This window comes from Micromonospora sp. H61, from assembly GCF_018070325.1.
Lineage (GTDB): Bacteria > Actinomycetota > Actinomycetes > Mycobacteriales > Micromonosporaceae > Micromonospora > Micromonospora salmantinae.
Window position 1 is genome coordinate 1 of sequence record NZ_JAGPXY010000005.1, and the last position, 56,899, is coordinate 56,899.

Annotated in this window: 50 protein-coding genes, 2 pseudogenes and 1 riboswitch (1 of these 53 cut by a window edge); of the genes and pseudogenes, 25 read left to right on the forward strand and 27 right to left on the reverse strand. The window is 72.0% G+C overall.

Annotated features, from left to right (window positions below):
- The first annotated feature begins 161 nt into the window (after nucleotides 1-161).
- On the forward strand, nucleotides 162-2,966 hold the full coding sequence (locus tag KBX08_RS04600) for a BTAD domain-containing putative transcriptional regulator (RefSeq protein WP_210781294.1): 2,805 nt from the start codon (nucleotides 162-164) through the stop codon (nucleotides 2,964-2,966).
- Between the two features lie 13 nt (nucleotides 2,967-2,979).
- Here KBX08_RS04600 and KBX08_RS04605 read toward each other — a convergent pair whose 3' ends face one another.
- From KBX08_RS04605 to pseB, 7 genes are all read right to left on the reverse strand, one after another.
- A complete protein-coding gene (locus tag KBX08_RS04605) occupies nucleotides 2,980-3,615 on the reverse strand; it encodes an alpha-ketoglutarate-dependent dioxygenase AlkB (protein ID WP_210781295.1) in 636 nt (211 codons plus the stop codon).
- A gap of 66 nt (nucleotides 3,616-3,681) precedes the next feature.
- Nucleotides 3,682-4,758: a PseG/SpsG family protein gene (locus KBX08_RS04610; protein ID WP_210781397.1), complete on the reverse strand. Its 1,077-nt coding sequence runs from the start codon at nucleotides 4,756-4,758 to the stop codon at nucleotides 3,682-3,684.
- The gene (locus KBX08_RS04615) at nucleotides 4,755-5,528 is read right to left on the reverse strand and encodes a glycosyltransferase family protein (RefSeq protein ID WP_307850442.1); all 774 of its coding nucleotides are present in this window, start codon (nucleotides 5,526-5,528) and stop codon (nucleotides 4,755-4,757) included. The genes KBX08_RS04610 and KBX08_RS04615 overlap by 4 nt, the downstream gene beginning before the upstream one ends.
- Nucleotides 5,525-7,351 carry a class I SAM-dependent methyltransferase gene (locus tag KBX08_RS04620; RefSeq protein ID WP_210781296.1) on the reverse strand — a complete coding sequence of 609 codons (1,827 nt, stop codon included), beginning with the start codon at nucleotides 7,349-7,351 and terminating at the stop codon, nucleotides 5,525-5,527. The genes KBX08_RS04615 and KBX08_RS04620 overlap by 4 nt, the downstream gene beginning before the upstream one ends.
- Nucleotides 7,341-8,189 (reverse strand): hypothetical protein, encoded by an 849-nt coding sequence (locus KBX08_RS04625; protein WP_210781297.1) that lies wholly within the window; start codon nucleotides 8,187-8,189, stop codon nucleotides 7,341-7,343. Before KBX08_RS04625 ends, KBX08_RS04620 begins: the two co-directional genes overlap by 11 nt.
- Nucleotides 8,190-8,199: 10 nt before the next feature.
- The gene (locus KBX08_RS04630) at nucleotides 8,200-9,357 is read right to left on the reverse strand and encodes a DegT/DnrJ/EryC1/StrS aminotransferase family protein (RefSeq protein ID WP_210781298.1); all 1,158 of its coding nucleotides are present in this window, start codon (nucleotides 9,355-9,357) and stop codon (nucleotides 8,200-8,202) included.
- Nucleotides 9,354-10,337 carry a UDP-N-acetylglucosamine 4,6-dehydratase (inverting) gene (gene pseB, locus KBX08_RS04635; RefSeq protein ID WP_210781299.1) on the reverse strand — a complete coding sequence of 328 codons (984 nt, stop codon included), beginning with the start codon at nucleotides 10,335-10,337 and terminating at the stop codon, nucleotides 9,354-9,356. The genes KBX08_RS04630 and pseB overlap by 4 nt, the downstream gene beginning before the upstream one ends.
- A gap of 364 nt (nucleotides 10,338-10,701) precedes the next feature.
- Between pseB and KBX08_RS04640 the strand changes: the two genes are divergently transcribed.
- Nucleotides 10,702-12,438, forward strand: coding sequence for a hypothetical protein (locus KBX08_RS04640; protein WP_210781300.1), 1,737 nt, complete (start codon nucleotides 10,702-10,704; stop codon nucleotides 12,436-12,438).
- A gap of 100 nt (nucleotides 12,439-12,538) precedes the next feature.
- Here KBX08_RS04640 and KBX08_RS04645 read toward each other — a convergent pair whose 3' ends face one another.
- A complete protein-coding gene (locus KBX08_RS04645; RefSeq protein WP_210781301.1) occupies nucleotides 12,539-13,048 on the reverse strand; it encodes a GNAT family N-acetyltransferase in 510 nt (169 codons plus the stop codon).
- A gap of 100 nt (nucleotides 13,049-13,148) precedes the next feature.
- On the opposite strand from KBX08_RS04645, the gene KBX08_RS04650 reads away from it, so the two are divergent.
- Genes KBX08_RS04650 through KBX08_RS04665 form a run of 4 tightly spaced genes read left to right on the forward strand, consistent with a single transcriptional unit; the run spans nucleotide 13,149 to nucleotide 15,933 of the window.
- Nucleotides 13,149-13,400: an acyl carrier protein gene (locus tag KBX08_RS04650; RefSeq protein WP_091401397.1), complete on the forward strand. Its 252-nt coding sequence runs from the start codon at nucleotides 13,149-13,151 to the stop codon at nucleotides 13,398-13,400.
- Nucleotides 13,397-14,677, forward strand: coding sequence for an AMP-binding protein (locus KBX08_RS04655; protein ID WP_210781302.1), 1,281 nt, complete (start codon nucleotides 13,397-13,399; stop codon nucleotides 14,675-14,677). Before KBX08_RS04650 ends, KBX08_RS04655 begins: the two co-directional genes overlap by 4 nt.
- The gene (locus KBX08_RS04660; RefSeq protein WP_210781303.1) at nucleotides 14,670-15,425 is read left to right on the forward strand and encodes an SDR family NAD(P)-dependent oxidoreductase; all 756 of its coding nucleotides are present in this window, start codon (nucleotides 14,670-14,672) and stop codon (nucleotides 15,423-15,425) included. The genes KBX08_RS04655 and KBX08_RS04660 overlap by 8 nt, the downstream gene beginning before the upstream one ends.
- A gap of 52 nt (nucleotides 15,426-15,477) precedes the next feature.
- Entirely contained in the window at nucleotides 15,478-15,933 is a 456-nt protein-coding gene (locus KBX08_RS04665; protein ID WP_210781304.1) for a hypothetical protein, read from the forward strand.
- Between the two features lie 23 nt (nucleotides 15,934-15,956).
- Here the strand turns inward: KBX08_RS04665 and pseI are convergent, their stop codons facing one another.
- Both pseI and KBX08_RS04675 read right to left on the reverse strand, forming a co-directional pair.
- Complete coding sequence (gene pseI / locus KBX08_RS04670) at nucleotides 15,957-17,009, reverse strand: pseudaminic acid synthase (protein ID WP_210781305.1); 1,053 nt, start codon at nucleotides 17,007-17,009, stop codon at nucleotides 15,957-15,959.
- A gap of 133 nt (nucleotides 17,010-17,142) precedes the next feature.
- Nucleotides 17,143-18,306: a glycosyltransferase gene (locus tag KBX08_RS04675; protein WP_210781306.1), complete on the reverse strand. Its 1,164-nt coding sequence runs from the start codon at nucleotides 18,304-18,306 to the stop codon at nucleotides 17,143-17,145.
- Nucleotides 18,307-18,605: 299 nt separating this feature from the next.
- Here KBX08_RS04675 and KBX08_RS04680 point away from each other — a divergent pair, with 299 nt between their 5' ends.
- The 5 genes from KBX08_RS04680 (at nucleotide 18,606) to KBX08_RS04700 (ending at nucleotide 23,638) form a co-directional block, all read left to right on the forward strand.
- The gene (locus KBX08_RS04680) at nucleotides 18,606-19,841 is read left to right on the forward strand and encodes an acyltransferase (RefSeq protein WP_210781307.1); all 1,236 of its coding nucleotides are present in this window, start codon (nucleotides 18,606-18,608) and stop codon (nucleotides 19,839-19,841) included.
- 91 nt (nucleotides 19,842-19,932) lie between these two features.
- Complete coding sequence (locus tag KBX08_RS04685) at nucleotides 19,933-20,355, forward strand: hypothetical protein (protein ID WP_210781308.1); 423 nt, start codon at nucleotides 19,933-19,935, stop codon at nucleotides 20,353-20,355.
- A gap of 135 nt (nucleotides 20,356-20,490) precedes the next feature.
- A complete protein-coding gene (locus tag KBX08_RS04690) occupies nucleotides 20,491-21,261 on the forward strand; it encodes a hypothetical protein (RefSeq protein ID WP_210781309.1) in 771 nt (256 codons plus the stop codon).
- 284 nt (nucleotides 21,262-21,545) lie between these two features.
- A riboswitch (cyclic di-AMP (ydaO/yuaA leader) is annotated at nucleotides 21,546-21,686 on the forward strand.
- Nucleotides 21,687-21,918: 232 nt separating this feature from the next.
- Nucleotides 21,919-22,767, forward strand: coding sequence for a C39 family peptidase (locus tag KBX08_RS04695; RefSeq protein ID WP_210781310.1), 849 nt, complete (start codon nucleotides 21,919-21,921; stop codon nucleotides 22,765-22,767).
- 124 nt (nucleotides 22,768-22,891) lie between these two features.
- The gene (locus KBX08_RS04700; protein WP_210781311.1) at nucleotides 22,892-23,638 is read left to right on the forward strand and encodes an alpha/beta hydrolase; all 747 of its coding nucleotides are present in this window, start codon (nucleotides 22,892-22,894) and stop codon (nucleotides 23,636-23,638) included.
- Between the two features lie 4 nt (nucleotides 23,639-23,642).
- Here KBX08_RS04700 and KBX08_RS04705 read toward each other — a convergent pair whose 3' ends face one another.
- From KBX08_RS04705 to KBX08_RS04720, 4 genes are all read right to left on the reverse strand, one after another.
- Entirely contained in the window at nucleotides 23,643-25,313 is a 1,671-nt protein-coding gene (locus tag KBX08_RS04705) for a CDP-glycerol glycerophosphotransferase family protein (protein WP_210781312.1), read from the reverse strand.
- A 33-nt stretch (nucleotides 25,314-25,346) separates the two neighbouring features.
- Complete coding sequence (locus KBX08_RS04710; RefSeq protein ID WP_210781313.1) at nucleotides 25,347-26,864, reverse strand: bifunctional cytidylyltransferase/SDR family oxidoreductase; 1,518 nt, start codon at nucleotides 26,862-26,864, stop codon at nucleotides 25,347-25,349.
- A gap of 146 nt (nucleotides 26,865-27,010) precedes the next feature.
- Nucleotides 27,011-27,787, reverse strand: coding sequence for an ABC transporter ATP-binding protein (locus tag KBX08_RS04715; RefSeq protein WP_210781399.1), 777 nt, complete (start codon nucleotides 27,785-27,787; stop codon nucleotides 27,011-27,013).
- Nucleotides 27,788-27,821: 34 nt separating this feature from the next.
- Entirely contained in the window at nucleotides 27,822-28,718 is an 897-nt protein-coding gene (locus KBX08_RS04720) for an ABC transporter permease (protein WP_210781314.1), read from the reverse strand.
- A 180-nt stretch (nucleotides 28,719-28,898) separates the two neighbouring features.
- Between KBX08_RS04720 and KBX08_RS04725 the strand changes: the two genes are divergently transcribed.
- The 3 genes from KBX08_RS04725 to KBX08_RS04735 all read left to right on the forward strand — a co-directional run bounded on the left by KBX08_RS04725 (nucleotide 28,899) and on the right by KBX08_RS04735 (nucleotide 33,757).
- On the forward strand, nucleotides 28,899-29,537 hold the full coding sequence (locus KBX08_RS04725; RefSeq protein ID WP_210781315.1) for a TetR/AcrR family transcriptional regulator: 639 nt from the start codon (nucleotides 28,899-28,901) through the stop codon (nucleotides 29,535-29,537).
- A gap of 125 nt (nucleotides 29,538-29,662) precedes the next feature.
- A complete protein-coding gene (locus KBX08_RS04730) occupies nucleotides 29,663-31,771 on the forward strand; it encodes a DUF6077 domain-containing protein (RefSeq protein WP_210781316.1) in 2,109 nt (702 codons plus the stop codon).
- A 228-nt stretch (nucleotides 31,772-31,999) separates the two neighbouring features.
- Nucleotides 32,000-33,757: a CDP-glycerol glycerophosphotransferase family protein gene (locus KBX08_RS04735; RefSeq protein WP_210781317.1), complete on the forward strand. Its 1,758-nt coding sequence runs from the start codon at nucleotides 32,000-32,002 to the stop codon at nucleotides 33,755-33,757.
- Between the two features lie 130 nt (nucleotides 33,758-33,887).
- Here the strand turns inward: KBX08_RS04735 and KBX08_RS04740 are convergent, their stop codons facing one another.
- A complete protein-coding gene (locus KBX08_RS04740; RefSeq protein WP_210781318.1) occupies nucleotides 33,888-34,226 on the reverse strand; it encodes a DUF952 domain-containing protein in 339 nt (112 codons plus the stop codon).
- 113 nt (nucleotides 34,227-34,339) lie between these two features.
- Here KBX08_RS04740 and KBX08_RS04745 point away from each other — a divergent pair, with 113 nt between their 5' ends.
- The 3 genes from KBX08_RS04745 (at nucleotide 34,340) to KBX08_RS04755 (ending at nucleotide 36,845) form a co-directional block, all read left to right on the forward strand.
- Nucleotides 34,340-34,651, forward strand: coding sequence for a hypothetical protein (locus tag KBX08_RS04745; RefSeq protein WP_210781319.1), 312 nt, complete (start codon nucleotides 34,340-34,342; stop codon nucleotides 34,649-34,651).
- Between the two features lie 97 nt (nucleotides 34,652-34,748).
- Nucleotides 34,749-35,405, forward strand: coding sequence for a response regulator transcription factor (locus tag KBX08_RS04750; RefSeq protein WP_210781320.1), 657 nt, complete (start codon nucleotides 34,749-34,751; stop codon nucleotides 35,403-35,405).
- A 9-nt stretch (nucleotides 35,406-35,414) separates the two neighbouring features.
- Nucleotides 35,415-36,845 (forward strand): HAMP domain-containing sensor histidine kinase, encoded by a 1,431-nt coding sequence (locus KBX08_RS04755; protein WP_210781321.1) that lies wholly within the window; start codon nucleotides 35,415-35,417, stop codon nucleotides 36,843-36,845.
- 10 nt (nucleotides 36,846-36,855) lie between these two features.
- Here the strand turns inward: KBX08_RS04755 and KBX08_RS04760 are convergent, their stop codons facing one another.
- The 4 genes from KBX08_RS04760 to KBX08_RS04775 form a co-directional block, all read right to left on the reverse strand.
- On the reverse strand, nucleotides 36,856-37,812 hold the full coding sequence (locus KBX08_RS04760; RefSeq protein ID WP_210781322.1) for a TAXI family TRAP transporter solute-binding subunit: 957 nt from the start codon (nucleotides 37,810-37,812) through the stop codon (nucleotides 36,856-36,858).
- A gap of 64 nt (nucleotides 37,813-37,876) precedes the next feature.
- The gene (locus KBX08_RS04765) at nucleotides 37,877-38,623 is read right to left on the reverse strand and encodes a hypothetical protein (RefSeq protein WP_238688061.1); all 747 of its coding nucleotides are present in this window, start codon (nucleotides 38,621-38,623) and stop codon (nucleotides 37,877-37,879) included.
- Between the two features lie 106 nt (nucleotides 38,624-38,729).
- A complete protein-coding gene (yaaA, locus tag KBX08_RS04770) occupies nucleotides 38,730-39,527 on the reverse strand; it encodes a peroxide stress protein YaaA (protein WP_210781323.1) in 798 nt (265 codons plus the stop codon).
- 64 nt (nucleotides 39,528-39,591) lie between these two features.
- Nucleotides 39,592-41,247, reverse strand: a complete 1,656-nt coding sequence (locus KBX08_RS04775; RefSeq protein WP_210781324.1) for a glycosyltransferase family 39 protein — start codon at nucleotides 41,245-41,247, stop codon at nucleotides 39,592-39,594.
- A 173-nt stretch (nucleotides 41,248-41,420) separates the two neighbouring features.
- Between KBX08_RS04775 and KBX08_RS04780 the strand changes: the two genes are divergently transcribed.
- A complete protein-coding gene (locus tag KBX08_RS04780) occupies nucleotides 41,421-42,461 on the forward strand; it encodes an App1 family protein (protein ID WP_210781325.1) in 1,041 nt (346 codons plus the stop codon).
- Nucleotides 42,462-42,487: 26 nt separating this feature from the next.
- Here KBX08_RS04780 and KBX08_RS04785 read toward each other — a convergent pair whose 3' ends face one another.
- From KBX08_RS04785 to KBX08_RS04800, 4 genes and pseudogenes are all read right to left on the reverse strand, one after another.
- Nucleotides 42,488-43,018, reverse strand: a complete 531-nt coding sequence (locus KBX08_RS04785; RefSeq protein WP_210781326.1) for a DUF6036 family nucleotidyltransferase — start codon at nucleotides 43,016-43,018, stop codon at nucleotides 42,488-42,490.
- A complete protein-coding gene (locus KBX08_RS04790) occupies nucleotides 43,015-43,362 on the reverse strand; it encodes a hypothetical protein (RefSeq protein WP_210781327.1) in 348 nt (115 codons plus the stop codon). Before KBX08_RS04790 ends, KBX08_RS04785 begins: the two co-directional genes overlap by 4 nt.
- 161 nt (nucleotides 43,363-43,523) lie before the next feature.
- Nucleotides 43,524-45,626 (reverse strand): 1,4-alpha-glucan branching protein GlgB, encoded by a 2,103-nt coding sequence (gene glgB / locus KBX08_RS04795; protein WP_210781328.1) that lies wholly within the window; start codon nucleotides 45,624-45,626, stop codon nucleotides 43,524-43,526.
- A 212-nt stretch (nucleotides 45,627-45,838) separates the two neighbouring features.
- Nucleotides 45,839-47,884: pseudogene (locus KBX08_RS04800) on the reverse strand (maltotransferase domain-containing protein); the annotation flags it as partial.
- A gap of 146 nt (nucleotides 47,885-48,030) precedes the next feature.
- Between KBX08_RS04800 and KBX08_RS34590 the strand changes: the two are divergent.
- Together KBX08_RS34590 and KBX08_RS34595 are read left to right on the forward strand one after the other, a co-directional pair.
- A pseudogene (locus KBX08_RS34590) lies at nucleotides 48,031-48,096 on the forward strand (AbrB/MazE/SpoVT family DNA-binding domain-containing protein); the annotation flags it as partial.
- 34 nt (nucleotides 48,097-48,130) lie between these two features.
- The gene (locus KBX08_RS34595) at nucleotides 48,131-48,412 is read left to right on the forward strand and encodes a hypothetical protein (protein WP_210781413.1); all 282 of its coding nucleotides are present in this window, start codon (nucleotides 48,131-48,133) and stop codon (nucleotides 48,410-48,412) included.
- A 161-nt stretch (nucleotides 48,413-48,573) separates the two neighbouring features.
- Here the strand turns inward: KBX08_RS34595 and KBX08_RS04815 are convergent, their stop codons facing one another.
- Entirely contained in the window at nucleotides 48,574-48,801 is a 228-nt protein-coding gene (locus tag KBX08_RS04815) for a winged helix-turn-helix domain-containing protein (RefSeq protein ID WP_210781330.1), read from the reverse strand.
- A 255-nt stretch (nucleotides 48,802-49,056) separates the two neighbouring features.
- On the opposite strand from KBX08_RS04815, the gene KBX08_RS04820 reads away from it, so the two are divergent.
- The 3 genes from KBX08_RS04820 to KBX08_RS04830 all read left to right on the forward strand — a co-directional run bounded on the left by KBX08_RS04820 (nucleotide 49,057) and on the right by KBX08_RS04830 (nucleotide 51,600).
- Entirely contained in the window at nucleotides 49,057-49,254 is a 198-nt protein-coding gene (locus KBX08_RS04820; RefSeq protein ID WP_247668883.1) for a hypothetical protein, read from the forward strand.
- 16 nt (nucleotides 49,255-49,270) lie between these two features.
- Nucleotides 49,271-50,491, forward strand: a complete 1,221-nt coding sequence (locus KBX08_RS04825; RefSeq protein ID WP_307850443.1) for a helix-turn-helix transcriptional regulator — start codon at nucleotides 49,271-49,273, stop codon at nucleotides 50,489-50,491.
- Nucleotides 50,492-50,655: 164 nt separating this feature from the next.
- A complete protein-coding gene (locus KBX08_RS04830) occupies nucleotides 50,656-51,600 on the forward strand; it encodes an inositol-3-phosphate synthase (RefSeq protein WP_210781331.1) in 945 nt (314 codons plus the stop codon).
- A gap of 12 nt (nucleotides 51,601-51,612) precedes the next feature.
- Here KBX08_RS04830 and glgA read toward each other — a convergent pair whose 3' ends face one another.
- Nucleotides 51,613-52,818 (reverse strand): glycogen synthase, encoded by a 1,206-nt coding sequence (gene glgA / locus KBX08_RS04835; RefSeq protein ID WP_247668884.1) that lies wholly within the window; start codon nucleotides 52,816-52,818, stop codon nucleotides 51,613-51,615.
- Nucleotides 52,819-52,890: 72 nt separating this feature from the next.
- Between glgA and glgC the strand changes: the two genes are divergently transcribed.
- The gene (gene glgC, locus KBX08_RS04840) at nucleotides 52,891-54,123 is read left to right on the forward strand and encodes a glucose-1-phosphate adenylyltransferase (RefSeq protein WP_210781332.1); all 1,233 of its coding nucleotides are present in this window, start codon (nucleotides 52,891-52,893) and stop codon (nucleotides 54,121-54,123) included.
- Between the two features lie 31 nt (nucleotides 54,124-54,154).
- A complete protein-coding gene (gene pgm / locus KBX08_RS04845; protein ID WP_210781333.1) occupies nucleotides 54,155-55,795 on the forward strand; it encodes a phosphoglucomutase (alpha-D-glucose-1,6-bisphosphate-dependent) in 1,641 nt (546 codons plus the stop codon).
- Nucleotides 55,796-55,803: 8 nt separating this feature from the next.
- Here pgm and KBX08_RS04850 read toward each other — a convergent pair whose 3' ends face one another.
- Nucleotides 55,804-56,727, reverse strand: a complete 924-nt coding sequence (locus KBX08_RS04850) for an NAD(+)/NADH kinase (protein ID WP_210781334.1) — start codon at nucleotides 56,725-56,727, stop codon at nucleotides 55,804-55,806.
- 85 nt (nucleotides 56,728-56,812) lie between these two features.
- Nucleotides 56,813-56,899: the end of a M14 family metallopeptidase gene (locus tag KBX08_RS04855; RefSeq protein ID WP_210781335.1), read on the reverse strand. The gene runs 3,021 nt beyond the window's last position; only the last 87 of its 3,108 coding nucleotides appear in the window; its start codon lies off the right edge, out of view; the stop codon is at nucleotides 56,813-56,815.

The following is a 56,899-nucleotide window of genomic DNA, read 5'->3' on the forward strand; positions in this document are numbered from 1 at the left end:
AACTGGTGCGAGCCGTACGGGCTCCGGGTCCCCCCTTGGAGAAGGTACGGTGGGGCCGGTACAACCCCCGCACAACTCACGCACAGAGCATGTACTCGCCCGATTGTCCGGGTGTGGTACGCGTGGCGGAACACGGCAGCGTCCACATGTGAGGTGCCTGGTTGCGTTTCGAACTCCTTGGCCCGTTCCGGGTGTACCGCGACGACCGGCCGGTTCCGCTGGGCTCGGTGAAGCAGCGTCTCCTGCTGGCGACCCTGCTGCTGCGCCCGAATGAGGTCGTCGGCACCGACGAGTTGGCCGCGATGCTGTGGGGCGACGACGAGCCGGCGTCGGCCGCGGCGAACCTGCGCACCTATGTGCGCGGGCTGCGGCGGTCGCTGGGCGGTGGGGCGACCTGGGACGGGATAACCGCTGCGGCCGGCGGCTACCTGCTTCGGGTGGGCCCAGGCGAACGGGACGTGGACCTGTTCGACGCCGCGGCGGCGCGTGGCCGTGAGGCGTTCGCCACTTCCGATCTGGACCGGGCCGAGGCTGAACTGTCCGCCGCGGTGCGCCTGTGGCGTGGTGCACCGCTGTCCGACCTGCCGCTGCGCTCGACGCTGGCTCGGCGGGTGGCGCAGTTGGAGGAGCGTCGGCTGCTCGTCGAGGAGGACTACGCCGAGGCGGTGCTGGCCCTCGGCGCGTCGGCCGACGTCGTGCACCGGTTGCGCGGCCTGCTCGACCGGCACCCGCTGCGGCAGCGGGCGTGGGGCCAGCTGATGGTGGGCCTGTACCGCATCGGGGACGTAGCCGGCGCACTTGATGCTTTCCGGCAGGCCCGACAGACGCTGGCGGAGGAGACGGGCCTCGACCCCGCACCTGAGCTTGTCACGCTGTACGACGACATCCTGCATCACCGTCCGGGACTGGCGGCGCAACCGCCGACGGGGTCGGACCGGCCGGCGCCGGACACGGGAGTGGGGCCGCTCATTCAGCGCCCCGAGCAGCTGCCGCGTGCGGTGCCGGAGTTCGTCGGACGCAGCGCCGAGTTGGCCAGCCTCGACGGGCTTCTGCGTGGCGGGGCTGGGGCCCCGACGAGCGGCGCCATCTCTGTGGTGTCCGGAATGGCCGGGGTCGGCAAGACGGCCCTGGCGTTGCACTGGGCGCACCTGGTTGCCGACCGCTTCCCGGACGGGCAGCTCTATGTGAACCTTCGCGGCTACGACGAGGCCGGCGTGGTGTCCCCGCCCGACGCCCTGTCCGGCTTCCTCGAAGCGCTCGGCGTGCCCCACGCCCGGATACCCTCCGACATGGAGGCCCGGACTGGTCTCTACCGCAGTCTGCTGGCCTCGCGGCGGATGCTCCTGGTGCTCGACAACGCTCGCGACTCCGCCCAGGTGCGCGCACTGCTGCCCGGTGCGGGCCGCTGCATGGTCGTGGTCACCAGCCGTGACCGGCTCGGCGGCCTGATCGCCGCCGAGTGTGCCACGCCGTTGACACTGGACGTGCTCACGGCGGAGGAGTCGAGGAGCCTGCTCGCCAGACGTCTCGGGATCAGCCGGATCGCCTCCGAGGCGGTGGCGGTGGCGGACATCATCGAGGCCTCGGGCCGGCTTCCGTTGGCGTTGTCGATAGTGGCGGCGCGCGTCGCGACCCATCCCACCTTTCCGCTCAGCGCGATAGCCGCCGAACTGTACGCGGCCGAGGCGAGGCTGGACGCGTTGGCCGACGGCGACGTCCGGCGCGTCTTCTCGTGGTCGTTCCTGGCCCTGGGGGCGGACGCGGCCCGGCTGTTCACCCTGCTGGGGCTGCATCCGGGCCCGGACCTGACCAGCACTGCGGCCTCGGCGCTCGCCGGTGTGTCTGCCGCTGCCGTCACGCCGATCTTGCGGGAGCTGACCCGGCTCCACCTGCTGGCGGAGCATGCGCCCGGCCGGTTCGCGTTCCACGATCTTCTGCGGGCCTACGCGGCCGAGCTCGCACAGTCGTCGGAGCGCGGCGACGAACATGTCGCAGCCCGGCAGCGTCTGTACGACCACTACCTGCACGCCGCCTATCCGGCCGCCCGGCTACTCCAGCCGCAGTGGCCCCCGATCGAGCCGGTGCCGCCGCTGCCGGCACCCGCCAGGCGGTCGGTGACCGATCACGACGGCGCGCTCGCCTGGTTCACGGCGGAGCATCGGGTGCTGGTCCGGGTGGTCCGACAGGCCGCCGAGAACGGCTTCGAAACCTACGCCTGGCAGATCGCGTGGGCGCTGACCACCTTCGTGGCGCCGCGCGGCCTCTGGCAGGACCAGCTCGCCATTCAAGAGGTCGCGCTGGGGGCCGCAGAGAAGATCGACGACCTCGCCGGTCAGGCCGTCGCCAACCGGCTGGTCTCCCGCGCGCTGACCCGACTGGGCGACCGCACCACTGCCGAGTATCGGCTCAGGCGCGCGCTTGAGCTGCACGAACGTCTCGGCGACCCGATCGGCCAGGCCCAGACGCTGCACAACTACTGCGAACTCTGCTATCTGGACGGCCGGCTCGACGAGGCGCTCGCACACGGTCGCGAGGCGCTACGGCTCTACCGGCAGGTCGGCAATCACGCGGGCGAAGCCCGGACGCTCAACGCGATCGGTTGGCTGCTCGCCACCACCGGCGACTATGTCCAGGCCATCGCCAGCTGCACAGAGGCCCTGGACCAGCAACGACGGACCGACGACCGCAACGGTCAGGCCGCGACGCTGGACAGCCTCGGTTTCGCCTACGACCGCCTCGGTGAACGCGACCGCGCGGCCGACTGCTACGAGCAGGCGATCAAACTTTTCCGCGACTCTGCGGACCGGTATCACGAGGCGGAGACCCTCATCCGACTCGGGGACACCCGGGAAGGGATGGGCGACCGGAACGCTGCCGCTGCCGCGTGGCGCCTGGCTGCGCGGATCTACGAGGACGTGGGCGACCCCGCAGCCGAGGAGGTCCGCCACCGCCTTGAACGTCTGTAGTACGGGGCGAGAGTCAGGCGACGTTGTGGGGGCGGAACTGGACGCTCACCCGGGGGCCCACGGGGCGGGTGGTCTTGGGGATGGCATGTTCCCAGGTGCGTTGGCAGGAGCCGCCCATCACGATCAGGTCGCCGTGGCCCACCGGGAAGCGCAGGCTCTCGCCGCCGCCGCGTGGGCGCAACAGCAGCGGTCGGGGTGCTCCGAAGGAGACGATCGCGACGATCGTGTCGGTGTGCGCCGATCGGCCGATGGTGTCGCCATGCCAGGCCACGCTGTCGCGCCCGGACCGGTAGAGGCACATGCCGGCCGTGACGAAGGGCTCGCCCAGCTCGGGCGCGTAGTGCTCGGTGAGTGCGGCCCGCGCGGAGGTGAGGACGGGGTGGGGGAGGTGCCTCGCGCCGTCGTACCAGCAGAGCAGACGGGGCACGTCGACCTCGGCGTCATACATGGTGCGCCGTTCGGCACGCCAGGGCACCTCGGTGAGCAGGGTGTCGAGGACCGTGTCGGAGCCGCGCACCCAGCCGGGGAGGTGGTCGACCCATGCGCCCCGGCTGAGCTGGTGCCGGCGGATCTGGCCGGGCAGTGGCCTCAGGGTCGGCCCGGAGTCGGCCAGGTCGAGCATCGACGGCTGGTAGGCGGCAGGCGTCATGCAGCCACCCTAGCAGCACTTTCGTACACCCGTGCTAGCCCTGGACCGTGGCCTGGCCTGCTGCGGTCAGCCGGGGACGGTGGCGGCGCGCACGGCGTCGAACACCGCGTCAACCACCCGCGCCCGGCCCTGCCCGTCGACGGTGGACCAGGCGCGCGTGGCGAGCGCCGCGCGTCGCTGCGGCGAGCTGAGCAGCCCGTGCAGGGTCCGTGCCGCCGCCGCACGGGCGGCTCGTCCGGCGACGCCGCCGGCGGTCAGCTCCGGCAGTTCGCCGAGGCCGGCGGCCAGGCCGTGCCGCACCACCCGGGTGTACGACTCACGTTGGTTGTCGACCACGCAGACCAGTGCGCTGGGTGCGCCGAGGCAGCAGAGTTCCCAGGTGGAGGTACCGGCGGCGCTGACCACGAGGTCGGCTTCGGTGATCAGTGCCGGCAGCGAGGTGGTGGGCGGGACCGGTCGGATGGTCTGACCACGGCCGGGGGCGACATCGTCGACCTCCGCCTCGATCTCGGGTCGCCCGACGATGACAGTGAGGTCCATCGGGTGACCGGTGGCCACCAGCACCCGGGTGAGGACCGGCGCCGCGCCGACCGCGTCGGTGCCGCCGAAGAAGGCCAGCACCCGGGGGCGGCTGACCGCCGTGGCGGGCGGGGCGACCGGCGGCCGGGCGCTGATCACGGTGTCGCGCAGCAGGGCGTACCCGCTCCCGGCCAGCAGCCGACCGGGCAGTTCCGTCCCAGGCCCCGGCCTTTGCAGCTCCGCTCCGAAGTTCTGGTCGAGGTAGAGGTCCGCGACCTGGCCCCGGCTGTCGCCGTCGATGATGGCGAGGGTGTAGACGCCGGCGGCGCGCAGGGCGCCGGCTGCGGCCGGGTCCAGTTCGTAGGAGTCGAGGACCAGTGCGTCCAGGTGGTGTCGGCGGGCCGCCTCGACCAGTTCGGCCGCCGAGTCGGGGCCGGGGAGCAGCGGGATGCCCCGCGCGGCCAGCTCCGCGGTTGCCCAGTCGAGCCGTTCGACGGTGCCGAACACGGTGACGGCGGCGCCTCGGGCGAGGAACTCCTCGGCGAGAGCCAGGCAGCGGACGAGGTGGCCGACGCCGCGCCGTGGCCCGGCGTCGCAGCGCAACCCGACCCTCAGGGTGCTCAGGACTCCTCCAGGTGCTTCTGTCGTACGTCGGCGTTGAGCGCGCGCAGCCGGGGTTGACCGTCGAGCCAGTCGGCGAGCTTGGCCAGCGGCACGCTGACGTCACCGAAGTGGTCGATGATCGCGCTGACCAGCGTCCAGTCCTGCTCGGTGTCGAGGGTGAGCCGCAGCGCGGAGCGGTCCGGGGTGAGCGTCACCCCGAGCACCCGGAACAGCTGCGGGTGGGTGTACGCGTACGAGGTGACGTGCACCCGGTGGTGGTCGGTGGCGAGCCGGCCCAGGGTGCGCAGCGTCGCCGCTCGGATGATCTCGACGTCCAGCCCTCGGGGCAGGGTCCGGGCGATCGACGTGCTGGCGTAGTCCAGCCCGGGAACCGCCCGGTACACCGACGCGACCAGGGTGATGATCTCCGGGTCGAGCAGGGGACAGTCGGCGGTGAACCGCATGACGGCGTCTCCCGGGTGCGCCGCGAGGGCGCCCACGAACCGGTCCAGCACGTCGTCGACCGGCCCGCGGTGGCACGGCACGTCGAGGCGGGCGCACTCGGCGGCCACCGCGTCGTCGACCGCGTCGGTGCTGGTGGCGACGACCAGGTCGGCCAGGACGCCACTGTCCCGGGCGGCGCGTACGACCCGGCCCAGCACGGACCGTCCGGCGAGCGGGCGGAGCACCTTGCCGGGCAGCCGGGACGAACCCATGCGAGCCTGCACGATGCCGACGATCCGTGGCCCCGCGTCGTCCGTGTCGACCCCGGGCACCGGTACGGCGGTCACTGCTGCTCCTCCTGCTTGGGGGCCAGCACAGCGGTGGCCCGCCGTTTGGCGGCGCGGGCACCCCGCTTGGCCAGCCGGGCCGGGGTGATGGCGAGCCGGCCCACCCGGTAGCTGATTGATCCGCTGAGCAGGCCGATCGTCGTCTCGGCCCGGCGTAGCGCCCGTTCCCGCGAGGTGAGCAACTCCTCGGTCCACGCGGTCAGCGCGGCCAACCGGGTGAGTTCCTCGCGCTGGCGCAGCCACGCCTCGCGCAGCTGCTGGTAGCTGTGCCCGCCGACCGGCGGGTCGGTCGGCGCGACGGCCTGCAGTTCGGTGGCGAGGCCGACAGCGGCGCCGACGTCCAGCCCGTGCAGCGCGGCGGTGATGGCCGCCTCGACCTCGACCGCCTCGCTGACTGTCGCGCGGTCGATCTCGTGGCCGGCGAGTCCGCCGAGCACCACGGTCAGGCCCTCGACGTCGAGAGTGGACGACCACGGGTGGGCGTACCCGCCGGTGAGCAGGCCCGCGGCGAAGCGCCACAGCCCGCGGGCGAGCACCACGTCGCCGGGCAGCGCGGCGGTGGCCCGCCAGCTGGGGTCGAGCACCGCGTACCGCTCGCCGTCGACCACCACGTTGTCGGTGCCGGCCAGCGCCGCCGCGCCGGCGATCCGGCCGTCGGTGTCGGCCTGGTCGGCGAGCCAACCCGCGTACCCGCGCAGCAGCGCGCGCAGGGTGGCCAGGTCGCGGCGCAGGGCCGCGTCGAGCAGCAGGGTACGCAGCAGCCGGCCGGACGGCACCGGTCCGGACAGCGCGTCCGCGTCCCGGTACGCGGCCTCGCGGCTGGCGAACGGCGCGACGGCCGGCGTCGTCGGGTCGGCGGTCGGCATGAGCCCCCAGCGCCAACCGGAGGGGCCGTGCAGCACCTCCAGCACGCCGATCCCGGGGCGACCGTTCTGCACGAGAGCCACCGGCAGGTCCCGGTCGAGGGTCGGCGTGGTCGGGTCCGTGGGGTCGGCGGGCCGGTGGGCGAGGGTCAGCCAGCCCGGTGCGAGGTCGGCGGCGCGTCCGGCGTGCAGCGCGTCCACCGCGAGCCGGGCCGGGTCCTGGAGCACTGTGGCGCTGGTGAAACCCCCGGCGCAGGCGCCGTGCAGCACCGCGTCGAACAGGCCGGAGCCCGCGTCCCGGTCGAGGTGGTCGGCGTCCAGCAGCGCCGTCGGGGCGTTGACATCGGGGTACGTGGCCCAGCACGCGGCCGGCCGCAGTCCCGCCGCGCCGAGACGCTCGCGCAGTTGGTCCCGGTTGGCGGGGTGGGCGCGGTCCAGCACGCCGCCGATCACCCAGGCGGAGTCGTCGCGGCTGGCGTACCAGGGGGTGGTGTCGACCAGCCGGTGCAGGCCCAGCGGGTTGTCCAGGCGCAGCAGCAACGAGCCACCCGGTCGTACCGCGGCGACGAGTCGCGCCAGCACACCGTCCCAGCCGAGCCGGGTGCCCTCCACCGACTCCACCGGGTCCAGCCCGGCAGCCGCGATCACCACGTCGTACGTCTCGTCGTCGGGCAGCCCGGCCGGGCCACCCACCACCACGCGGCCGGCCCGGTGTGCCAGCGCCACCGCGTCCGGGTGGCTGCGCAGCAGGCAGGTCACCTCGGCGTGGGTGAGCTGGTCGAGCAGTGCCGGGTCGTGTGGACCGGCCACCAGGACCCGGGCGCCGGGCGGCACCAACCGGGCGGCCAGCGCGGCGAGCGGCCCACCGTTGGCCAGCCGTTCCTGCGGCAGGTCCGACCAGGCCAGCATCTCGCCGCCCGGCAGGGTGATCCGGTCGGCGGGTGCCGTCTCAGTCGTCACGGTCTTCCTCTTCCTCCTGGAGGTTCGCCCAACCGAGCAGCTCGCGAAGCTCGGCCGGCGTGCAGCGGTGGTCGGTGCCCAGCTCGGCGCGGGCGATCTCGACCGCGGTGGGCAGGTCGACAGTGGCGCCGTGCAGCTGCGGCCACTGCCGTCGGATCCGGGCGGTGCCGCCGAAGGTGGGGTCCTCGTTGGACAGGATCATCGGGTCGCCGTAGACGGCCGGCTCGCACCCGGCCGCGATGCCGTAGAAGATCGCGCTGGTCAGCCGGTTGGATGCTACCCGGCGGTGACGGCGCAGCTCGGTGAGCTGCCGGTCGAGGAACTCCGGATCGGTGTCCTTCCACCAGTGTCCCCGGTAGCCGTGGCAGATCACCCGGAACCCGGCGCGCTCGTAGAGCCGGCGCACGTTGCGCATCCGGTACTCGTGCCAGTAGAGGCAGACCGTGACCGGGCCGGGCTCGGTGTCCTTGATGAGGGCGATCAGTTTGCGGTGGTCGCCCTTGACGTGTTGACCCTCCCAGCCGTGGAACGGGTACCAGATGGTGCCCTCCCGCTCCTCGGCCGGTGGTTGCTCGGGGCGCATGGCCAACAGGTAGCTGAACGGCGCGCCGATGACGACAACGTTGCGTCGCCCCACCGACCAGGCCCGGCGGCGGGTCTGCTCCGACCAGAGCAGGCTGGGGGTGCGGTCGGCGTACGGGTGGCCGGGGGCCAGGCCGTCGCCGATGTTCCAGCCGTGCTGCACGTACCCGTTGATCCGGGGTGGGTGCCGGTCGCCGAGGCCGGCGTACCGGGCCAGTACGTGCGCGTGGCCGTAGAAGTGGTTGGCGTGGTGCATCAGGTTCCCATCAGGCGGCGGAACGCACCGAGCCGCCCCGCACCGCGGCGGTCAGCGCGTCGATGACGCGGTCCTGGTCGGCGTCGCTGAGCCCCGGGTAGAGCGGCAGCGACAGCTGCTGGGAGTAGAACGACTCGGCCACCGGGCAGGACCCGCGCCGGTAGCCCAGGTCGGCGAAGACCGGGTGCCAGTGCACCGGGATGTAGTTGACCTGGACGCCGATGCCGGCGGCCCGCATCCGGTCGTACACCTCGCGGCGACGTCCGTCGAGCACCCGGATCGGGTAGAGGTGCCAGGCCGGGTCGGCCCACGACCTGCGGTTTGGCAGCAGCACGCCGTCCAGGTCGGCCAGCGCCTCGTCGTAGCGGGCGACCAGGGCGCTGCGGCGGGCCGTGAACTCGCCGAGCCGACGCAGTTGGCTGCGGCCGAGGGCGCAGAGCACGTCCGGCAGCCGGTAGTTCAGCCCGAACTCGTGCACCTCCTGGTGCCAGCGGCCCTCGTCCGGGAAACGCAGGTCGTCGCGTTCGCGGACCACGCCGACGCCACGGAACCGGCGGGCCCGCTTCAGGATCTCCGGGTCCAGCGCGGCGACGGCGCCGCCCTCGGCGGTGGTCAGGTTCTTCGTGGGGAAGAACGAGAACGTGGTCAGGTCGGCGAGCGAACCGACCGGCCGACCGTGGTACGTCCCGCCGATCGAGTGCGCCGCGTCGGCGAGCAGCAGCGCGCCGCTGCCCTCGACCGACGTGCGCAGCGCGTCGTAGTCGGCGGGGTGGCCGGCGTAGTCGACAGCGGCGACGACCTTCGTCCGCGAGGTGAGCGCGGCGGCGGCTGCCGCCGGGTCGAGGCAGAACGTCTCGTCGTCGACGTCGGCGAACACGATCTTCGCGCCGAGGGCGACCGCGCTGCTGGCGGTCGCCACGAACGTCATCGGCGGGACGACCACCTCGTCGCCCGGCCCCACCCCGGCCGCCGCGTACGCCACGTGCAGCGCCGCGGTGCCGTTGGAGACGGCGGCGACACCGACTCCGCCGGTCCACCGGGCGAGGTCGGCCTCGAAGGCGTCGACCTGCGGACCGGTGGTGAGCCAGTCGCCGCGCAGCACGTCGGCGACGGCCGCGACGTCGTCCTCGCTGATGGACTGCCGGCCGTACGGGAGCATCCCCGTCATCCGTTGATGCCGAGCATGTCGCGCAACTGCTCGACGGTGAGCCACTCGTCGTTGGTGTCCGACTGGTAGGCGAAGCCGTCCGGCACCGGGTCGCAGTCGACCGGCGCCTGGTAGCCCCAGGTGGCGATGGTCGGCTGGACGATGAACCGGCCGTCGGCGCGCAGCGTCCGCCGGCTGTCGTCGGGCGCGATCATCTCCTCGTGCAGCTTCTCGCCGGGCCGGATCCCGATCTCGTGGGTGGTGGCGTCCGGGGCCACGGCCTCGACCAGGTCGAGGATGCGCATGCTCGGGATGCGCGGCACGAACAGCTCGCCGCCCTGCATCTGGCCGAACGAGTCCATGACGAACTGCACGGCCCGGTCCAGGGTGATCCAGAAGCGGGTCATCCGCTTGTCGGTGATCGGCAGGCTCTTGCCCTCGGCGGCCAACCGGCGGAACAGCGGAACCACCGAGCCGCGGCTGCCCACCACGTTGCCGTAGCGCACCACCGAGAACCGGGTGGGGTGCTGGGCGGCGTAGTGGTTGGCCGAGACGAACAGCTTGTCACCGACCAGCTTCGTCGCCCCGTACAGGTTGATCGGGCTGGACGCCTTGTCGGTGGAGAGCGCGATGACCTTCTTGACGCCGGCCTCGATCGCCGCGTCGACGACGTGCTGCGAGCCGGTGATGTTGGTGGCGATGTACTCCGAGGGGTTGTACTCCGCGGTGTCCACCTGCTTCAGCGCGGCCGCGTGCACCACGTGGTCGACGCCGTGCATGGCCCGGGTGAGGCGGTGCCGGTCCCGGATGTCGCCGATGAACCAGCGCAGCCGCGGGTCGTCGCCGAGTTGCTGGCGCAGCTCGTACTGCTTGAGCTCGTCGCGGGAGAACACCACCACGCGGGCGGGGTCGGCCTCGTTGAGGATGTGCCGGAGGAACGTCCTGCCGAAGGAACCAGTTCCGCCGGTGATCAGAATGGACGATCCATTCAACTCACTCAATGTGGTGCTCCCGTGTTCGTGGATGAACGAGCGGCCCTGGGCCGGCCGACCGGGGTGACACGCTAGCCATGCCGGGTTAACTCCTCGGCGCTCGCGGGTGAACCACAACCCCTGCTCCCGTGAATGCCGAACACCGCTTAGGCGAACACTTCCGACCGGCCCGGATGTGGGCTGACCTGGTCGGACCGGGCCGTTACAGTGACCGCGCGAACGACCCGGCGGCCCGACGCGCAGCCGGGTCCCACGTTCACCCGACATCCACACCGCCTCGGTGCGAGCGGGCCACCCCGGGCGTCACCGACGCCGGCCGGTGGCCCGTCGGATCAGCGCGGGCCCGGTCCGGCCGGCAACTCTGGAGGCGTTCATGGCACCCGGTAGTGACGTGATCGAACGGCCGGTGGTGGTGGCCGAGACGCCGAGCGGCCCGCCGGCCCGACGTTGGCTGGTGCCGCTGCTGCTGGTCGTCGGTTGGGTGCTCAGCGTGGCCTGGCGGATGTGGTGGTCCCGGCACGTCGTGCTGCCCATCGCCCACACCGACGAGGACAGCTACCTGAACACCGCCCGCGCGTTGGCCGGCGGCCCGGGAGGCTTCAGCAGCGAGAACGACCTGCTGCGCCGGGTCGGCTACCCGATGCTGATCTCGCCGGCGTTCCTCGGGGACCGGCACTTCACCGACAGTTACCGGATCGTCCAGCTGATCAACGCGATGGTGAACTCGACGCTGCTGCCGCTGGCGTACCTGTTCGGTCGTCGCCTGTTCCAGCTGCGCCGCTCGTACGCGCTGCTCGGCGCGGTGGTTGCGGCGACCCTGCCGGCCACCGCCTTCTACGCGGGCGTCGCCATGATCGACGCGGTGATGGCGCCGCTCGTGGTCGCCTGGCTGCTCGCCGTGCACCGTTGGATCACCCGGCCCGGCCCGCTCGCCGCCGCCACGGTGGGCCTGCTGGTCGGCGGGTTCCACCTGCTGCACTCCCGTGGCCTGGTGATCGTGGCCGTGCACGCCGGGCTGGTCCTGCTGCTGTTCGTTCGCCGCCGGATCAGCCCGCCCGTGGTGCTCGCGGCGCTGCTGCCGGTGCTCGCCATGGCGCTGGTCAACGAAGCCGCCATCCGCTACCTCGGCGGCAAGGTCTACCTGCTCGGCAGCACTCCCGGCGGCAGCACGCTCGACGCGATCGCCTCCGCCCAGGGCGTGGTCCGGGTGAGCGCCGCGGTCACCACCCAGCTCTGGTACCTCGTGGTGATCACGTTCGGACTGGCCGGGGTGGCCTGGGCCGGGGCGGTCCGCGAGCTGTGGCGTCCACGGCACGGCGACGCGGCCCGCTGGACGATGGGCGTGGCGCTGGTGGTGACCGTCGGGGTGGCCGGGGGAGCGTCGGTGATCCTGTCCGGCATCACCGGCAAGCCGCTGGACGCGATCTACGGCCGGTACGTGCAGATGCTCGCGCCGTTCTGGCTGCTGGTCGGGCTGGGGGTGCTGTTCACCGCCGGGTGGCGGGTGGTGCTGCGCCGGGCGGCCGTCGCGGTGGCGCTGCTGGTCGGTGGCGGTGCGCTGATCGCGGCCCGACTCGCGTACGTGGCCAGCCAGGGCCACCAGCTGCGCTACGGCGGTTTCAGCGCGCCGGACCTGGTGGCGTTGACCGGGGGCTGGCGTGAGCTGCGACCGGTGGTCGGGTCGCTGGTCGGCATCGCCGGCTGTGTGCTGCTCGTCGCCGCGGCCCGGGTGCCCCGCCTGCGGCTGCCGATCCTCGGCGCCCTCGTGGTGGTCAACCTCGTCACGATGCAGGTGATCGACGAACGGATCGTGCGACCGGCCGCCGAGAGCACCGCCCCGACGCCCCGGGTGGCCGACGTCGGCGTACGCCCCGGTGAGCGGGTGTGGGCCTCGACCGGCGTGCACTACGTCCTCCGGTTCAACCTCAGCCACCAGGTGACCTGGACCGACGTCCGGTGGTTCGGCGACAAGCAGCCGCCGGCCGCGGCGCAGGTCGTGTTCGCCCGCTGGGCACCCGGGCAGATCGACGACTGGAACGGCACGGCTTACGGCTTCGTCCGGCTCGGTGGCAACCCGGAGCAGCGCTGGGCGGCCTGGCGGCGGGGCTGACCCACCGCGCCCGGTGGACACCGCTGTTCGTTAACGGCGGATGTCCACCGGGAGCACTGTCGGTTAATGGTTCCCGTCCATCGCGGAAAAGGTCCGACAATCAGCGTTGGCGACGGTCCGCCCGAGCCAGGGAAATCGGGATGACGGTGATTTCCCGGCCGTCGGACAGCTCCTGTCGCGGGGTGCCCTCGACGAATCGGAAACGTCGGTTCATCTGCCGTACGACGGTATTGTGGCCGAGCACCTCGCCGTCGAGTCGGTCCAGGTGCAACCCGTCGAAGGCGTACTCGACGGCCTCCCGCATGACCCCCAGCCAGGCCGGCAGTGTCTCGCCCCGCCCGTCCAGCCCATCGGCGTCGAGGTAGAAGCCCCAGGCGCCGGTGCGGGGGCCGTCCAACCGCAGGTCGAAGAAGGTGACCACACCGCAGGGCAGGTCGTCGCGGACGTACACCAGCACCCGCCGGGACGGATCGTCGCGGACCGCCGACCACCACCGGGCGTGCTCCTCGGCGGTGATCTCGTGACTGGTCTTGCTGACCTGTCGATTGGTTTCCTGATTACGCCAGGACAACATCAGATGAACGTCGTCCGTCGTCGCTTCGCGCAGCACGTGCGTCTCGCTTTCCTAGCCGTTCACGTCGGGTTCCGGCACCTTACCCGGGCCTACCGGGAAATCAGATATGCATTCGTTGGGTTGTAGACTGCGGCGCATGAACGAATTGAGTCGCGCGCAGATCCGCGACCTCATGGCTCAGGTGTTGAAGAATCAGGACAAGGAGCTGCCCGCGGACGACGCGGCGCAGTTGCGGGAGATCGGCTTCCGGTCGCTCGACTTCTCCGAGCTGGCCCTGCGGGTGGAGGACGAGACGGGGGAGGAGCTCAACTTCGACGCCCCCGGGCTGCGTCGCATCGCCACCGTCGGGGACGTCCTCGACTTCCTCGTCGAGCTTCAACACCAGTGACCGTCGCGACGTCGCGCCACCCCGTCCCCGCCAGCCCGGAGCCGGCCGGTGTCGACAACCGGCTCGTCGTCGGTGGCACCGCGCTCACCTGGCGTTCGCTGCCGACGCCCACCCTGCCCGACCCGGCGGCGGTGCTCGCCCGCTCGGCCGTGCACGCGCTCACCGCGGCGCGGCAGCACGCCGTGCACGGCACCGAGCTGCTGCTCAGCACCGCGAGTCGAGTCGACGCGGTGATGCGCGCCGAGCTGCTGCAGGCCGGGTTCACCGTCGGCGTCCTCGACGGCGACGGCGTGCACCCGAGCGCACCGGCCCGGCCGCGAGCCGCCGAGCCGGGCCGGCTCTGGCTGCTGACCTCGGGCTCCACCGGGCGTCCGAAGCGGGTCGGGCACACCCTCGACACGCTGACCACAGTGCGGGCCGACCAGCCCGACCGGACCTGGCTCTGCCCGTACGCCCCCGGGACGTACGCCTGGTGGCAGGTCGTCACCCTGTCGCTGACCCAGCCCGGTCAGCACCTGGTGGTGGTCGAGCCCGACGAGTTGGACGACTGGCCCACTGTCGCGGCCGCCCACCGTGTGGACGCGGCCTCCGGCACCCCGACCTTCTGGCGGCGCACCCTCTACCGCGACGCCGAGGCGCTGGGCCGGGTGCCGCTGCGCCAGATCACCCTCGGTGGGGAACCGGTGGACCAGGCGATCCTGGACCAGCTGCGGGAGGTCTTCCCGGCGGCACGGATCTCCTGGATCTACGCGTCCTCCGAGGTGGGGGCGTCCATTGTGGTGCACGACGGGCGGGCCGGGTTCCCGGTCGACTGGCTGGACCGGGAAACCCCGGGCCGGCCGACGCTCTCCGTCCGCGACGACGAGCTGGTGGTCACCTCCCCGTACCACGGGGCCGGTCTCGCCGGCCCGATCCGCACCGGGGACCGGGTGCAGGTGCTCGACGGCCGGGTGCTGATCACCGGCCGACTGGACTCCGACGAGATCAACGTCGGTGGTAGCAAGGTTTCCGCCGGTGTGGTCCGCGGCGTGCTCGCCGGTCATCCGGCGGTGGCCTGGGCCAGGGTGACCGGCCGCCGCGCCCCGGTGCTCGGGCGGATGGTGGTCGCCGAGGTGGTCCTCGCCGCTGCCGACCCGTCCGGCGTGGACACCGGTGTGCCGGACGAGGCCGCGCTGGTCCGCTGGTGCGCCGACCGGCTCCCCGAGCACGCGGTGCCGCGCCGCATTCGCGTCCTGACCGACATTCCCGTCAAGGAGACCCTGAAGAGCGATGTCTGAGCCCGTCGACACCCAGCTCGTCCCGCCCAGCTCCGTGGTCCTCGTCTCCGGCGGTTCCCGTGGCCTGGGCCTGGCCATCGTCACCGACCTGCTCGACGCGGGCGTACGCGTGGCCGCGTTCGCCCGCACCATCACCCCGGAGTTGGAGAAGCTCGCCGCCGAGCACCCCGACCGGGTGCACGTCGGCTCGGTGGACGTCACCGACCTGCGCGCCGCGCAGAGCTTCGTCCGCGAGGTGGAGCAGCGCCTCGGCCCGATCGACGGCATCGTCAACAACGCCGCCATGGGGCAGGACTCCCTGCACGCGCACACCGCCACCGACGACATCGCCCGGATCATCGAGACCAACCTGACGGCCCCGCTACAGCTGACCCGGCTGGTGATCCGCCGGATGCTCGCCAAGGGGCTGCGCGGGCGGATCGTCAACATCACCTCGATCTGCGGGCAGCGCGGTTTCCCCGGCCTTGTCGCGTACTCGGCCACCAAGGGCGGCATGGACGCCGCCACCCGCTCGCTCGCCCGCGAACTGGGCGGCCGGATGCTTGTCAACTCGGTCGCGCCCGGGTTCTTCGCCTCGGAGATGTCCGCGGTGCTCGGTCCGACCCAGCTCGACCAGATCGTGCGCCGCACCCCGACCGGTCACCTGACCGAGCCGGTGGAGGTCACCCCGGTCGTGCGGATGCTGCTGCGGGAGCACACCAACATCAACGGCCAGGTCATCGTGGTGGACGGTGCCGCCGCCATCTGACCTGCGGCCGGTTCCCCTGCCGGTGCGACCAGCACGACACGGCGGGGCGGCCGTGCCGCGTCCGGTGCCGGGGCTGCTCGCCGCCGCCGAGCAGCATCTGCGCATCGGGTCGCCGGCCGCGACGGCCGACGCGGTCACCCGCAGTCACCTTGATGATGGACGGTGCGTCGGCTGGTACGGCCCACCGGCGCCCGGCTGGCGGGTGGCCGTCGACGCGGAGCGCGCCGACGCCCCGGTGCCCCCGGCGCTGGCCCGCCGGTTCGGTACGGCGGACTTCTGGGCCCGCTGGACCCGGGCCGAATGCTGGTGCAAGTTGGCCGATGTGTCGGTGGCGGTCTGGTGGCGGCGCCATGGTCTGGGTACGCCGGCCGACGGATCGGCGGTCTGGCGGACCCTCCGGGTGGCCGACCTGGTGGTCACCGTCGGCTTCGCCCCGACCCTCCCGTCCCGCGATCTTGCACTTTCTGACGCCGAATCGCGGCTTTCGCGCCTTCAATCGGGGCAGTAAGTGCAAGATCGCCGGGGCGGGGGTTAGATCTGATTCCAGCTCAGGGGGGTGCCTCGGGGGACGTCGGTGGTGAAGGTGCGGCCCAGGACCCGGTCGATCTCCACGGGCGCCAGCCCGCCGGCCGGCCGGATCGAGCGGACGTTGTGCGCGGTCACCGGATCGCCGGCCCGGACGTCCTCGACCACGAAGAGCGACCGGCGAAACCGTAGCCCCTCCCGCTCCGCGGGGGTCGGCCCGATCGCGGTGCCGCCCAGCGCCTCGAACGCGCGCCCGGACTCGGCGACCAGGGCCGTGAGTTCCGCCGGGTTCAGGGAGAAGTCCGAGTCCACGCCGCCGTCGGCCCGGTCCAGCGTCACGTGCTTCTCGATGAAGCAGGCGCCGAGCGCCACCGAGGCGACCGCCACCCCGATGCCGGGGGTGTGGTCGGAGAGCCCGACCGGCACGTCGAACGCGCCGGCCAGCACCGGCAACCGGCGCAGGTTGCTGTCGGCCGGCGGGGCCGGGTAGGACGCGGTGCAGGCCAGCAGGACGATGCTCGCCGCGCCGCCGGCCCGGGCGGTGCGCACGGCGGCGTCGATCTCGGCGACCGTCGCCATCCCGGTGGAGATCACCATCGGCTTGCCGGTGCTGGCCACCAGTCGGATCAGCGGCAGGTCGACCAGCTCCGACGAGGCAATCTTGTACGCGGGCGCGTCCAGCGACTCCAACAGCTCCACGGCGGTCGCGTCGAACGGCGACGAGAAGACGGTCAGGCCACGCTCGCGGGCCCGCTCGAAGATCGGGGCGTGCCATTCGTACGGGGTGTGCGCCCGTTCGTAGAGGCGGTACAGGTTCTCCCCGCCCCACAGCTCGTGCCCGCTGGAGATTCGGAACGCCGGGGTGTCGACGTCGATGGTGATGGTGTCCGGCCGGTACGTCTGGAGCTTGAGCGCGTGCGCCCCGCTCGCGGCCACCGCGTCGACGATGGCCAGCGCCCGGTTCAGATCGCCGTTGTGGTTGCCGGACATCTCGGCGACCACGAACGGTCGCTCCCCGGCACCGACCGCGTGCGGTCCGATCTTGATTGTCGCTGTCATTCCGGCCTCTGCTCAGGTACGCCCGCACCGGGGTGCGGTGGTGCTGTCGTCGCCCACCCGGCGGGCGGACGACCTGGGAAATCAGGGCGCCGGGAGCCGTCCCGGCTCCCGGCGTGCTCCGCGGTGGGGTCGATCACGGCAGCCGGCCGACGGCCAGCGTGTCGCGCCGCTCCGGCGCGAGCCCACCGTCGCGGGTAGGCCCGGCGCTCGCCCCTCGCCCCGGGTCCTCGTCGGCGGCGACCGAACCGCCCTCGGCGCCGCCCACCGGGCCGGACCGACGCAGGCGACCAGCGACCCGGTGGGCCTGGCGCAGCGCCGAGTACGCCACCCAGTCACCCCGCCCGACGAGGCGGTGCTTGAGCCCGGCCACGCCCGGGGGCAGCGGGTAGCCGCCGGTGGGCAGGTACCGACGGTAGTGCGCGGCGGCCCGGTGGAAGAAGTCGCGCCGCAGGTGTGGGTGCAGCCGGCCGTCGTTGCCCACCACCACGAGGTAGTGGCTGATCATCAGCTCGAACAGCTCGGCCTGCAACCGCTCGTCCGGGTGCTTCCGGGCGACCCAGTCCATCAGCCGCTCGTACTGGGCGAAGGCGTCGAAGTGCCGGCCGCTGCGGGTGGAGGTGATCGCGCCCTGACGGCCCTGGCGGTACAGGTAGCAGACCCGGTCCAGCACGGAGATCTTCTCGGCCCCGATCAGCAGGGGGTGGCTGAACGGGATGTCCTCGTACCAGCCGGGGAAGAAACGCAGCTCCAGTTCGTCCATGAAGTCGCGGCGGACCACCTTGTTCCAGGCGGTGTGCTGCACCCGCAGCAGCTGCGGCTGGTCGGTCAACCGGGTCACGCCGGTGATTCCGCATAGCAGCGGGCTGCTCGCGTCGATCTCCCGCCGACCGTCCTCGTGTACCCGCAGGTGGTCGAGCATCAGCACGTCGGGCTGGTGCTGGCGAAGCCGGTCCAGCACCGCCGCGATCGTGCCCGGTGGCAACCAGTCGTCGCTGTCGACGAACCAGACGTACCGGCCGCTGGCCACGTCGAGCCCGGCGTTGCGGGCCAGCCCCAGACCCACGTTGCTGCTCAGGTGCACGACGCGCACGCCGTCGCGGCTGACCGCGTACGAGCGGAGCATGTCGCCGCAGCCGTCCGGGGAGGCGTCGTCGACGGCGATCAGCTCGACAGTGTCCGACTCGCCCACCGGGATGTCGGCCCGGATCGACTCGAGGCACTGGTACAGGTACGCCTCGACGCCGTAGACGGGCACGACGATGCTCAGCAGCGGTGCGGGCGTCGGCTCATTGACCACGTCCGCCACCTTCGACGACCCGGGTGGCCGGCCCCGGAACCTGACGTTGCCGCCGATGGTGGACTCTCTGAACTCCAGCCCAGCGGAAGGTTAACGCCGGGCCGGTGGTCGGTTTCCGGCCCGGGGAACGTGGGCTCGCGGGGCGGGTGGGATGCGTCCGGTTCACCCGGGAGTGACCCGGTAGGGTGCCTCGGTGCGGCCCTGCCGGGTCGTCGTGGGCGTCGCCGTCGCGCCGTCCGACGCCGCGACGAGGAGGCTACGACCGTGCTGGTGACCCTGCCGAGCGCCGGGATCCCGGCATGACGAGCGTCGCCGCGACGTCGGCCGCCCGGCCGGCACCGGCCCTGCCCCGGCTGCCCTCGCTGACCGGGCTGCGGTGGATCGCCGCTCTGCTGGTCTTCGGCTTTCACGCCGGCACCATGCGGATCATCGCCGAGCCGGACTACAAGGCCGTCATCGACGCGTTGTTCACCCTCGGTCTCTCCGGGGTGCAGTTCTTCTTCATCCTCAGCGGTTTCGTGCTGGTCTGGTCGGCCCGCGAGGGCGACTCCCGGCGTACCTTCTGGCGGCGACGGATCGCCAAGATCTACCCGAACCACCTGGTGCTGTTCGCGGCGACGCTCGTGGTCGCCTGGTGGTTCGCCGACCCGGTCCTGCCGGCGGCGGCGTTGGAGAACCTGCTGCTGTTGCAGGCGTGGGACCCCCGGCCGGGCTGGTTCTACAGCATCAACACCGTCAGCTGGTCGCTGTCCTGCGAGTTCTTCTTCTACCTCTGTCTGCCGCTGGCGCTGCCGCTGCTGCGCCGGGCCCGACCGAAGCTGCTCTGGACGCTGATCGTCGCGCTGCCGCTGCTGATCCTCGCGCTCTGGCCGGCGCAGGAGTTGGTGCCGGAGGTGAGCCGCTGGTGGTTCACCCAGATCTTCCCGCCGGTACGGTCGCTGGAGTTCTGGCTGGGCGCGGTGGCTGCCGAGTTGATGCGCCGGGGGCTGTGGCGCGGTCCCGGTCTGACAGTGGCCAGCGGGATCTTCCTGGTCACCTGGGTGGCGGCCGCGCAGTGGATCCGCGCCGAGCTGTGGACCACGCTGCTCGCGGTCGCGTACCTGTTGGTGATCACCGCGGCCGCGGACGCGGACGTGCGGGGTCGGCGCTCGCCGTGGCGGTCCCGGCCGCTGGTCTGGCTCGGTGAGGTCTCGTTCGCCTTCTACCTGGTGCACGTGCTGGTGATGACGAGCGTGCTGCGCTGGAGCGGGACCTGGGGGATCGGCTTCGCGGGCTGGCGTGGCCCGGCCGTGGTGCTCGGCTTCCTGGCGGCGAACCTGATCCTCGCCGGGCTGTTGCACCGCTTCGTCGAAACCCCGATGATGCGCCGGCTCGCGCCGCGCCGTGCGGCCCGTCCGGCGCCCGTCCCCCGACAACGCGCGGCCGGCGACGACGACGCACGGGACCCCGCAAGCAGCGCCCGCGGCAAGGTCGACGGACCTGCCGACGAGGTCGGTCAGGCCGGCGGGCGATCACCGTACGTCGACCTGCGCTGACAACGTCCACCCTGGTCAACGGGTCGGCGCGGCGCGATCCGACACGCCCGTGGTCGGTGCGCCCGGCTCGGCGCGACGGTAGCGTTGGGGCGTGCTTCCGGTCGCGTTCACCTGTCCGCTGTGGTGGGTGGCGCGCTGGGCGACTCGGGTGCTGACCAGCCTCGCCGTCGTCGCGGCCCTGGCGCTCGGCGCAGGCCCGGCCACGGCCACCACGGCAACACCCGGCCCGGTGCCGACGTCGAGCGCGGTGCCGGCCTCTGTCGCCGCCGGCCCGCTGGCGGCCTCCTGCCGGCACTCCGCGGCACCCGGTGCTGCCCGCCCGGCCGCGGCGATACCGCCGGAGGCCGCCGAGGAGTCGGTCCCGACATGGTCGGTCGACACGCCGGTGGCGCTCCCCGATGATCAGGCCGCCATCGCGGCCGGCGTGCTGCCGGTCCGCGCGGCCGAATTCGGCCGGCTGCCCCTCGTCGACGGTACGAGCGGTCGGGCTTCCCGGGCCCCACCCGGGCGCTGAGCCACCGGGACGACCGTCCCGCCACCGTGCCCTGTCGACCCACCCGCTCCCTGACCCGCCGACCCGTGGCCCACAGTGGCCCGCTGATCGGCGCGGCTCCCCATCGCACTGCTCATCCTCCCCGAGGTGCCGACCATGGAGACAGTCGTCTTCTACCAGTTCGTGACCGAGGTGCCGCGGGCCGCCGCCATCTGGTCGACGCTGTTCCTGCTGACCCTGGGCCTGCTCTCCGTGCTGGCCGCCCGCCCCGAACGGGACCGGCCCACTGACGACCCGCTCCCGGCCGGGCCCACTCCTCGGGAGGTGGCCGCCGCCGAGGCCGTGGACCTGCGCCGCTACGCCGAGGAGGTGGCCGTCGCCGCGGCCGGCGCGGCCACCACCGCCAAGCGGCGGCGTGCCGCCTGGCTGACTGCTCAGGAACAGCTGGAGCGGGCCTGGATCGGGTACGACGAGGCGGACACCGCAGCGCGTCGCTTCGCTGGCGCCGGTGCGCTGCCCACCCCGCAGACCCCGCACACCCCCGCCGAGTACGCCGCCCGGGAGCGCTATCTGCACCGGGCGGTGATGGCTGCGTACTGGCGGAGGGAGCTGACCATGGCGCAGCTCGGCGACGTGTTCGGGCACCGGCGCGGCTGGGATCCCCGGCGGCACCCGGTCGAGCAGGAGGTGCTGATCAGCCGGGTGGTCCGGGATGCGCGGCTGGCCGACTACCAGGTGGCCGCCGGCCGTGAGCGGGCCGCCTGGCGTGACGCGGAGTTGGCCGCCGAGTCGGCTCGTGCCCTCGCCGAGGAGGCGTACGCGGCGGCGGCCCGGCTCCACCCGACCCTGGTACCCGCGCGCCGCACGGTGGCCGGGGCGTTGCGTCCCGCCGTCGTGGCACTGTGGCGCCCGGCCCGGGTGGGTTGAGCCCAATCCGTGATGTGAGGCCGGTCACCCAATCGGGAAATCGGACGTCCGACGCGATCGGCGGCATTGATCCCGCGATTGTGGCCGCGTTCTTTGCGGCCTGTCCGGTTGTCGCCCGCAGGCGTCGCCGTAACCGGTTGTCCCATCGAGTCACATCATCGGCAATACGCGCAGAAATTGTCGCGCCAATTGGGGTTTACGCAGGTGAACCTGGCTTGGCAGGGCGTTGAGACGCCAGTAGTGTCGTCCCGTCCGGTGCGGTAACCGATCGCAAGACGCGACGCCGCACCGACCCGCTTAATCGTGATCAACGAACCGGGGACCCACCAGTAAGTCCGGGGTGAATCCGCGAGCCACGGCCCGCGGTAGGGCGTCTTCCCGCCCGAATCCGTCAGCTAACCCGGTAGGCGGTGTCGGAAGGAGTCCCATCCTCGTGCAGCACCTTTCCACCCCTCGGTTGTTCCCTCGCCTCCACGGCGCGGCGGTGCACCCGCTCATCCGTCCAGTGACGGTGAGCTGACCCCCGGGTCATCGCCTTCCCCGCCCGGCCACGCCGGGCGTTCCCCTGAGCGGTTCACCATCCGCGGACCACGGTCCGCGCGCTGGCGCCTGCCCGGATACCGGTCCGGCCCCGGTGTGCCGCTCTCCCCCCGATCCGTGGAGGACCCCGTGAAGCACACCCTGCAGCGTCAGCTCCGCCGCCTCGCCACCGAGCGCCCGTACCAGATCGTCGCCGCCTCCGCCGCGGCCCTCGCGATCGCCACCACCACCGGCGCCCTGCTCACCACTGCCGACGACGCCCCGGCCGGCCAGCGCACCGCGACCACTGTCGCCGAGATGCGCAGCGACGTCGCCGCCTCCCGCGGCGAGGCTCGGGAGGCTTCCCCCTCGGCCAGCGCCGCACCGACCACTGCCGCCCCGGCCACCAGCGCCGCGTCGCCCGCCGCCAAGGCCAGCAGCAACCCGGACCTCACCCGGAAGCAGGAGCGGCCGAAGCCGCCCGCGACCAAGGTGCTCGACTACGACTACGAGGCGCAGAACACCTACTACAACTGCGGCCCGGCGGCCACCCGGAACGCGCTCAGCGCCGCCGGCATCGACCGCACCCAGGAGGAGCTCGGCGCCGAGCTGGGCACCACCGAGATGGGCACCAACTCGGCTGAGGACACCACCCGGGTGCTCAACGCCGAGGTGAAGGGCTCCCCGTACCGGACCCGGATGTTCCCCGGCGCGCCCAGCCCGGCCCAGATGGACCGGCTCCAGGCCGACGTGGTGAAGGCCATCACCGACGGCCGGGGCGTGGTGGCCAACGTCGTCGGCGACGCCACCGACACCGACGGCGGCTGGCACTCCTACGGCGGCGGGCACTACATCGCCGTCGTGGGCTACAAGGACAACGGCCGCACCGTACGCATCGCCGACTCGGCGAACCCGGCCGACCCGTCGTACTGGATCACCACGATCGACCTGGCCAACTGGATCACCAGCCGGGGCTACTCCGCCTGACCCGGGCACGCTGACCGCCGCGGGCGCCGTCCTCCACAAGGGGCCGGCGCCCGCGGCGTCTGTCCGCGTGGTCCCGTCATCGACGGCTCTCGTACCCGACCGTGAACCGTGGGAGACTGCGGCCGTGGTGGAGAAGACGGGTGGTCACGCCGGCCGCAGGCCGGTCCTGCTGCTGCTGCACGGCATGGGAGCGACCGGGGACGTGTGGTTGCCCTGGGCCCCGTACCTCGAGCAGCACTGGCCCGGGCGGTGGCTGGCACCGGACCTCGCCGGCCACGGCTGGGCGTCGCCGCTGCCGTCGTACTCCTTCCCGGGCTTCGCCCAGCAGGTCGCGCAGGCGCTCGCCCCCGACGACCGGTTGGTGGTGCTCGGGCACTCGCTGGGCGGGGTGGTCGGTCTCGCGCTTGCCGCCCGCGACGCCGGAACGCCGGTGGACGCGGTCGTCGGGCTGGGCATCAAGGCACTCTGGTCACCCGCTGAGCTGACCCGCGCCGCCGAAGTCGCCGCCCGCCCGGTGAGCTGGTTCGCCAGCCGCACCGAGGCGGCTCGCCGCTACCTGCGGGTCTCCGGGCTGGCCGGCCTGGTCTCGCCGGACCACCCGGTGGTGGACGCCGGGCTGCGCCAGGTCGACGGCCGGTGGCGCCTCGCCATGGACCCGGCCGCCTTCGCCGTCGGCGAGCCCGACCTGGCCGCGCTGCTCGCGGCGACCGACGTGCCGGTGCTGCTGGCACGCGGGGAGAACGACCCGATGGTCACCGACGAACAGCTCAAGGAGTACGGCGTACCGGTCGCCACGCTGCCCGGCCTCGGGCACAACGCGCACGTGGAGGACCCGGCGGCGGTGCTGGCGCTGCTCGACCCGTACCGCTGAGCGGTCAGGCAGGTGTGGACGCGGTCAGTGTCCCAGCCGGTGCCAGCTCCCGGCGGGCGGCGGTCAGGAACGCCTCGGCGTACGCCTCGGCCGGGAAGTCACCCAGGTAGCGGCGGCGGGTGGCCCAGCGGGCCTCGGCCAGCGGGTCGGTGTCCAGCAGGGCGGTCAGTACCTCGTCCACGTTGGACATGTCCCGGCGCAGCACGTAACCCGACCCGGCCAGCGGGAACCGCTCCACGAACCGGTCACCCTCGTCGCCCATGTCGGTGACCGCGTACGGCTTTCCGGAGTAGAGGAAGTCCGAGATCACGCCGGACACGTCGGAGACCAGCGCGTCGGCGGAGTTGACGCACTCGGTCAGGCTCAGCTCCCGAGCCGCCGCGCCGACCACGTGCTGGCGGCCGGTGCGGGCCCGGTCGGCGACGAGCAGCTCGGTCAGGCGGCCCAGTTGGCGGGCCGACGCCGGGTTCTGCCTGGTGTACGGGTGGGCTCGCAGGATCACCGTCGCGCCGCGCTCCAACAGCCGGCGCAGCAGGCTCTCGGCCACCGGCAGCGAGCAGTAGTCGGCGTCGGCGTGGTGCCCGGTCCAGGTCGGCGTGTAGAGCACGGTCGGGTGCGCCAACCCTCGCGCGGGCTCCGGGCGCACCTCGATCGACTCGACCTGTGGGCGACCCACCACCACGAACTTGTCCGCCGGGATCTGCACTCCGGCGCGGGCGTACCGGTCGATCGCCGCCTGCCCGGCCACGAAGATCCGGTCGAAGATCCCCGACACCGGGTTGGCGCTCGGCGCCTTGTCGCTGTCGCCGTGGTGCAGCTGGATGTGGGTGAGCTGGGTGAAGCGGACGCAGTGGCTGTTCTTCGCACCGTGGTTGACGTAGAACGCCGCCCGCAGGCTCGGCACCAACGCCTCGTCCATCGCCCCCAGGGTGGGGCAGTAGACCACCGGCGCGTCGGTGGCCGCCGCGATCGGGGCCAGGAACTCCGGCTCACGCAGCACGACCAGAAACGGCCGGCCGATCCGTTCCAGGTACGGCAGCCACATGGTGACCTGGTATTCCGAGCCGGGAGGCGCGGAGAAGTAGAGCAGTAACTCCGGCTGGTGCGGGCGCAGCGCGGCGGCCACCGCCCCGCCGCCGGACCGTGGCCGGAACCGTCGCCGGGCCAGGTCCAGCGCGACCGCACCGGCGCCCGCGCCGACCAGCAGGCTGGCGGCCAGCGCCACACCGGCCGGCAGGGCGAGCGCGGCGGCGAGCGCCAGGGCGGCGAGCAGCCCGAGCAGGGCCGTGCCGAGCCGGTCGGCGATCATCGGCGTGCGGGCGCGTACCGGCAGGTTGGCCGCCCGGATCTCCAGACTGCCGGCGGTGCGCAGCGGCCCCACCAGCAGCACCAGCCCCAGCAGGACCAGCCCGGTGGCGACCAGCGCGAGGCTGAGCCCGTCGTCCAGTCGCCGGGAGTAACCGACCAGGATCGCCGCGGCGATCAACGCGGTCTCCGCCACCAGGTCGGCGCTGGGCCGGATCCGCTGCTCAGCGGCCGAGGCGGCCAGCGCGGCGACGGCCAACGCCAGCCCCCAGCCGGTGGCGCCGGTCAGCGCCAGCACGACAAAGGCCAGCACGGCCAACCCGGTGGTCAGGCACCGGGCGGCCAGCTTTCGGACCAGGTCGCCGCGCATGTCGCTCCGTTCGTGGTTCCGCAGCCGTCGGCGTCAGTTGGCCGACGTCGCGCCGGCCGGTGCCTCGACCCGACCCGACCCGGACTGCGCCGGCACGCTCGGCGTGGGCCCGTCGCCGGGTGCCCGGCGTACGTCGATCACCTGACCGGTCAGGTCGGAGATCAGCACGTCCAGCGACGACTGGGCGACGGCCTCCGCGGCGAGCAGGGTGTGCTCCGGCTCCTCGCCGAAGGCCCGCGTCCGCATCGGGGTGGCGGTGCGCTCCGGGTTGATGCAGTTGACGCGGACACCCACGTCGGCCCACTCGTCGGCGAGCGCCTGGGTGAGGTTGACCAGGGCGGCCTTGGTGGCCGAGTAGAGCGCGTAGCGGGCCCGGCCCCGGGTGTAGGAGCTGGAGGTGTAGAGCAGCAACTGGCCCTTGGTCTGCTGCAGGTACGGGAGGGCCTGGCGGGCGATGGTCACCGGGCCGACGAAGTTGACCTGGAGCAGCCGGTCCATGGTCTCCTCGTCCATCTCGGCGAGGGCGCCCTTCTCCAGGATGCCGGCGGTGACCACCACGTGGTCGATCCGGCCGGTGGCCTCGAAGGCGGTCGTCAGCGCGGCCTCGACGTCCTCGGCCCGCTCCACGTGGGTGCCGGTGCTGGAACGGCTGAACGGGAAGACCTGGGCGCCGTAGCGCCGGGCCAGCTCGGTCAACTCGTGACCGATGCCGTAGCTGCCGCCGAACACCACTATGGTCCGGCCGGTCAGCTCCTCGCTGTAGCTGCGGTGGTCGGTCAGTCGGGGTGCCTGCGCGGCGGCGAGCTGGAAGAGCTTGTCCGCCAGGTGCACGTCGACCGGGTGGGTGACCTTGATGTTCTCGTCCGAACCGTCGATCACCTTGATCGGGGTGCCGGGAAGGTAGCGCAGCACCACGCCACAGTCGTCGGTGGCGGCGAAGTCCGGGTCGTCCTCGGCGATCTGGTACGCCGCCCGGATCGTGGGGGAGCGGAACGCCTGCGGGGTCTGGCCACGGCGCAGCCGGGAGCGCACCGGGATGTCGGTGATGCAGTCGTTCTCGTCGACCTGGATGATCGTGTCCGCGGAGGGGATGGCCACGTCCACGGCGTCGTAGCTCCAGAGCGCGTTGACGCACTCGCGCACGATCCGGCCGCTGAGCAGCGGGCGTACCGCGTCGTGGAAGAGGATGTTGCAGTCTTCCGGGCCGACCGCGTCCAGCGCGATCCGGGTGGTGGCGTTGCGGGTGTCACCGCCCTCGATCACCTTGGTGACCTTGCGCAGGCCGGCCTTCTCGACGATCTGCCGGGCGTCCTCGACGTGGCCGGTGGCCATCAGCACGATGATCTCGTCGATCTCCGGTGCCGCCTCGAAGACCGCCAGGGTGTGCTCGATGATCGGCTTACCGGCGATCTTCAGCAGCTGCTTCGGGATGCCGAGGCCCAGCCGGGTCCCGGTGCCGCCGGCCAGAACCACCGCCACTGTCCGCGAGGGCCGCCACGGCGTCGGGGTCTCCGCTTCGGCGTCCGGGCCAGGGGTCTGGTCCTGCGTCATTGCCGGATCCTCACTCTCAGGGATGCGTTAACGGAAGGTTCCGCCCGAGCGGCGACGGAATGAACCTTAACGCGCGGACCGCGTCGCCCCAACGCGGGCGACGCGGTCCTCAGGTGCCGTGTCGATGCCGGACGTTCGCCGGAACTCTACTTGCTGTTCGCGTACGCCTCGTAGGCCCGGATGACCTCGTCGGTGGGACCGTCCATCCGGATGAGGCCCGATTCCAGCCAGATCGTCCGTTCGCAGGTGTCCCGTACGGAGGAGAGCTGGTGGCTGACCAGGAACACCGTCCCCGCGCCCTCCCGCAACTCCCGCACCCGCTGCTCGCTGCGCTTGCGGAAGCCCTTGTCGCCGGTGGCGAGCGCCTCGTCGATGAGCAGCACGTCGTGCTTCTTGGCGGCGGCGATGGAGAACCGCAGCCGGGCCGCCATGCCGGACGAGTACGTCCGCATTGGCAGGCTGGCGAAGTCACCCCGCTCGTTGATCCCGGAGAAGTCGATGATCCCCGCGGCCTGCTTGGCCACGTCATCGGGGTGCATGCCCATGGCCAGGCAGCCGAGGGTGACGTTGCGCTCCCCGGATAGGTCGTTGAGCAGGGCGGCGTTCACGCCGAGCAGGGACGGCTGCCCCTGGGTGTGGATGGCGCCCCGGTTGACCGGCAGCAGGCCGGCGATGGCCCGCAGGATGGTGGACTTGCCGGAGCCGTTGCTGCCGATCAGCCCGATCGCCTCGCCCCGGTACGCGGTGAAGGAGACGCCCTTGACGGCGTGCACCTCCCGCACGTTCGGCGCGTGGGTGCGCTTCACCAGCCGGCGCAGCGCGGCCACCGGCGTGGTGCCACCGGCGGCGCCCTGGTGCACCCGGTAGATGATGTGCGCGTCGTCCACGACCACTGTCGGGATGCGCTCCTGGGTTCGGGTCATCGTCGCGCTCGCCTCAACGGGGGCGTCGAAGTGATCAACCACGGCCGTACTCCTGTTCGCCGCGCCAGAAGTAGATGAAACCGCCGATGCCGGCGACCAGCGCCCACCCGGCGCCGACCAGCCAGAGCTGGGTCAGCGACTCGTTGAGCAGCGGCGCCTCCTCGAGCAGCGCGTACCGGGCCAGCTCGATGTAGACCAGCAGCGGGTTGTACTGCACAAGCGTCGTCGCCCAGCCGGGCAGCCGGTCGAAGAGGCTGACGCTGTAGAGGACGCCGGAGCCGTACATCCAGGTCCGCATGATGAACGGCATGACCTGCTTCAGGTCGCTCGCCTTGGCGCCCAGCCGGGCGACGAACAGCACCACGCCGGCGTTGAACACCGCCTGCAGCAGCAGCGCGGGCAGCAGCATCAGCCACTTCCAGGTGAGCGGCTCACCGGTGACCAGCACGATGCCGACCAGCACCACCATCGAGGCCAGCAGTTGCTGGAACTGGGTGATCGTGGTGGACAGCGGCAGGCTGGCCCGGGGGAAGTGCAGTGCCCGGATCAACCCCAGGTTGCTGCTGATCGACTGGGTGCCGGCCAGGATCGCGCTCTGGGTGAAGTTGAAGATGAACAGCCCGGTGGTCAGGTAGGCGATGAAGTTCGGGATGTTGTCGTTCTGCGCCAGCACCACCCCGAAGATCAGGTAGTAGACCGCCGCGTTGGTCAGCGGGGTGAGCACCTGCCAGAGCTGACCCAGCTTGGCGTTGCTGTACGAGGCGACGAGCTTGGCGTTGGCGTACGCGGCGATGAAGTGCCGGTAGGCCCAGAGTCGGCGGCTGTACTCGACGAGGCTGGGTCGCTCACCGGCGACCCGTAGCCCGTGCCGAGCGGCCAGCTGCGCCTGGGTCAGGCCCGTGTCGGGGTCGACCAGCGCGGTGGTGGCCATGGAAATGGCGCTCCGATCTTTCGTGCAGACGGGGGTTGCTCGCGACGATCGAATCCTAGTGGGAAATTTGCGCGGGGCGCCGCCTCGTCGCTGCGAGGACAGTAGTCCGAAACACGTCGGGACGCAACCGTACCGTCGTTGCGCTACGCTGTCCGGCGTGACCTGCGATAAGAGCCCTCGATGACCACCGAGAAGAGGCGGGCGCCGGCCGGCGCGGCGGTGCTGCGCGACGAGATCACCACGGCGATCCGCCGGGCGCTGATGCAGGAGCTCGCCGCGGTCGGCTACGGCAGGCTCTCCATCGAGGCGGTGGCCCGGCGGGCCGGCGTCAGCAAGACGGCGATCTACCGACGGTGGAGCTCGAAGCTCAATCTGGTGCTGGAGGTCGTCGCCGCCGCGGCACACGGCAAGCTCCCCGCACTGGACACCGGCACGCTGCGCGGTGATCTCGCGCTGCTGTTCCAGGCGGTGGCGCACGCGCTGGGCCACCCACTGGCGTCGCAGATCATTCCGGATCTTCTGGCCGAGGCCGCCCGCAACCCCAGCATCGACGCGACCCTGCGTCAGGTGCTGCGCGCCCGGCAGCAGGAGATCGGCGGTCACCTGGTCACCCGGGCCGTGCAGCGTGGCGAACTGCCCGCCGACACGGAGCTGGACGCCGCCGTCGACCTCATCGTGGGGCCGCTCTACTGGCGGCTCGCCATCGCCCGTCTCCCACTCACCGACGGCTACCTCGACAACCTGGTCGAATCCGTGGCCGCCGGGCTCGGCGCCGACAGCGTGCTGCCCCGCCCCCGGGCGGCACCGATGGCGGGTTGACCAGCCCTCCGACACTCGGTCGCCGGCAGCAGCGGCCGCCCTGCCCGATTCCGCTACGCTGCCCCCTTGACACCCGGCCGTCACCGTGCCGATGCCCCTGATCCGCCTGACGAGTAAGGACGCCCGTGGCCAACGTCGACAGCATCGCCGTAGCGCCCGCCGAACCGGATCCGACGCCGCGGCCCGGGCAGGCATCCCGGCCCGCCGCCGCCCGCGCCGGGCTGTCCCGGGTACGCGCGCTGGTGGCCGTCGCCCCGGCGGTGCTCACCGATGGCGCGGTGATCGCGTTCGCGCTCTTCACAGTGCTCTACCACCTGGCCTTCCTGGGTGACCTGCGTCCGTCGGTCACCTTCCGGATCTGGCTGCTGGCCTGTGTGGTGCTCGCGGTCGTGGCCGTGCTGCGCGCCCGCCGCCGCACCCCGGCCGACAGCACCCCGGCCGACAGCGCGCCGGCGGCACAGGAGCCCGTCAGCGCGCGGCCCGCCGCCGACCGTCGCCTGCTGATCGGTGTGCTGGCCGCCGCCGCCGTTGCCGCCGTCTCCGCCGGTCTGGCCAACACCAGCGTCAACGTCTCCTGGTGGATCCCGGCCGTGTCCGGCCTGCTCGCGGCCGTCGGCGGGATGCTGCTGGTGCGCCAGGCATGGCTGAGCGGCCCGACGCCCACCCCGGCCGCCCCGGCACCCACCCCGGCGCAGTCGGCGTACGCGCTGGTCGTGTCGGTCCTGGTCGGCATCTCGTCGTTCTTCATGGCTCGCAACACCCCGGACGACGTCTACTACGTCGGCAAGTCGGTGTGGATCGCCGAGCGTGACCTGATCCCGCTCAACGACTTCCTGTTCTCCGAGAACGTGCTGCCGTCGATGGGCTCGCAGCCGCCCATCCCGTCGATCGAGGTGTTCGACGGCGCGTTCGCCAACGTCGTCGGCATCCACGCCAGCTCGGCACTCTGGTACGTGCTGCTGCCGATCATGGCGGTGCTCGCAGCGCTGGCGTTGTGGCGGCTGACGCACCGGTGGGCCCCGCGCCGTCCGGTGCTCGCCTTCACCGTGGCGATCGCGTACCTCTACCTCGTCGCGGGCGGGGACGCCGCACTGGGCACGTTCCACCTTCCCCGGCTGCACGAGGGCAAGGGCATGTTCGTCTCGGCGGTCATCCCGCTGATGTGGCTCTACCTGACCGAGTGGTTCGACAACCGGTCGCGGCGCAGCCTGCTGCTCATCGTGGCGCTCTCGATCACCGCGATCGGGCTCACCAACACCGCGGCGATCATCCTGCCGATGCTCGTCGGCGCCGCCGGGTTCGCCATGCTGCTGGTCGGCCGGTGGAAGGCGGCCGTGGTCGCGGCGGTCGCCGCCCTCGCGTACCCGATCGGCTCGCTGGTGGTCTCCCGCCTGGTGCTCGGCGGGATGAGCGCGACGGGCGCGGACGACGCCTTCTTCGACGCCGCGTACACCTACCGGCGAACCCTGCTGTTCGGCGTGGTCGGGGTGATCAGCGGTCTGGCGCTGTGGTGCGGCGCGTTGCTCGCCCGTCGGCGTACGCCCGCGCTGCTCGCCGCCGGCGCCGCCCTCGCGCTGAGCGTGTTGTTCGTGCCCGGCGTGCTGGAGTTGCTGAGCGCGTTGAGCGGCATCTCGGTGGTGCTCTGGCGCGTGCCGTGGTTGCTCGCCCTGCCGACGTTGATCGGTCTGCTCTGCACGGTGCGCGTGCCGGCACCGACCCGGGCGCTGCGCCGGGCGGCGTCCGGGGGGATCGCGGTGCTGCTGGTCGCCTCGTTCGCGCTGTTCGCCACCCCGATGTGGTCGCCGAAGAGTTGGGTCGACGTGCACGACCGCCCCACCTGGAAGCTTCCGCAGCAGCGTCAGGCGATCGCGTTCTGGATCAAGGACCTGGACCGTCCGCAGGGCCTGCTGCTCGCCCCTAAGACGATCATGCGCACCACGCCGATCGTCACCAGCGAGGTCCGGGTCGTGCTGCCCCGCGACTTCTACCTCGTCGAGTACGACCTCAGCTCCCAGTTCGCCAAGGACCGCCTGCTGCTCGCCGGCTTCGCGGACGGCGCCGCCAGCCCGACGCCGGCCGAGTTGACGCCGGCACTGGACCGCCTCGACGTGGGCACCATCTGCGTCTACAACGGCAACCGCTACGCCCGCGACACCGCGCCGCAGCTGGGTTACCAGGAGTTCGCCAAGCGCAAGGCGCCCGGCGCGATGACCTGCTTCCGGCGGGTCGGCTGAGCGCTTCACCCGCACCGAGCGCCCGGCCCCGTGGTGGGGTCGGGCGCGCCCCGGTTCGGAACTTTGCCCGAAATGGTGCCGGATACCCGAGCGACACCGAGCTGTCCCCTCGCGTTAAGGTCGCAGTCACACGGAGCCGGCCGCGACTGAGCCGCTGCGCGACGGGGGAGTGACGTCGGTCCATCACGGGCACCGCCCGCAACGAAATCTCGTAGGGAGCGAACTCGTTTGTTCGGCACGTTGACAGGACGCCTCGGGGTGGCCGCCCAGAGTGCGCTGCTGGTACTGGCCTACCTGGTCATGCTCGTCGGTGGCGTATTCGGTTGGATCGGCCTGTTCGCCGTCGCCGGGTTGGCCGCCATCATCGGCGAATTCGCCGTCGCCCGCTGGTCACCGCCGTCGCAACTGCTGTTGGAGAAGGTGGGCCTGCACTGGTCGTACCGGCAGCTGACCCGCGACCTCGCCGCCGTGTTGCTGGTCGTCGCCGAGGTGCGGCTCAGCGGCGGCGAGCTGACCCTCCTGCTGGTGCTACCGGCCGTGGTGTGGGTCGTGTCGGTCTTCGCGGGTGCGCTCTCCACAATGATCGAGCGTCGTAACCCGCTCTCCGCCATGGTGCGCAACATCGACCTGGGTCCACTGTCCAGCGCCCCACAGCCGCCCGCCTGGGCGGCGGCGGTTGCCGGTGACCGGATGCCGCTGCTCAACCTGCTGCTGGTGCCGGCCGGCGTGGCCGCCGCGGTGCAGCACGATCCGACGCCGTTCTTCGTGGCCGGCGCGGTGGCGGTCGTGGCGACCGGTCTGGTGGGCGCCATCATCGCGCTGACCTGGCTGCGGGGTCGGGGTGCCGGGCAGGGTCCGTTGCTGCCGGCGGTCCAGCGCTGGCTGGACAACTACCGGCCGGAGGTGGCGCTCTACTTCGCCGGCCCGGCCAAGGACGTCTACCAGGCGAACATGTGGCTCGCCCCGACCGAGGCGCTCGAACAGCGCGCGGTGGTGCTGATGCGCAGCCGGGAGGCGTTCCTGGAGCTGGCCGACACCCGGCTGCCGGTGATCTGCGTACCGGCCGGCGTCGACTTCATGAACCTCGACCTCGGCGGCATCCGCGCGGCGCTCTACTCCGCGAACGTCGGCGCGAACATCCACATGCTCCGCGAGCCGGGTACGAAGCACGTCTTCGTCGGGCACGGCGACAGCGACAAGCAGGCCAGCGTCAACCCCTACAGCAAGGTGTACGACGAGGTCTGGGTCGCCGGCCTGGCCGGCCGGGAGCGCTACGCGCGGGCCGGCGTGGGGGTGCTCGACTCGGACATCGTCGAGATCGGCCGGCCGCAGCTCGCCGGGGTGCACACCTTCGGTGCCGAGTCGGTGGACCGGCCGTTCACGGTGCTGTACGCGCCCACCTGGGAGGGTTGGCTCGACGACGACCCGTACCACACCTCGCTGGTGCTGATGGGTGAGCGGATCGTCAAGGGGCTGCTCGCCACGAATCCCCGGGTCCGCCTGATCTACAAGCCGCACCCGCTCACCGGGTCGCGGTCCAAGGCGGCGAAGGCCGTGCACGACCGGATCGTCACGGCGATCCGCGCGGCCGGCGGCAACCCGGACGCGTCCTCGCTGGACGGCACCGCGCACCTGGTGGTCACCGGCCGCACGCCGGCGCTGTTCGACTGCTTCAACCAGACCGACCTGCTGATCAGCGACGTGTCCAGTGTGGTGTCCGACTTCGTGCAGAGCCAGCGGCCGTACGTGGTGGCCAACCCGGCCGGCCTGTCGGAGGACGACTTCCGCCGCGAGTACCCGACGGCTCGGGCCGCGTACCTGCTCTCCAAGGACTGCGGTGAGCTGGAGAAGATCGTGTCGGTCACCCGGGCCGGTGACGACCCGATGACCGAGGCCCGCCGGGAGCTGAAGACCTACCTGCTCGGCCCGGCCGAGGCGAACCCGATGGACCGGTTCCAGCAGGAGATCGACCGGCTCTGCCACTGAGTTCCGTCCGTACGGCATCGCGCCCGGCCCGACACTGTCGGGTCGGGCGCGTCCGTGTCAGCCAGCAGGGCGACCACGGATCAGGCCAGCAGAGCGGCCACCGGATCACCCCAGCAGAGCGGCCACCGGATCAGGCCAGCAGAGCGGCCACCGCGTCGGCGGCCGGAAGGTCCGCCGGCAGCGCCCGCGCCGCCACCACCGCCGCGACCGGCAGCGGGCCGTACACGTGCGGGAAGAGTTGCCCGCCGCGCGACGGCTCCCACCGCAGCGCGTCGCCCAGCCGCTCCTCCTCGACGCTGAGCATTGTCACCCCGGTCGCCCCGGTGAAGTACCGCCGTGCCGTCTCGACCACCTGGTCGGAGCCGGAGAGATGGATGAAGCCGTCCTGCCGGTCCACCGCGGAGCCGGTGAAGGCACCGGCGGCGAGGGCGTCGTCCCATTCGGCGCTCGACAGCAGTTTGTAGATCACCACAGCAGCGTACGGGGCCGTGGTCGGCGCGCCCGCCCGGTTTTCGCCGGTACCGCCGCGCCCGTCGCCTCCCGCCGGGCATGCTCAGGTCAAGGGCCGCGGAGGGATGGGCGATGCAGAGCTACGACGATGACTGGACCGACAGCCAGCGCGCGCTGTACGACGAGTGCTACCAGGCTGGCGGCGAGTGGGCCGACGACCCGGACACGTCGTCCGACGACGTGCAGCACGTGATCAACCTGGCCGAGGCGGACGACGACGCCTTCCAGGACGCCGAGATCGACTATCCGGCCCTGGTCGACGCTGTCACCCAGGCCAGCGGGGTCAGCGTCACCAGCGTGCCGGCCAGCCACGAGGACCCGGGCTTCCGCGGGTTCACCGACGGCGTCCGGGACGCCACCGCCGACGACACCTTCGGCCTGTAGCGGCCGGTAGCCCGCCCGGCGCGGGTGGGCGGCCTCCCGGTCCGCGCGCACTTCTGCCACCATTCGCAGAACAGCGCTGCGAGGGACGGGGGCACGGGTGCGGATCCTGCTGGTGGAGGACGACCGCCGGGTGGCCGCTGCGCTGTCCTCCGCCCTCACCCGCCGGGGGTACGAGGTCGAGCACGCCGCCACCGTTGCCGCCGCGCTCTCCGCCGCACCCTGTGACCTGGTGCTGCTCGACCTGACGCTGCCCGACGGGGACGGCACGGACCTGTGCCGGGAGCTGCGTCGGCGCAGCAGTCAGCTCGGCATCATCGCGGTGACCGCCCGGGGTGAGGAACGTGACCGGGTGCTGGGTCTGCGCCTGGGCGCGGACGACTACGTGGTCAAGCCGTTCTCGATGGTGGAGTTGCAGGCCCGCATCGAGGCGGTGTTGCGCCGTGCCGCGAACGCGGCGCCCGAGCGGCACCTCATCGAGGCTGGGCCGGTCCGCATCGACGTGGCAGCGCGGACGGTGACCGTCGAGGGCCGTGCCGTCACGTTGACCCGCAAGGAGTTCGACGTGCTGCTCTCGCTGGCCCGCCAGCCCGGGGTGGCGGTGCCCCGCGACCGGATCCTGCTCGACGCCTGGGGCACCACCTGGGCCGACCGGCACACCGTAGAGGTGCACGTCGGCTCGCTGCGCGGCAAGCTCGGCGACTCCCGCCTGGTGGAGACCGTACGCGGCGTCGGCTACCGACTGCGCGACGCGTGAGGAGCTGACGTGCGCCGTCGCCTGGTGATCAGCTATCTGCTGCTGATGGTCCTCGTCCTCATCGCGTTGGAGACCCCACTGGCCGCCACCATGGCCAGCCGCGAGACCGAACGGGTCCGCGCCGACCGGCTCGCCGACGCCACCCGGTTCGCCTCGCTGGCCGGTCCGGCGTTGCGTGACGGCGGCCCTGGCCCGATCGAGTCGGAGCTGACCAGCTACGACGACCTGTACGCGATCAGCGCCGCGATCGTCGACCGGGACCGGAACATCCCGGTCTCGTCGCCGAGGTGGCAGGCCAGCCCGGGGACCGCGACGGTGCTGGACGTCGCGCTGTCCGGGCAGCAGACCAGCGCCCCCGAGTCGGTCTGGCCCTGGACGACCGACCCCGTGGTGGTGGCGGTGCCGATAAACGACGGAGGTGAGGTGCTCGGAGCGGTGGTGATCGTGACCCCGGCCGGCCCGATCCGCCGAGCCGTCGTCGCGTGGTGGCTGCTGCTCGCCCTGGCCGGTCTGCTCGCCGTGCTGGCCTGCGTGCTCACCGCGTTCGGGCTGGCCGGTTGGGTGCTGCGACCGGTCACCGAGCTGGACGCGGTCACCCACGAGATCGCCGAGGGCGACCGGGGCGCCCGGGTGCAGCACCGGCTGGGACCGCCGGAGCTGCGCCGCCTCGCGGCCAGCTTCAACCACATGGCCGACGTGGTCTCCGACGTGATGGACCGGCAGCGTGCCTTCGTCGCGCACGCCAGCCACCAACTGCGCAACCCGCTCACCGCGCTGCGGCTGCGGGTGGAGGAGTTGGGGCCCAGCCTCACCGACCCGGACGGTCGGTCCGAGCACCGGCTGGCCCTGGAGGAGACCGACCGGCTCGCGCTGGTGCTCGACGCGCTGCTCACCCTCGCCCGCGCCGAACGGGAGGAGAACGAGCGCGTCACGGTGGACGCCGCCGCGGTGGCCGCCTCCCGGGTGGCCGCGTGGGCGCCGCTGGCCCGGCACCGGTCGGTCGCGTTGCGGCTGGCCACGACCGACGCCCCGGCGTACGCGCAGACCGTGCCGACCGCCGTCGACCAGGCGCTGGACGCGCTCATCGACAACGCGGTGAAGTTCAGCGGGGCGGGCGGGGCGGTGACGGTGACGGTGGCCCGCCGCGACGGCGGGGTGGCGCTGGAGGTTCGCGACTCCGGCCCCGGCATGACCGAGAGTCAGCTCGGTCAGGCGACCGAGCGGTTCTGGCGGGCCCCGGACGCGCAGAACGTGGACGGGGCGGGGCTCGGTCTGACCATCGCCGCCGTGCTGGTGGACGCCTCGGACGGGCGGCTCACCATGCGCCCGGGGGAGTCGCGGGGGCTGATCGCCGCCCTGTGGTTCCCGACGCCGACCCTTGCGGTGGAGTCGGCGGAGGAGGAACCGGCCGCCGACCTGCGACCCTCCCCGGCGCGGTGAGGCCCGGCCGTCACGGTTTGGTGGCGCGGTACCAGGACGCCGCGCCCGGGTGCAGCGACAGCGGCGCGGTGACGATCGCCGAGCGGGGGCTCATCCGTCCCGCCGCCGGATGGGCGGCGGCCAGCTCGGCCCGGCGTTCCATCAGCAGCCGGGTCACCTCACGGACCAACGGCTCCGGCAGGTCGGCCCGGACGATCAGGTAGTTCGGGTCGGCCACGGTGGTCACCGCGTCCACCCCGTACACCGAGCGGGGGATGTCCCGGGAGACGTAGACCTGGCCGTAGCGCGAGCGCAGCGGCTCGGTCCACTCGCTGAGGTCCACGATCCGAATGGCGCTGGCCTCGGCCAACTCCTCGATGCCCCGGACCGGCAACCCACCGGAGAAGAAGAACGCGTCGATCCGCCCGGACCGCAGCGCCGTCACCGAATCGTCCAGTCCGAGCCGTTCCCGGCGCACCTCGTCACCACCGAGGCGGGCCACCTCCAGCAGCCGGGTCGCGGTGATCTCGGTGCCCGAGCCGGCCGCGCCGACGGAGACTCGCCGGCCCCGCAGGTCGGCGACAGTACGGACCGGGCCGCCGCTCGTGGTGACGAGGTGCAGTTGGTCGTCGTACACCCGGGCGACGGCATCGACAGTGGGGCTTCCCGCCGTGCTGGTGGGCAGCACGTCGGCCTGGGTGAAGCCCAGCTCGGCCCCGCCGGAGCCGACGAGTTGAACGTTCTCCGCCGAGGCGGCGGTGACCACCACGCTGGCCCGTACGTCGGGGAGTTCCCGGTTGAGGATGGCCGCCAGGGACTGCCCGAACGCGTAGTAGACAGCGGTGGGGCTACCGGTGGCGATCCGGATCGACGTCGGGTCGGTCGGGGTGTCCCGGCAGCTGGCGACGGCCAGGTTCGCGATCAGCAGGACCGTCGACAGGGTGGCCAGGCCGGCGCGGCGGGACGAGGTACGACTCACGCGGTGCACTGTGCGCCGTCGGGCGGGTGCGCGCAAGCCCGGGTTGGCGGTGTCCCGGACGGTCGGAACCCGCTCAGCAGGCGGCGCGACCTGCCGGCGCCACGCCCGCGCCCCGTGCCGACGCCGGGGTCACCCCGGGCGCCGTCCCGGGTTCCGCCATCGGCCCGCGCGCCGGCTCCAACGCCGCGCTGCGCAGGATCCGTTGCCGGTCCGCGCCGTCGGCCACGCTGACCAGGAAGCAACCGGTGCCGGGGCGGAGCCGGGCCGGCACGTCGAGCACGGCCGCGCCCCGGATCAGCACCGCGGCCAGCTCCCGGTCGGTGAGCCGGACACCGAGGATGTGCCGGCGGACGTGCCGCCCGGCGGCCAGCAACGCCGAACGCCAGGCCGCCTCCGCCAGGCGGGTCACCAACCGCCGGCGGGCCGGTGAGGCGCCAGGCAGCGGCCCGCCGAGCAGCTCGCGTCGCCCCTGCCACCAGCCCGCGTCCAACATCCGGGTGTACGCGCCCTGGTGCTCCCGGGGCACCCACAGCCGGTGCAGCTCGTAGCGGCGACGCAGGCCGCCGACGGCCACCTCGTGGGTGACCGGGATGTCGAGCCGGTTGAGCAGTTGCCGCATCCGCTGCGCGGCGTCCTCCCGGTTGAACTCCACCCCGGCGGTGTGCTCGGCACGGACCGCGCTGGGCCGGGCGGCGGTCGGTGGTGGTGTGCAACGCAGCAGGCAGGCAGCCTCGAACGCGTCGCCCAGTGTCAGCCAGCCCAGCGGGGACGGGGCGGTCGGGGTGTGGGGCCGGTCGAGCACTGCGGGTTCGTGGGTCAACGGAGGCTCCCTTGTCGGAGTCTGGGTTGCCCTACCGTGGCCCCTGGCACGCCGTTACGGAACCGGTCCGGCCCAGCCTTGAGCAAATCTTGCGGCTGCGGTGCCCCTACAGGTCGGTGACCACCAGATCCAGCTGGCGCACCCGGCCCGCGGCAGTGTCGTGCTCCAGCACTGTGTGCTTCAACTCCCGCAGGGCGCCCACCAGCTCCGCGGCGGTGCGCGGCCGGGCGCCGGCGACGAGCAGGTCCCGGACCAGACGCCCCTTTGTCGCCTTGTTGAAGTGACTGACCACCGAGCGGACCGGCACGCCGTCGACCTCCCGTTCGTGCAGAACCCGCACGGTGACCGTGCGCTCGGCCAGCTCACCGCGCGGCGTCCAGGTGGCGGCGTACGCGCCCGAGCGCAGGTCCAGCACCGGGCCGCGCCCGGCGGCGGCGTCCACCGCCGGCGTCAGCTCCCTGCGCCAGTACGTCGACAGCGCCCCGACGTCGGGCAGGCGGGCGCCGATCGGGCAGCGGTACGGCGGGATCCGGTCGGCCAACCGGACCGCGCCCCACAACCCGGAGCTGATCAGGATCGACCGGCGGGCCGCCCGTTGCGCCGTGGCCGGCAACGAGGCCAGGTCCAACGCCTCGTAGAGCACCCCGGTGTAGAGCCGCTCGGCCGGCGCGGTGGCCGCCTCCCGCAGTCGGGCGTTGCGCCGCAGCTCGCCCCGCTGGCCCTCGCTGAGGCCGAGCGCCGCCCGCGCGGCCTCCTCGTCCGGCCCGGCGCTCAGCGCCACAAGGGCGTCCAGCACCCGCTGGCGGGCCGGGTTCAGCTCGGGCAGCGAGAGCCGGTCCGGGGCCCAACGCCGTCCGGTGCCGGCGTCGGCCTTCCCCTCCGAGGGCGGCAACAGGATGAGCATGGGTCTCCTCGACGGGCGAAACTGCGGCGCCCACGCGCCGGCCCGGCCAGCGTACGACCAGCCCCTACCGCCAGGGCCGCACCGGGGTGTCGGGGTGGTACACGCGATAGCCGCCGACCTCCCGCACCGGCGCGGTGTCGGCCCGGTCGGCGAGCAGCCGGCGCAGCCGACGGTCCATCGGCGAGTCGATCTCCACCACGTAGCCCGGCCGCTCGGCCCGCCCCACCTGCCGCCAGTACGGCCGGTAGCGGTTCTGTCCCGGCGACAGGTCCCCGTCGAGCACCCCGCAGACCACCGACTCATCCGTGTTGAAGATCAATCGGTTGCAGGTCCAGTAGTCCCCGTACACCTCGTGGGGTCCGTCGGCGCGTAGGGCGGCGGCCAACTCCCGGGCCTGGCGCTCCTCGGTCCGCGACGCCGCGGTGCCGGTGGCCGCGAACAGCACGGTGATCACTAGGGTGGTGACGGTCAGTGCGGCCAGCACGGCGGCGGACAGCGCGCCGGTGAGCCGTCCCAGCACGCTGCTGGTGCCCCGCCAGGCGGTGAGCGCCGCCACCCAGAGCGGCCAGAGCACCGCCGGCAGCGACAGTTGCAGCACCGACAGGTAGCGGGCGTTGTCCAGCGGGCTGGTCGCGGCGAGCGGACTGCGCACGTACGACAGCAGTGTCAACGCCGCGCCGGCGATCAGCGCGAGCTGCACGACCGGCCCGACCCGCTCCCCACGCAGCGCCCCGGCCCCGCGTCCGACCCGCTCCCCGTGGGGCGCCCCGACGGCGCGACGGTACGCGAGCACAGCGAGTGCCGCGCCGGCCAGCAGCAGCACCGGGTACAGCACGCCGAACCACTGTTGCCAGCGTCCGCAGCCGTCCACCGGGCAGAGCCCGTGCGCCAGCGGCACCCCCTCCAGCAGGCCGCCCCGGATCCGGTCGGACCACGGCGGCTGCGGCCCGGCCTTGGTGCTGATCTCCCGGAACACCGACAGCGAGTCCTCACCGGGCCCGGCCCGCAGGTTGTCCACGATCATCGGGGCCACACCGACGACCACCCCCGCCACCAGCATCAGACCGGACCAGCCGAGCAACTCCCGCCGTACCGCCCAGACCAGTGCCAACCCGGCCACCGCGAGGTACGGCAGGATCAGCCAGTCCGACCAGACGGCCAGTCCGACGAGCAGCCCGAACAGACCGATCGCGAGCCGTCGGCGGTGGACAGTGCCGGCCGCCAACCCCACTGTGATCAACAGCATCAGCAGCACCGCCGGCTTCACCTCCGGCCGCCCACCGACGACGGTGAGCTGGTCGCGCACCACCCGCTCCGGCCCGAGCGCGAGCAGACCCACCACGAAGGCGGCGAACCACGGGGTGCCGAGCCGACGGGTCAACCGGTGGATCAGGTAGAGGAAGATCGCGTACAGGGCGAGCATCGGCAGGCGCAGCACCGGCCAGCTCGGCCCGGCCACCGCCACCAGGGGAGCGGCCAGGTACGACTCCAGCATCCCCATGTAGTGCTGGCCGTAGAGGAAGACCGGGTGTTCCCGGCCCTGCCCGATGTGCAGCGCGGCGAGCCCGAAGGTCGCCTCGTCGCTGTTCGACACCGGCACCGTGAACAGCGTCAGGACCAGCCGGTAGACGACACCGGCGAGCCCGAACAGCAGCGCGACGAGCGCCGGCCGATCGAGTCGCGGGCGCCATCGCCCACGGTGGTGCTCTGGATGCGACACGACCAACGCCCCCGTCGTCGTCCCGACCGGAGTGTTTCACGTTCGGCCGGGTCGCCGAGGTGGATCGGCGTAGCCGGGGTGGGGCTGGATCGTCTCCACGGTGGCCGGGCCGCAGCGCGCTGCCGGGCTCGGCTCGCGTGGCCGTGGCTGTCGACGTGTGGCAGGGTTGGCGCGTGCCACCCACTCCCGCCGGCCAACTGGCCGTTCCGAACCTGCACCGGGCTGCGCGGATCGAGGACGCCGTTCACCAGCTCGTCGAGCGCCGGCTGCGGCGCACCGGCTGGCGGGTCAACATCGTCGCGTACACCGGCTACGGCGCGCCGGGTTGGGTGCGCGTGATGTGTCGGGTGCTGCTGGGCCGTCCGGACACCCGCCAGCGGGGTCGGCTGGACAAGGTTCGCGGCTGGCGCAGCTTCACGACGCTGCCGAACAAGCACGTCACGGTGACCATCGAGGCCGGCGGGGTGCGGCACGAGACGCGGGCCGACCGCAGCGGCTTCGTCGACACCCTGGTCGAGGCGGACCTGCCGCCCGGTTGGGGTACGGTCCGGCTCAGTGTCCCGGACGCCGAGCCGGTCGACGCCCCGGTGCGCATCCTCGACCCGGAGGTCAAGTTCGGCATCATCTCCGACATCGACGACACGGTGATGGTGACCGCGCTGCCCCGGCCGCTGCTCGCCGCATGGAACACGTTCGTGCTCGACGAGCACGCCCGCAACGCGGTGCCCGGCATGGCGGTGCTCTACGAGCGGCTGGTCACCGCGCACCCCGGCGCACCGGTGTTCTACCTCTCCACCGGGGCCTGGAACGTGGCGCCCACGCTGACCCGCTTCCTGTCCCGGCACCTCTATCCGGCCGGGCCGCTGCTGCTCACCGACTGGGGTCCGACCGCCGACCGGTGGTTCCGCAGCGGGCGGGAGCACAAGCGGGTCACCCTGGCCCGGATGGCCAAGGAGTTTCCCGACGTGAAGTGGCTGTTGGTGGGCGACGACGGGCAGCACGACCAGGAGATCTACCGCGAGTTCGCCGCCGCCCACCCGGAGAACGTCGCCGGGGTGGCGATCCGTCGGCTCTCCCCGACGCAGTCGGTGCTGGCCGGTAGCCTGCCTGCCCCGGCAGGTGCGTCGTCGGCGGGACCGGTGGGGCAGAAGTGGCTCTCCGCCCCGGACGGCGCCGGCCTGTGGCAGCTGCTGCGCGACGCCGGCCTGGTCTGACCACGCCCGTTGGCCACGAAGACGAGTTACCGGCCTTCGAACACGTCCTCAAGCACGAGTCTTGCCCGGCCTGGCACCTCTTCTTCAGGGAAGATCTCGGCACAGAGGCTGAGCACCTGCTCGGTAGTGGTCAACTCGAGATGCTCCACCAGGAATCGGATGTCTTCGGCGTCCCGACGTCGCGCGGCGAGCACTTTCATGGCGAGCAGGTGTTCCGGGGACGCTGCCGAGACCCGTAGGCCTGGGTGGTCGAAGACGCGCGGCGCTGCTGCGTCGCCCCCGGCGGCGACGTATGCGCTGGCTTGTTCGTTCAGCCACCAATGCGGTAGGCCGAGTTCATCCGCGACAGCCCGCGCTTCATCGAGCACGATGCCGTGTGGTTGGAACACCGCGTCGATGTCCCGGGTTGCTCGCCGCGCGTCGTATGCCAGCGCCATGGCAGCCCCGCCAAAGATGTACAGGTCAGCGACCACACCTCTCTTGGCTAACCGGTCGCCGAGTCTGCGTAGGGCGTTTTCGATCGCCGCCCGATCCAGCAGGGGGTCGTCGAGGCTCATGCGACTTTCAACTCCTGCGGAGAGACGAACACGCCTCGCCGCCGGAACGCCGCAGGCGCGTGAACGACCGCGTCGACCCGGGCAGCGGGCGTGTTGAAGGGGAACCAGAACCGCCGCAGCGTCCGCCGCTCAACCCACGCAGGCGCGCCACACCCGTCCTTGGCGGCAAGGTGCTCCGTCATTGCCGCAAGGAACACGTCCCAACGCTCGTCACCCGTAGACGGTGGCTCTTGGGTGAGCAGGTCAACGCGGCGCTCGGGCGGTTCCCAGCCATACTCCTCCAGGAACTCCGCCACCAGACGCCACCGTTGTGTGTCGTCGCGGCCGACGAGCAGGACGCCCATACGCGCCATCGTCAACGGCTCATACCTCGCAGGACGACTGTTCACACCACCAACGCTAGTACAGCGAGAGACATATCTGCCGTAAGGCTCTTTCCCCCGAGCTTGTCGTCGCCACGGTCCAGGCCGGCCGGGTGTTCGGCCGGTGCCGGTGGCGGCACGGGTCAGCCCTGGCGGAGCCAGACGGCACCGAGCGGGGGGACCTGGAGGGCCGCCGAGGCGACCATTCCGTGCCACGGCACGTCCTCGGCGTGCACCGCACCCATGTTGCCCACCCCGGAACCGCCGTAGTGGTGGGCGTCGGTGTTGAGCACCTCGGTCCACGTCCCGCCGGCCGGCAGGCCGATCCGGTAGTCGTGCAGTGGCTGGGCGGAGAAGTTCGCCACGCACACCAGCGTCGAGCCGTCCGGGGCGATCCGGACGAACGACACGGTGTTGTTGGCGACGTCGTCGCCGGCGATCCAGCGGAACCCGGCCGGCTCGGTGTCCTGGGCCCAGAGCGCCGGAGTTTCCCGGTAGACCCGGTTGAGGTCACCGACGAGTCGTTGCACGCCGGCGCGGGCCGGGTCGTGCAGCAGGTACCAGTCGAGGCCGCGTTCCTCGCTCCACTCCCGGTCGTCGGCCAGTTCGGAGCCCATGAAGAGCAGTTGCTTGCCGGGGTGGGCCCACATGTACGCCAGCAGCGCCCGCACGTTCGCCAGCCGCTGCCAGGTGTCACCGGGCATCTTGCCGGCCAGTGAGCCCTTGCCGTGCACCACCTCGTCGTGGCTGATCGGCAGCACGTAGTTCTCGCTCCAGGCGTACGCCAGGGAGAAGGTGAGCTGGTGGTGGTGGTGCTGGCGGTAGATCGGGTCCTTCGAGGTGTAGAGCAGGGTGTCGTGCATCCAGCCCATGTTCCACTTGAACCCGAAGCCCAGCCCGCCGTCGGCGGTGGGGCGGGTGACGCCCGGCCAGGCGGTGGACTCCTCGGCGATCATGACGACGCCGGCGTGGTGCTTGTAGACGGTCGCGTTCACCTCCTGCATGAGCGCGATGGCCTCCAGGTTCTCCCGGCCGCCGTACTTGTTCGGGGCCCACTCGCCGTGGTTGCGGGAGTAGTCCAGGTAGAGCATCGAGGCGACCGCGTCGACCCGCAGCCCGTCGACGTGGAACTGGTCGCACCAGTAGAGCGCGTTGGCGACCAGGAAGTTGCGTACCTCGTTGCGGCCGAAGTCGAAGACGTACGTGCCCCAGTCGGGGTGCTCGCCGCGCCGCGGGTCGGGGTGCTCGTAGAGCGGGGTGCCGTCGAAGCGCGCGAGGGCCCACTCGTCCTTCGGGAAGTGCGCGGGCACCCAGTCCAGGAGTACGCCGATGCCGGCGGCGTGCAGCCGGTCGACGAGGTGGCGGAACTCGTCCGGGTCGCCGAATCGGGAGGTCGGCGCGTAGTAGCCGGTCACCTGGTAGCCCCAGGAGCCGCCGAACGGGTGCTCCATCACCGGCAGGAACTCCACGTGCGTGAAGCCCAGTTCGGTCACGTACGCGGTGAGTTGCTCGGCCAGTTCGCGGTAGCCCAGGCCGGGCCGCCACGAACCAAGGTGCACCTCGTAGACGCTCATCGGTTCCTGGTGCGGCTGTCGTTCGGCCCGCCGGGCCAGCCAGTCCGCGTCGTCCCACCGGTACGTCGAGTGGTGCACCACCGAGGCGGTGGCCGGCGGCACCTCGGCGTACGCGGCGAGGGGGTCGGCCTTGTCCCGCCACTGCCCGTCGGCGCCCAGCACCCGGTACTTGTAGCGGGCCCCGGCCCGGGCGTTGGGGACGAACAGCTCCCACACCCCGCTGGAGCCGAGCGACCGCATCGGCCAGCCGTCGTCGGGGCCCCAGCCGGTGAAGTCGCCGATCACCCGCACCCCACGGGCGTTGGGCGCCCAGACGCTGAACGCCACGCCCTCGTCGAAGACCCGGGCGCCGAGCGCCTCCCACAGTCGCTCGTGCCGGCCCTCGCGGATCAGGTGCAGGTCCAGCTCACCGAGGGTCGGCGGGTAGCGGTACGGGTCGTCGTGGGCGGTGCCGTCGACCTCCACCCGGTAGTCGAGCACTGTGCCGTCGACCTGCGCCTCGAAGACACCCACGTCGTGCACCCGCTTCATCGGGTGCCGCTCGTCGCCGACGATCAGGGCGACGTCGCCGGCGCCCCGGCGCATCGTGCGGATCGTCGTCGAGCCGTCGGCGGGGTGCGCGCCGAGCAGCGCGTGCGGGTCGTGCGTCGCGCCGGAGATCAGCTGGTCCATCGGTCGTCCTTCGGAGCGGCGTCGGTCGGTACGGGGACGGACGGGCGGGTGGCCGCTCGGCGCGGTGGGGTCGGAACCGGGCCCGACCGGCGGGGCGGAGTCGGAACGGGAGCTGTCGACGCGGCAGCTGTCGACGCAGGAGGCGCCGGAGCAGGAGGCGTCGGTGCAGGAGCTGTCGGCGCAGGAGGTGTCGGCGCAGGAGGTGTCGGGACGGGAGCTGTCGGCGCGGTGCCGCCGGAAAGGTCGTCCGGCACCTCGGCGACGGTGAGGTCGGCCGGCTCGGCGCCCGCCGGCTCCGGCGGGGTCGGCGGGGTCGGGCGACGCACTGTCAACACGTGCGCGGGTTGCAGGTACGGGTCGAGCCGTACCGCGTTGCGCTGACCCCAGTCGTAGCTGGTGCCGGTCAGCTCGTCGTGCACCGTGAACCGTTCGTGCCAGTCGAAGCCGAGCGCCGGCATGTCGAGGGTGGTGTTGCCCCACTGCACGACGCGCGGGTCGAACGAGCAGATCACGATGACGGTGTTGCCCGTTTCCGGGTCGTGCTTCGACCAGCAGAGCAGCGCCGGGTTGTCGATCTCGTGGAAGCGCAGGTTGCGGAGCTGGTGCAGGGCCGGGTTGTGGTGGCGTACCCGGTTGAGGGTGGCCAGGAACGGCGCCAGCGAGCGGCCCTGCGCCTCGGCGCCGGCCCAGTCCCGGGGTCGCAGCTGGTACTTCTCGTTGTCCAGGTACTCCTCGGCGCCCGGTCGGGCCACGTGCTCGAACAGCTCGTAGCCCGCGTACAGGCCCCAGGAGGGGGAGAGCAGCGCGGCCAGCACCGCCCGGATCTTGAACATCGGTGGGCCGCCGTGCTGCAGCGACTCGTGCAGGATGTCCGGGGTGTTCGGCCAGAAGTTCGGCCGCATGTAGTCGGCCGCCTCGATCAGCTCCTCGCAGTACGCCCGCATCTCGGCCGCCGTCGTGCGCCAGGTGAAATAGGTGTACGACTGGGTGAAGCCGATCTTGCCGAGGCCGTGCATGATGGCCGGCCGGGTGAACGCCTCGGCCAGGAACAGCACGTCCGGGTCGACCGCCTTCACCTCGGCGATCAGCCAGTGCCAGAAGTCGAACGGCTTGGTGTGCGGGTTGTCCACCCGGAAGATCCGGATGCCCTCGCCGACCCAGTGCAGCACCACCCGCAGCACCTCGGCCCGGATGCCCTCCGGGTCGTTGTCGAAGTTGACCGGGTAGATGTCCTGGTACTTCTTCGGCGGGTTCTCCGCGTACGCGATGCTGCCGTCGGCCCGGGTGGTGAACCACTCCGGGTGCTCGGTGACCCAGGGGTGGTCCGGCGCGCACTGCAACGCCAGGTCCATCGCCACTTCCAGGCCCTGTGCCGCCGCCGCCTGGATGAAGGCCCGGAAGTCCGCCTGCGTACCCAGGTCGGGGTGGATCGTGTCGTGGCCGCCCTCGGCGGCGCCGATCGCCCACGGCGAGCCGACGTCGGTCGGCCCGGCGGTGAGCGCGTTGTTCGGGCCCTTGCGGTTGACCCGGCCGATCGGGTGGATCGGCGGCAGGTAGAGCACGTCGAAGCCCATCGCGGCCACCCCCGGCAGCCGCTCGGTGGCGGTCGCGAAGGTGCCGGACCGGCCGCCTGCCGCTCCTTCGGAGCGGGGGAAGAACTCGTACCAGGCCGAGTAGAGCGCCCGCTTGCGGTCAACCCAGATCGAGTACGTGTCACCGGCGGTGACCAGCTCCCGCACCGGGTGCTCCCAGAGCAGGTCGGCCAGGGCCAGCGCCCTGTCGACCCGCTGCGCCAGCGGCAGGTCGGTGTCGACCAGCGCGGTGAGCGCGTCGGCGACCCGGGGTCGATCGGCGGTCGGCACGAGGCCCCGGGCGGCGGCGAGCACCCGCGCGCCCTCGGCCAGGTCGTTGGCCAGGTCCTCCGGCCCCTGCCCGGCGGCGATCTTCTTGGTCACCGCGTTCTGCCAGGTCAGGTACGGGTCCTGGAACGCCTCGACGGAGAAGGTCCATGAGCCGACGGCGTCCGGTGCGATGGTGGCGTGCCAGCGGTCCTGGCCGGGCTCGCCGGGGCGCATCCGGGTGAACGGCCGGCTCGCGCCGTCCGGACCAGCCCACACCACGTTGCAGCCCAGCGCGTCGTGCCCCTCCCGGTAGGCGCGCGCCGACACCGGAACGGGCTCGTCGACCACCGCCTTGGCCGGGTATCGCCCGCACGAGACGACAGGGGAGACGTCTTCGATCGGGAACCGTCCAGTCACCCCGCCAACCTACTGCGCGAGATCCGTTCGCGCGCGGCCAAGCACCCCACCCGCTACTCCTCCCAGCTCCCCCACGGCGACATCGCTCAGACCGCGCGTCGAGAAGTGTCACGTATCGGCAGTATTACGTGACGGAGGTGCAGAGCATGCGGTTGGACAGCAAGGGCCAGGTGACGATCCCGGCGGCGCTGCGGGCTCGATACAACCTGCACGAGGGCGACGAGGTTGACGTGGTTGAGGAGGGCGGTGCCCTCCGCATCGTTCGAGTCCACGGTGCCGAAACCCGGGGCCGCGGGCAACCTGGTGATCAACCCCATCGTGTACGCCGAGGTGTCGGTCCGTTTCGACCGGATCGAGGAGCTGGACGAGGCGTTGCCGGCGGAGGACTTCCTTCGCTCCGTCGTTTCCGCGATCTTGCACTTTCTGTCGCGAGATAAAGAGCATTCCGCGCATTTCGACGACAGAAAGTGCAAGATCGAGGTTGGTCCCGTCGATCATGGAGTTGTGGTGCCTGTTTTGACGCTATAACTAGCACTTCGTCGCCCACCGCAACTCCATGATCGACGAGGCGGTGCGGGCGTTGACGAACAGCCACTCCAGCGTCATGCAGCGGCGGTGTCGGCGCGACCCAGATGCGACGGTTTCCTGAAACCCGAGTGGATCTAGGTCGGGTGAGGGGCAGAACGGAGTCAGGCGGGCGGGTTCGGCGCCACGAACGACCCCTTGCCCTGGTGCACCTCGATCCAGCCCCGCTCATCCAAGATCCACAGAGCCCGCTTGATCGGGTTGTCGGACGAGTTGTACTGGCGGGCGAGTTCAGCGATGGTTGGCAGCTTGTCGTCGGGCTTGAGGGTGCCGCTTCGGATCGACGTCGTGATGTCATCGACGACCTGCTCGTAGACAGGCTTGCGGGGCATGGTGGGACCACCTCTCGTCAGCCTGTACAGAGTCTCACCACGCGCGACACAGTCTGGACCCTGTGTTGACTCTGGCTACTTAGGGTCCTAAGTTGGACTATGTCGGAGGTCCTCTCGTCAGCAGCGGAGTGCCTCATCAGGGGCGGGTGGCTTCCCGTGTCATACCGCCTCTGACCTGCATCCCCCATCACCAACCACTCCCAGCAGTCGGTACCTCCATCACCCATCAATTCGTCGCGCCCCGAGGAGGCACAGTTGGACGAGCGACTGCCGGACGAGCCGCTGCCGCCCGCGTATCCCATTGCCGGGGCGCGACCTCCGCAGCCGGACGGGGATCGGGTGCCCGCTCCGGCCCGGCCGACGCGGGCGCCGCTCACCCGGCGGCAGTACGCCTACGGCATCGCGATCGCGGTGGTCGTACTCGTGCTGGTTGTGATTGGGGTCCTGCGGTGAGCGCGACGGGCCGGCGGTGAACGAGCTGCCGGTGGGTCGCCGGGTCGCGCAGTGGCGGGTCCGGCGGAACATGACGCAGCAGCAGTTCGCCGACCGGCTCGGCAAGTCGAAGAGTTGGGTGGACAAGGTCGAGCGTGGGGTACGCCGGTTGGAGCGGGTGTCCAACCTCCGGGAGGTCGCCGAGACGCTGCGCATCGACGTGGAGGTCCTGCTGGCGGCCCAGCCCGCGCGGCCGACTCCGGTTGCCGGGGTGGACGGGGTCCGGACGGCGCTGGCCCGCTACCACCTACCGGGCGCGGACCGACCGCCGCTGGTGGAGGAGTTGGCTGCTCGGCTGGAGCATGCCGAGCAGAGCTATCGGCACGCGCGGTACCCGGCCTTGCTGGCACTGCTACCCGGTCTGCTCGACGCCGTCCGCGAAGCGCACGCCGCTCGCCCCATCGCGACGGACGCGCTGCTCGTGTCGGTGTACGCACTCGTCGCGCTGGTGCTGGTCAAGGTCGACCAGGGGGAGTTGGCCTGGCTGGCCGCCGACCGTGGAATGACCGCCGCCCTGGCGACCCACGACCCGCAACTGGCCGGCCTCGCCACCGTGTCACTGAGTCAGGCCCTGCGGTCCCGTGGTCGACGGCGCTCCGCCCTGGACGCCGCGCTCGTCGCCGCGGACCGCATCGGCGCGCACGGGGTCGGCGGTGTGTCCCCAGCCAGCGTGGGACTACGCGGGACGCTGCTTCTTCAAGCCGCCCTCGCCGCGGCAGGCGGGGGAGACGGACGCGTCGCCCGTCAGTCACTCGACCAGGCCGAGATGATCGCCCGAGCCGTCGGCCCGGACGGCTCCGGGGGTGGTGCTGGCTCCGAGGGTTCGGGCTCTGGCGGTGTGGTCTTCGGTGTCGGGGGTTTCGGTCAGGCGGCGGTCGAGGCGGCCCGGGTGGTGGCCGATGCGGCCCTCGGCGACGTCACCGTGGCGACGGCCCGGCACGAGCGGCTGGTGACCGGCGACGAGTGGCGAAGCCTGCCGCCCGAGCACCGGGCCGCATACCTCCTCGATGTGGCCCGGGTGTACGCCCTGGCCGGCGAGATGCACCGCGCGGGCCGGGCGGTCCTCGACGCGGAGCGCACCGCCCGCAGTGAGGTGCACGACCGGCCGGCGGTACGAAAGCTGGTCACCGTCGTGTGGCGCTCCGCCGACGCGCCCGCCGGCATCGTCCAGCTCGCCACCACCCTCGGTGTCGCCTGACGGCCGCCACCTGGTCTCCCTGGCGGTTGGTGGCGGGCCGGTGCGGGGGGAACCAGTCAGCGCGGTGGACCTTCGGGGGATTGGCCGTCGTGACCGAACTTTCGGCACCGTTGACGGTCTCGCCGGGGCGGACCGCCGAACCGGAGGTGCCGTAGCCTCCGGCCATGATCGAACGGGTGAGAGTCGCGGTCGTCGGTGTCGGTAACAACACCTCCGCACTGGTGCAGGGGCTTGCTCTCTACCGCCAGAGCGGCAGCCTGGTCGGAATCCGCAGGCCGACGATCGACGGCCTCGGAGTGGGGGACATCGACATCGTGGCGGCCTTCGCCACCTCCGAGGAGAAGATCGGTCGGGACCTGACCGAGGCGATCTTCCTGGCGCCCAACAACTTCCCCCGGCTGAACTGCGACCTGCCCAGAGCGGGTGTGCCGGTCACGAAGGGCCTCGTCGGCGCGAGCGAGGTGCAGCGGGTGGCAGCGGCGCTGGCAGGGGCGGAGGTGCTGCTCTACTCGGCGCCAAGTGGCCGACCGGAGACTGCCCGGGCGTACGCCGAGGCGGCCCACACGGCGGGCGTCGCCTTCATCAACACCACCGCCGACCCGGTCGCCCGCGATCCACAGCTGCTGGACAGCTTCGAGGCTGCCGGTCTGCCGTTGCTCGGCGACGACCTGGCGAGCCAGTTCGGCACCTCGGTGTTGCACAACGCGCTGCTGCGGCTCCTGAAGGAGCGCGGCCTGACGCTGGTCAGCTCCTACCAGGTCAATCTGGGCGGCACCGAGGACTTCCGCAACCTGGTCGAGAACCCCAACACCAAGAAGCAGTCCAAGCTCAACGCCCTCTCGGAGGCGGACAGCGTCGAGGTGGCGCCGCTCGGTTACCTGCCACATCTCGCGTCGCAGAAGGTGGCTCACCTCAACCTTGAGGCGCAGGGTTGGGGTGAGACAGCGGTGAGCCTCGACGTGAAGCTGAAGGTGCACGACCCGAGTGGCGCCGCCGGGGTCAACATCGACCTCATCCGCATCGCGGCCAGCGCGCTACGGAACGGGCGTGGTGGTCATGCTGCCGAGGCGACGTCGCTGCTCAAGTCTCCGCCGGGCACGGCGATCTGACGTCCGTCTGCCTCAGGCCGCGCCGACGGAGCGGTAGACCTCCAGGGTCTGCCGGGCGATGGCGTCCCAGGAGAAGTGCTGTACCGCGCGCCGCCGGCCGGCCAGGCCGAACCGCTCGGTGCGCGCCGGGTCGGCGAGCAGCGTGTTGATCGCGGCCGCCAGGTCGGCCACGAAGCGGTCCGGCTCCAGTGGGGTGCCGGAGCCGTCGGTGGCCTGCGCGATCGGCACCAGCAGGCCGGTCTCGTCGTCGGCCACGACCTCGGGGATGCCGCCGGTCGCGGTCGCCACCACTGCCGTCTCGCAGGCCATCGCCTCCAGGTTGACGATGCCCATCGGCTCGTAGACCGACGGGCAGACGAAGACCGTGGCGTGCGTGAGCACCTGGATCACCTCGGGCTTGGGCAGCATCTCGGCCACCCAGACCACACCGGAACGGTTGGCCCGCAGCTCGGCGACCAACTCCTCCACCTCGGCGGCGATCTCGGCGGTGTCCGGCGCGCCGGCGAGCAGGACGAGCTGGGTGTCCGCCGGCAACTCCCGGGCGGCCCGCAGCAGGTACGGCAGCCCCTTCTGCCGGGTGATCCTGCCCACGTAGACCACGCTGGGGCGGGACGGGTCGACGCCGAGCCGGTCGAGCACGTCGGTGGCCTGATCCGGGGCGTACTGCACGGTGTCGATGCCGTTGTAGACCACCCGAACCCGGTCGGGGTCGATCTGCGGGTACGCGGTGAGCACGTCGTTGCGCATCCCGCCGCTGACCGCGATCACCGCGTCGGCGGCCTCCATCGCGGTGCGCTCGATCCAGGAGGAGAGCGCGTAACCGCCGCCGAGCTGCTCGGCCTTCCACGGCCGCAGCGGCTCCAGGCTGTGCGCGGTCACCACGTGCGGCACCCCGTGCAGCAGCTTCGCGGTGTGGCCGGCCAGGTTCGCGTACCAGGTGTGGCTGTGCACCACGTCGGTGCCGGCCGCGCCGGCGGCCATCTCCAGGTCCACACCCATCGTGCGCAGCGCGGCGTTCGCGCCGGTGAGGCCCGGCGGTTCGGCGTACGCGGTGACGCCCGGCTCGGTGCGCGGCAGGCCGAAGCAGTGCACCCGTACGTCGGCGAGGCTGCGCAACTCCCGAGCCAGGTACTCGACGTGCACGCCCGCGCCGCCGTAGACCTCCGGTGGGTACTCGCGGGTGAGCAGATCGACGCGCAGCGGGGTGGGTTCCGTCATGACCCCGCACCCTAGTGCAGAAGACTCCCCGTACGAGTGGTGAAGTGGGGCGAGGGTGGATAGCGTCGGGGCATGGCTGCCAAGGTGCTCGCGATCGTCCTGGCGGGTGGGGAGGGCAAGCGCCTGATGCCACTCACCACGGATCGGGCCAAGCCGGCCGTCCCGTTCGGCGGGATGTACCGCATGGTCGACTTCGTCCTCTCCAACCTGGCCAACGCCGGCTATCTCAAGATCGTCGTGCTGACCCAGTACAAGTCCCACTCCCTCGACCGACACATCACCAAGACCTGGCGGATGTCCACGCTGCTCGGCAACTACGTCACCCCGGTGCCGGCGCAGCAGCGTCGTGGCCCGTGGTGGTTCGCCGGCTCGGCCGACGCCATCTACCAGAGCTTCAACCTGATCAACGACGAGCAGCCCGACTACGTGATCGTCTTTGGCGCCGACCACATCTACCGGATGGACCCGCGGCAGATGGTGGAGGACCACATCGCCTCCGGCGCGGCGGTGACAGTGGCCGGCATCCGCCAGCCGCTGTCGATGGCCGACCAGTTCGGCGTCATCGAGGTCGGCGAGGACGGCAAGCGGATCCGCGCGTTCCGCGAGAAGCCCACCGACGCGGTCGGTCTGCCCGACGCGCCGGACGAGATCTACGCCTCGATGGGCAACTACGTCTTCACCACCCGGGCACTCTGCGAGGCGGTCGAGCGCGACGCCGAGGACAAGTCCAGCAAGCACGACATGGGCGGCAGCATCATCCCGATGCTCGTCGAGCGCGGCGAGGCCAACGTCTACGACTTCCGCGACAACGAGGTGCCGGGCAGCACCGACCGTGATCGCGGCTACTGGCGGGACGTGGGAACGCTCGACTCGTTCTACGACGCGCACATGGATCTGATCAACGTGCACCCCGTGTTCAACATGTACAACTTCGACTGGCCGATCTACACGGAGCAGCCGCCGTGGCCGCCGGCGAAGTTCGTGCACCAGTGGGGTGAGCGGGTCGGCCGGGCGGTCGGCTCGATGGTCTCCCCGGGTGTGGTGATCTCCGGCTCGCTGGTGGAGAACTCGATCGTCTCGCCGAAGGTGCGGGTGCACTCCTGGGCGCACGTCGAGGGCTCGGTGCTGATGGAGGGTGTGGAGATCGGCCGGCACGCTGTGGTCCGGCGGGCCATCCTGGACAAGAACGTGTTCGTCCCGGAGGGCGTCGAGATCGGCGTCGACCTGGAGAAGGACCGGCAGCGCTACACCGTTTCCGACAACGGCATCGTGGTGATCGGCAAGGGCCAGAAGGTCCTGCCGTGACCGACAGGCACTCCCCGAGGAGGATCCCGCAGTGACCCACCCCCGTGCCGGCCAGCTCGCCGAGCCCGCCGACCTGGTCGACGTGCCGCGCCTGGTGACCGCCTACTACGCCGAGCATCCGGATCCCGCGGACCCGGCCCAGCAGGTCTCCTTCGGCACCTCCGGCCACCGCGGCTCCAGCCTGCGCAACGCGTTCAACTCCGACCACATCCTCGCGGTCACCCAGGCGCTCTGCGACTACCGGCGTGAGCAGGGGCTGGACGGGCCGCTCTTCCTCGCCCGGGACACCCACGCGCTCTCCGCGCCGGCCGCTGTGGACGCCCTGGAGGTGCTCGCCGCCAACGGGGTCACAGTGCTGGTGGACAGCCGCGACGGCTACACCCCGACCCCGGCGCTGTCGCACGCGATCCTCACTCACAACCGTGGGCGGACCAGCGGGCTCGCCGACGGCATCGTCATCACCCCGTCGCACAACCCGCCCGACGACGGCGGTTTCAAGTACAACCCCACAAACGGTGGGCCGGCCGACACCGACGTGACCCGGTGGATCCAGGACCGGGCCAACGCCATCCTCGCCGCAGGGCTCAAGGAGGTCCGCCGGATCACCTACGCGCGGGCGCGGGCCGCCGACACCACCGGGGAGTACGACTTCCTCGCCAACTACGTCGACGACCTGCCGGCCGCGATCGACATCGACGCCATCCGCGACGCGGGGATCCGCATCGGCGCGGACCCGCTGGGCGGGGCGAGCGTGGCGTACTGGGGTGAGATCGCCGAGCGGCACCGCCTGGACCTGACAGTGGTCAACCCGACTGTCGACCCGACCTGGCGATTCATGACCCTGGACGGCGACGGCAAAATCCGGATGGACTGCTCCTCGCCGAACGCGATGGCGTCGCTGATCGCCGCGCGGGCCGACTACCAGATCTCCACGGGCAACGACGCCGACGCCGACCGGCACGGCATCGTCACCCCGGACGCCGGGCTGATGAACCCCAACCACTACCTGGCGGTGGCGATTCGCCACCTGTTCCGCACCCGCACCGAGTGGGGGCCGGACGCCGCTGTGGGCAAGACCCTGGTCTCCTCGTCGATGATCGACCGGGTCGCCGCCGACCTGGGTCGCCCGCTGCTGGAGGTGCCTGTCGGCTTCAAGTGGTTCGTACCCGGCCTGCTGGACGGCGCTGTCGGGTTCGGAGGCGAGGAGAGCGCCGGGGCGTCGTTCCTGCGACGCGACGGCTCGACCTGGACCACCGACAAGGACGGCCTGCTGCTCTGCCTGCTCGCCGCCGAGATCCAGGCCACCACCGGCCGCAGCCCGAGCGAGCACTGGGCGGAGTTGGCCGAACGCTTCGGCGCGCCCTCGTACGCCCGGATCGACGCCCCGGCCACCCGGGAGCAGAAGGCAGTGCTCGGCAAGCTCTCCCCGGAGCAGGTCACCGCCACCGAGCTCGCCGGTGAGCCGATCACCGCGACGCTGACCACCGCCCCCGGTAACGGCGCGGCGATCGGTGGCCTCAAGGTCAGCACCGAGTCCGGCTGGTTCGCCGCCCGTCCGTCCGGCACCGAGGACGTCTACAAGATCTACGCCGAGTCCTTCCAGGGCCCCGACCACCTCAAGAAGATCCAGGAAGAGGCCAAAGCCCTGGTAGGCCAAGCCCTGGCCCCCTAACCGCGGGGTCAGCAGGGTGGCGGGAGTTCTCGTTGGGTGCGGCGCAGCTCCTCGGGGAGCAGTTCGCGGAGCTGCTCGGGCAGGAACGGCAGGTCGAGCAGCGTCATCTTCAACTGGTTGCGTTCCTGGTAGCGCAGCGGGTCGAAGCGCACCACCAGGCCGGCGTTGCGGCGGTACCTGATCTCCACCGCTCCCTCGGTGGCCGGGTCGCGGAACACCAACCCGTCCATCTCCACCACCACCGGGGACGAGTCGGGCTCCAGCTCCAGCCGGATCTTCTCGTCCGGTGAGAGCACCACCGACCGGGAGATGCCGGCCATCGGCGCCGACGGCGTGACCACCATCGAGTCCGCCGCCGGGGAGATCAGCGGGCCGCCGGCGGCGTAGCTGTACGCCGTGGAGCCGATCGGGGTGCTGACCACCACGGCGTCGCACCGGTAGTAGCCGTACTGCTGGCCGTCGATGGCGAGTGTGGCGTTGACGAAGCCGGAGCCGGGCTGGCGCACCAGCGCGATGTCGTTGAACGCCACCACGTCGTCGCCACACACGTCGCAGGCGAGGCAGGCGTGCGACTCGACGGTGAACTCCTTCGACAGCAACCGGCTCAGCGCCTCAGGCAGCTCCGGCGGCTCGATCTCCACGAGAAAACCCACACGACCCAGGTGTACGCCGAGCACCGGCTTCGGGTCGAGGACGGCGGATCGAAGCGCACCCAACATGGTCCCGTCGCCACCGATGCTGATCAAGGCGTCGGCGCGGGCCGCCACCTCGTCCGCCGGCACCGGCACGATGCAGGACGAGACGCGGTGCTGGTCCTCCTCGCGCACCATCAACGTCTTGTGGTGACGCGTCGCCCACCGTTCGATGATCCCCACCACCTCGGTGACCTCCCGGGGGGGGTGCAGCACACGTCCCCGCCCCGACCCCCGCACAGCACCCCACCGCGGCGGCGACCGTACCCGGCGTACCCGGAAGGGGCGCCGAGGGGCCGCGGACCGTCGGCGCACCTCGCCGCCATCAGGGGCGGGGCTGCCCGGTGAGGTGGGTCAGCGAGCGGGCGACCAGGTCGTCGCGGGCCGCCGGAGGCAGACCCTCCAACCCGAA

Excerpts from the sequence above, each read along its gene's own strand:
- KBX08_RS04605 (WP_210781295.1), bottom strand. The coding sequence starts at position 3,615 with ATGACGCCTGCCGCCTACCAGCCGTCGATGCTCGACCTGGCCGACTCC.
- KBX08_RS04625 (WP_210781297.1), bottom strand. The coding sequence starts at position 8,189 with ATGCACCACGCCAACCACTTCTACGGCCACGCGCACGTACTGGCCCGG.
- KBX08_RS04630 (WP_210781298.1), bottom strand. The coding sequence starts at position 9,357 with ATGACGGGGATGCTCCCGTACGGCCGGCAGTCCATCAGCGAGGACGAC.
- KBX08_RS04640 (WP_210781300.1), top strand. The coding sequence starts at position 10,702 with ATGGCACCCGGTAGTGACGTGATCGAACGGCCGGTGGTGGTGGCCGAG.
- KBX08_RS04650 (WP_091401397.1), top strand. The coding sequence starts at position 13,149 with ATGAACGAATTGAGTCGCGCGCAGATCCGCGACCTCATGGCTCAGGTG.
- KBX08_RS04660 (WP_210781303.1), top strand. The coding sequence starts at position 14,670 with ATGTCTGAGCCCGTCGACACCCAGCTCGTCCCGCCCAGCTCCGTGGTC.
- pseI (WP_210781305.1), bottom strand. The coding sequence starts at position 17,009 with ATGACAGCGACAATCAAGATCGGACCGCACGCGGTCGGTGCCGGGGAG.
- KBX08_RS04680 (WP_210781307.1), top strand. The coding sequence starts at position 18,606 with ATGACGAGCGTCGCCGCGACGTCGGCCGCCCGGCCGGCACCGGCCCTG.
- KBX08_RS04690 (WP_210781309.1), top strand. The coding sequence starts at position 20,491 with ATGGAGACAGTCGTCTTCTACCAGTTCGTGACCGAGGTGCCGCGGGCC.
- KBX08_RS04705 (WP_210781312.1), bottom strand. The coding sequence starts at position 25,313 with ATGCGCGGCGACCTGGTCCGAAAGCTGGCCGCCCGGTGCCTGACCACC.
- KBX08_RS04710 (WP_210781313.1), bottom strand. The coding sequence starts at position 26,864 with ATGACGCAGGACCAGACCCCTGGCCCGGACGCCGAAGCGGAGACCCCG.
- KBX08_RS04715 (WP_210781399.1), bottom strand. The coding sequence starts at position 27,787 with ATGACCCGAACCCAGGAGCGCATCCCGACAGTGGTCGTGGACGACGCG.
- KBX08_RS04720 (WP_210781314.1), bottom strand. The coding sequence starts at position 28,718 with ATGGCCACCACCGCGCTGGTCGACCCCGACACGGGCCTGACCCAGGCG.
- KBX08_RS04725 (WP_210781315.1), top strand. The coding sequence starts at position 28,899 with ATGACCACCGAGAAGAGGCGGGCGCCGGCCGGCGCGGCGGTGCTGCGC.
- KBX08_RS04745 (WP_210781319.1), top strand. The coding sequence starts at position 34,340 with ATGCAGAGCTACGACGATGACTGGACCGACAGCCAGCGCGCGCTGTAC.
- yaaA (WP_210781323.1), bottom strand. The coding sequence starts at position 39,527 with ATGCTCATCCTGTTGCCGCCCTCGGAGGGGAAGGCCGACGCCGGCACC.
- KBX08_RS04785 (WP_210781326.1), bottom strand. The coding sequence starts at position 43,018 with ATGAGCCTCGACGACCCCCTGCTGGATCGGGCGGCGATCGAAAACGCC.
- KBX08_RS04790 (WP_210781327.1), bottom strand. The coding sequence starts at position 43,362 with ATGGGCGTCCTGCTCGTCGGCCGCGACGACACACAACGGTGGCGTCTG.
- glgB (WP_210781328.1), bottom strand. The coding sequence starts at position 45,626 with ATGGACCAGCTGATCTCCGGCGCGACGCACGACCCGCACGCGCTGCTC.
- KBX08_RS04815 (WP_210781330.1), bottom strand. The coding sequence starts at position 48,801 with ATGCCCCGCAAGCCTGTCTACGAGCAGGTCGTCGATGACATCACGACG.
- KBX08_RS04830 (WP_210781331.1), top strand. The coding sequence starts at position 50,656 with ATGATCGAACGGGTGAGAGTCGCGGTCGTCGGTGTCGGTAACAACACC.
- glgA (WP_247668884.1), bottom strand. The coding sequence starts at position 52,818 with ATGACGGAACCCACCCCGCTGCGCGTCGATCTGCTCACCCGCGAGTAC.
- glgC (WP_210781332.1), top strand. The coding sequence starts at position 52,891 with ATGGCTGCCAAGGTGCTCGCGATCGTCCTGGCGGGTGGGGAGGGCAAG.